At 66.4% G+C, this 56043-nt stretch carries 60 protein-coding genes and 1 tRNA gene (2 of these 61 running past the window's edge); 56 read left to right on the top strand and 5 right to left on the bottom strand.

Annotated elements, in window-relative coordinates; translation table 11 throughout:
* Positions 1-7: the beginning of an acetate--CoA ligase gene (acs, locus tag BM070_RS16100; protein ID WP_092940359.1), read on the bottom strand. It extends 1988 nt beyond the left edge of the window; 7 of the gene's 1995 nt are visible here — the first part of the coding sequence; the start codon lies at positions 5-7; its stop codon lies off the left edge, out of view.
* Between the two features lie 276 nt (positions 8-283).
* On the opposite strand from acs, the gene BM070_RS16095 reads away from it, so the two are divergent.
* The 8 genes from BM070_RS16095 to BM070_RS16065 all read left to right on the top strand — a co-directional run bounded on the left by BM070_RS16095 (position 284) and on the right by BM070_RS16065 (position 9490).
* Entirely contained in the window at positions 284-889 is a 606-nt protein-coding gene (locus tag BM070_RS16095; RefSeq protein WP_092940358.1) for a TIGR00645 family protein, read from the top strand.
* 703 nt (positions 890-1592) lie between these two features.
* A complete protein-coding gene (gene proV / locus BM070_RS16090) occupies positions 1593-2885 on the top strand; it encodes a glycine betaine/L-proline ABC transporter ATP-binding protein ProV (protein WP_245785252.1) in 1293 nt (430 codons plus the stop codon).
* Positions 2882-4129, top strand: a complete 1248-nt coding sequence (gene proW, locus BM070_RS16085; protein ID WP_092940357.1) for a glycine betaine/L-proline ABC transporter permease ProW — start codon at positions 2882-2884, stop codon at positions 4127-4129. The genes proV and proW overlap by 4 nt, the downstream gene beginning before the upstream one ends.
* A gap of 151 nt (positions 4130-4280) precedes the next feature.
* Entirely contained in the window at positions 4281-5273 is a 993-nt protein-coding gene (gene proX / locus BM070_RS16080; protein WP_434803193.1) for a glycine betaine/L-proline ABC transporter substrate-binding protein ProX, read from the top strand.
* Positions 5274-5609: 336 nt separating this feature from the next.
* Positions 5610-5762, top strand: coding sequence for a hypothetical protein (locus tag BM070_RS24835; protein WP_175518524.1), 153 nt, complete (start codon positions 5610-5612; stop codon positions 5760-5762).
* Between the two features lie 67 nt (positions 5763-5829).
* Positions 5830-7413: an ATP-binding protein gene (locus BM070_RS16075; RefSeq protein ID WP_092940356.1), complete on the top strand. Its 1584-nt coding sequence runs from the start codon at positions 5830-5832 to the stop codon at positions 7411-7413.
* Positions 7410-8180 (top strand): response regulator, encoded by a 771-nt coding sequence (locus BM070_RS16070; protein WP_092940355.1) that lies wholly within the window; start codon positions 7410-7412, stop codon positions 8178-8180. Before BM070_RS16075 ends, BM070_RS16070 begins: the two co-directional genes overlap by 4 nt.
* A 137-nt stretch (positions 8181-8317) precedes the next feature.
* The gene (locus BM070_RS16065) at positions 8318-9490 is read left to right on the top strand and encodes a DNA topoisomerase IB (protein ID WP_092940354.1); all 1173 of its coding nucleotides are present in this window, start codon (positions 8318-8320) and stop codon (positions 9488-9490) included.
* A gap of 29 nt (positions 9491-9519) precedes the next feature.
* Here the strand turns inward: BM070_RS16065 and fumC are convergent, their stop codons facing one another.
* The gene (gene fumC, locus BM070_RS16060; RefSeq protein ID WP_092940353.1) at positions 9520-10905 is read right to left on the bottom strand and encodes a class II fumarate hydratase; all 1386 of its coding nucleotides are present in this window, start codon (positions 10903-10905) and stop codon (positions 9520-9522) included.
* Positions 10906-11128: 223 nt separating this feature from the next.
* On the opposite strand from fumC, the gene BM070_RS16055 reads away from it, so the two are divergent.
* The 3 genes from BM070_RS16055 (at position 11129) to murI (ending at position 16027) form a co-directional block, all read left to right on the top strand.
* Positions 11129-13309: a bifunctional diguanylate cyclase/phosphodiesterase gene (locus BM070_RS16055; protein ID WP_175518523.1), complete on the top strand. Its 2181-nt coding sequence runs from the start codon at positions 11129-11131 to the stop codon at positions 13307-13309.
* A gap of 123 nt (positions 13310-13432) precedes the next feature.
* The gene (locus tag BM070_RS16050) at positions 13433-14992 is read left to right on the top strand and encodes a fumarate hydratase (RefSeq protein ID WP_092940352.1); all 1560 of its coding nucleotides are present in this window, start codon (positions 13433-13435) and stop codon (positions 14990-14992) included.
* Positions 14993-15157: 165 nt separating this feature from the next.
* Positions 15158-16027, top strand: a complete 870-nt coding sequence (gene murI, locus BM070_RS16045; protein WP_092940351.1) for a glutamate racemase — start codon at positions 15158-15160, stop codon at positions 16025-16027.
* Between the two features lie 69 nt (positions 16028-16096).
* Here the strand turns inward: murI and BM070_RS16040 are convergent, their stop codons facing one another.
* From BM070_RS16040 to BM070_RS16030, 3 genes are all read right to left on the bottom strand, one after another.
* A complete protein-coding gene (locus tag BM070_RS16040) occupies positions 16097-16624 on the bottom strand; it encodes a M48 metallopeptidase family protein (protein ID WP_092940350.1) in 528 nt (175 codons plus the stop codon).
* A gap of 180 nt (positions 16625-16804) precedes the next feature.
* Positions 16805-17443, bottom strand: coding sequence for a DUF6806 family protein (locus BM070_RS16035; RefSeq protein ID WP_092940349.1), 639 nt, complete (start codon positions 17441-17443; stop codon positions 16805-16807).
* A gap of 13 nt (positions 17444-17456) precedes the next feature.
* Positions 17457-17548: transfer RNA gene (locus BM070_RS16030), tRNA-Leu, on the bottom strand.
* A gap of 932 nt (positions 17549-18480) precedes the next feature.
* On the opposite strand from BM070_RS16030, the gene BM070_RS16025 reads away from it, so the two are divergent.
* The 45 genes from BM070_RS16025 to BM070_RS15800 form a co-directional block, all read left to right on the top strand.
* Positions 18481-19233, top strand: coding sequence for a hypothetical protein (locus BM070_RS16025; protein WP_028690967.1), 753 nt, complete (start codon positions 18481-18483; stop codon positions 19231-19233).
* Between the two features lie 118 nt (positions 19234-19351).
* Positions 19352-19564 (top strand): AlpA family transcriptional regulator, encoded by a 213-nt coding sequence (locus tag BM070_RS16020; protein ID WP_009459729.1) that lies wholly within the window; start codon positions 19352-19354, stop codon positions 19562-19564.
* 42 nt (positions 19565-19606) lie between these two features.
* Positions 19607-20482: a ParA family protein gene (locus tag BM070_RS16015; protein WP_028690966.1), complete on the top strand. Its 876-nt coding sequence runs from the start codon at positions 19607-19609 to the stop codon at positions 20480-20482.
* Entirely contained in the window at positions 20466-20714 is a 249-nt protein-coding gene (locus tag BM070_RS16010) for a hypothetical protein (RefSeq protein ID WP_019726333.1), read from the top strand. Before BM070_RS16015 ends, BM070_RS16010 begins: the two co-directional genes overlap by 17 nt.
* Positions 20707-22365, top strand: coding sequence for a ParB family protein (locus BM070_RS16005; protein ID WP_028690965.1), 1659 nt, complete (start codon positions 20707-20709; stop codon positions 22363-22365). Before BM070_RS16010 ends, BM070_RS16005 begins: the two co-directional genes overlap by 8 nt.
* 15 nt (positions 22366-22380) lie before the next feature.
* Entirely contained in the window at positions 22381-22941 is a 561-nt protein-coding gene (locus BM070_RS16000; RefSeq protein ID WP_023093474.1) for a DUF2857 domain-containing protein, read from the top strand.
* Between the two features lie 3 nt (positions 22942-22944).
* Entirely contained in the window at positions 22945-24177 is a 1233-nt protein-coding gene (locus tag BM070_RS15995) for an STY4528 family pathogenicity island replication protein (protein WP_028690964.1), read from the top strand.
* Between the two features lie 318 nt (positions 24178-24495).
* Positions 24496-25275 carry a PFL_4669 family integrating conjugative element protein gene (locus BM070_RS15990; protein WP_028690963.1) on the top strand — a complete coding sequence of 260 codons (780 nt, stop codon included), beginning with the start codon at positions 24496-24498 and terminating at the stop codon, positions 25273-25275.
* Positions 25272-25799: a DUF3158 family protein gene (locus BM070_RS15985; protein WP_028690962.1), complete on the top strand. Its 528-nt coding sequence runs from the start codon at positions 25272-25274 to the stop codon at positions 25797-25799. The genes BM070_RS15990 and BM070_RS15985 overlap by 4 nt, the downstream gene beginning before the upstream one ends.
* 73 nt (positions 25800-25872) lie before the next feature.
* Positions 25873-26313 carry a single-stranded DNA-binding protein gene (locus BM070_RS15980; RefSeq protein ID WP_028690961.1) on the top strand — a complete coding sequence of 147 codons (441 nt, stop codon included), beginning with the start codon at positions 25873-25875 and terminating at the stop codon, positions 26311-26313.
* Between the two features lie 283 nt (positions 26314-26596).
* On the top strand, positions 26597-28609 hold the full coding sequence (locus tag BM070_RS15975; protein WP_028690960.1) for a DNA topoisomerase III: 2013 nt from the start codon (positions 26597-26599) through the stop codon (positions 28607-28609).
* 519 nt (positions 28610-29128) lie between these two features.
* Entirely contained in the window at positions 29129-30736 is a 1608-nt protein-coding gene (locus BM070_RS15970; RefSeq protein ID WP_023103930.1) for a DNA cytosine methyltransferase, read from the top strand.
* 242 nt (positions 30737-30978) lie between these two features.
* On the top strand, positions 30979-31536 hold the full coding sequence (locus BM070_RS15965; RefSeq protein WP_023103929.1) for a hypothetical protein: 558 nt from the start codon (positions 30979-30981) through the stop codon (positions 31534-31536).
* A 330-nt stretch (positions 31537-31866) separates the two neighbouring features.
* On the top strand, positions 31867-32079 hold the full coding sequence (locus BM070_RS15960) for a hypothetical protein (protein WP_003290186.1): 213 nt from the start codon (positions 31867-31869) through the stop codon (positions 32077-32079).
* Between the two features lie 21 nt (positions 32080-32100).
* Complete coding sequence (locus tag BM070_RS15955) at positions 32101-32493, top strand: hypothetical protein (protein WP_017512401.1); 393 nt, start codon at positions 32101-32103, stop codon at positions 32491-32493.
* 173 nt (positions 32494-32666) lie between these two features.
* Positions 32667-33353 carry a hypothetical protein gene (locus tag BM070_RS15950; protein ID WP_017512402.1) on the top strand — a complete coding sequence of 229 codons (687 nt, stop codon included), beginning with the start codon at positions 32667-32669 and terminating at the stop codon, positions 33351-33353.
* An 80-nt stretch (positions 33354-33433) separates the two neighbouring features.
* Entirely contained in the window at positions 33434-34171 is a 738-nt protein-coding gene (locus BM070_RS15945) for a DUF5983 family protein (RefSeq protein ID WP_017512403.1), read from the top strand.
* A 97-nt stretch (positions 34172-34268) separates the two neighbouring features.
* Positions 34269-34547, top strand: a complete 279-nt coding sequence (locus BM070_RS15940; protein WP_009459701.1) for a hypothetical protein — start codon at positions 34269-34271, stop codon at positions 34545-34547.
* A 289-nt stretch (positions 34548-34836) separates the two neighbouring features.
* On the top strand, positions 34837-35649 hold the full coding sequence (locus BM070_RS15935; protein WP_023103925.1) for a hypothetical protein: 813 nt from the start codon (positions 34837-34839) through the stop codon (positions 35647-35649).
* A gap of 124 nt (positions 35650-35773) precedes the next feature.
* Positions 35774-36127 (top strand): DUF3085 domain-containing protein, encoded by a 354-nt coding sequence (locus BM070_RS15930; RefSeq protein WP_009459699.1) that lies wholly within the window; start codon positions 35774-35776, stop codon positions 36125-36127.
* Positions 36128-36495: 368 nt separating this feature from the next.
* Positions 36496-37413 (top strand): DUF3577 domain-containing protein, encoded by a 918-nt coding sequence (locus BM070_RS15920; RefSeq protein ID WP_023103924.1) that lies wholly within the window; start codon positions 36496-36498, stop codon positions 37411-37413.
* A gap of 57 nt (positions 37414-37470) precedes the next feature.
* Positions 37471-38160 (top strand): DUF3275 family protein, encoded by a 690-nt coding sequence (locus BM070_RS15915; RefSeq protein WP_023103923.1) that lies wholly within the window; start codon positions 37471-37473, stop codon positions 38158-38160.
* 94 nt (positions 38161-38254) lie between these two features.
* Positions 38255-38578 carry a hypothetical protein gene (locus BM070_RS15910; RefSeq protein WP_023103922.1) on the top strand — a complete coding sequence of 108 codons (324 nt, stop codon included), beginning with the start codon at positions 38255-38257 and terminating at the stop codon, positions 38576-38578.
* A gap of 101 nt (positions 38579-38679) precedes the next feature.
* Positions 38680-39087: a hypothetical protein gene (locus BM070_RS15905; protein ID WP_023103921.1), complete on the top strand. Its 408-nt coding sequence runs from the start codon at positions 38680-38682 to the stop codon at positions 39085-39087.
* A 16-nt stretch (positions 39088-39103) separates the two neighbouring features.
* The gene (locus BM070_RS15900) at positions 39104-39364 is read left to right on the top strand and encodes a hypothetical protein (RefSeq protein WP_023103920.1); all 261 of its coding nucleotides are present in this window, start codon (positions 39104-39106) and stop codon (positions 39362-39364) included.
* 78 nt (positions 39365-39442) lie between these two features.
* The gene (locus BM070_RS15895) at positions 39443-40090 is read left to right on the top strand and encodes a hypothetical protein (RefSeq protein WP_023103919.1); all 648 of its coding nucleotides are present in this window, start codon (positions 39443-39445) and stop codon (positions 40088-40090) included.
* 38 nt (positions 40091-40128) lie between these two features.
* Positions 40129-41262 (top strand): DUF6094 domain-containing protein, encoded by a 1134-nt coding sequence (locus BM070_RS15890; RefSeq protein WP_254912518.1) that lies wholly within the window; start codon positions 40129-40131, stop codon positions 41260-41262.
* A 50-nt stretch (positions 41263-41312) separates the two neighbouring features.
* Positions 41313-41633, top strand: a complete 321-nt coding sequence (locus BM070_RS15885; protein ID WP_023103917.1) for a hypothetical protein — start codon at positions 41313-41315, stop codon at positions 41631-41633.
* A 90-nt stretch (positions 41634-41723) separates the two neighbouring features.
* Positions 41724-42029, top strand: coding sequence for a hypothetical protein (locus tag BM070_RS15880; RefSeq protein ID WP_023103916.1), 306 nt, complete (start codon positions 41724-41726; stop codon positions 42027-42029).
* Positions 42030-42164: 135 nt separating this feature from the next.
* Positions 42165-44444, top strand: coding sequence for a helicase-related protein (locus BM070_RS15875; protein ID WP_028690958.1), 2280 nt, complete (start codon positions 42165-42167; stop codon positions 44442-44444).
* A 113-nt stretch (positions 44445-44557) separates the two neighbouring features.
* Entirely contained in the window at positions 44558-45427 is an 870-nt protein-coding gene (locus BM070_RS15870; protein ID WP_028690957.1) for a hypothetical protein, read from the top strand.
* A 160-nt stretch (positions 45428-45587) separates the two neighbouring features.
* A complete protein-coding gene (gene pilL2, locus BM070_RS15865; protein WP_028690956.1) occupies positions 45588-46187 on the top strand; it encodes a PFGI-1 class ICE element type IV pilus protein PilL2 in 600 nt (199 codons plus the stop codon).
* On the top strand, positions 46184-46825 hold the full coding sequence (locus BM070_RS15860) for a hypothetical protein (protein WP_023103912.1): 642 nt from the start codon (positions 46184-46186) through the stop codon (positions 46823-46825). Before pilL2 ends, BM070_RS15860 begins: the two co-directional genes overlap by 4 nt.
* A 14-nt stretch (positions 46826-46839) precedes the next feature.
* The gene (locus BM070_RS15855; RefSeq protein ID WP_023103911.1) at positions 46840-47565 is read left to right on the top strand and encodes a TIGR03759 family integrating conjugative element protein; all 726 of its coding nucleotides are present in this window, start codon (positions 46840-46842) and stop codon (positions 47563-47565) included.
* Entirely contained in the window at positions 47547-48152 is a 606-nt protein-coding gene (locus BM070_RS15850; protein WP_028690955.1) for a transglycosylase SLT domain-containing protein, read from the top strand. The genes BM070_RS15855 and BM070_RS15850 overlap by 19 nt, the downstream gene beginning before the upstream one ends.
* A complete protein-coding gene (locus BM070_RS15845) occupies positions 48149-48688 on the top strand; it encodes an integrating conjugative element protein (RefSeq protein ID WP_017515759.1) in 540 nt (179 codons plus the stop codon). The genes BM070_RS15850 and BM070_RS15845 overlap by 4 nt, the downstream gene beginning before the upstream one ends.
* Positions 48689-48692: 4 nt before the next feature.
* Positions 48693-50882: a type IV conjugative transfer system coupling protein TraD gene (traD, locus tag BM070_RS15840; protein WP_023103909.1), complete on the top strand. Its 2190-nt coding sequence runs from the start codon at positions 48693-48695 to the stop codon at positions 50880-50882.
* A complete protein-coding gene (locus tag BM070_RS15835; protein ID WP_023103908.1) occupies positions 50879-51628 on the top strand; it encodes a TIGR03747 family integrating conjugative element membrane protein in 750 nt (249 codons plus the stop codon). The genes traD and BM070_RS15835 overlap by 4 nt, the downstream gene beginning before the upstream one ends.
* Positions 51629-51726: 98 nt before the next feature.
* Positions 51727-52110, top strand: coding sequence for an integrative conjugative element protein, RAQPRD family (locus BM070_RS15830; RefSeq protein ID WP_023465080.1), 384 nt, complete (start codon positions 51727-51729; stop codon positions 52108-52110).
* Positions 52107-52340, top strand: coding sequence for a TIGR03758 family integrating conjugative element protein (locus BM070_RS15825; RefSeq protein WP_092940348.1), 234 nt, complete (start codon positions 52107-52109; stop codon positions 52338-52340). Before BM070_RS15830 ends, BM070_RS15825 begins: the two co-directional genes overlap by 4 nt.
* Positions 52341-52356: 16 nt before the next feature.
* Entirely contained in the window at positions 52357-52716 is a 360-nt protein-coding gene (locus BM070_RS15820; protein ID WP_023103906.1) for a TIGR03745 family integrating conjugative element membrane protein, read from the top strand.
* 12 nt (positions 52717-52728) lie between these two features.
* Positions 52729-53127 (top strand): TIGR03750 family conjugal transfer protein, encoded by a 399-nt coding sequence (locus tag BM070_RS15815; RefSeq protein WP_023103905.1) that lies wholly within the window; start codon positions 52729-52731, stop codon positions 53125-53127.
* Positions 53124-53813: a PFL_4703 family integrating conjugative element protein gene (locus BM070_RS15810; protein ID WP_023835765.1), complete on the top strand. Its 690-nt coding sequence runs from the start codon at positions 53124-53126 to the stop codon at positions 53811-53813. The genes BM070_RS15815 and BM070_RS15810 overlap by 4 nt, the downstream gene beginning before the upstream one ends.
* A complete protein-coding gene (locus BM070_RS15805; protein WP_023103903.1) occupies positions 53810-54736 on the top strand; it encodes a TIGR03749 family integrating conjugative element protein in 927 nt (308 codons plus the stop codon). Before BM070_RS15810 ends, BM070_RS15805 begins: the two co-directional genes overlap by 4 nt.
* A protein-coding gene (locus BM070_RS15800) for a TIGR03752 family integrating conjugative element protein (RefSeq protein ID WP_017515583.1) crosses the window boundary here: on the top strand, positions 54726-56043 show its 5' portion. Its footprint extends 113 nt past the window's final position; the window shows 1318 of its 1431 coding nt (coding positions 1-1318); its start codon is at positions 54726-54728; its stop codon lies beyond the right edge, outside the window. Before BM070_RS15805 ends, BM070_RS15800 begins: the two co-directional genes overlap by 11 nt.

Genomic DNA, 56043 nt, shown 5'->3' with positions numbered 1-56043 from the left:
CATTCATGGTTTTGTCTCCTGGGACTCGATCAATGGGAATCTGGCCCGTACTGTCGATTGCGGCACTTACAGGCCACTGACGCAACGCCCATGAGCTTACCCACAAATCAGGAGCCTTCCGTAACGCGCCAGAACGGCGCGGTGACGGGCCACTCCACCCCGGCGCCGCTTTGCCCCCGGGCGCTGTCCGCGTCATGGCCAGCCCCTAGAATCCGGCGACTTTTTCGGCCCCTATCCCACCTTTCCTTTTTCCTCCTTCGCATCTCTCTTCGATTCCATCCGTATGGCCCAACTTCCTCCCGTCGAGCGCACCAATGCGCCCCTGCGCCCCCTGCCGGCGCTGATCTTCGCCAGCCGCTGGCTGCAGCTGCCGCTCTATCTGGGGCTGATCGCCGCGCAGGGCGTCTATGTCTGGCACTTCCTGGTCGAGCTGTGGCACCTGATCGAGGCCGCCTTCGGCCACAAGGAGGCGCTGCAGGCGCTGGTGACCAGCATCGGCTACAAGCCCGACGTGGAAGTCACCGCGCTGAACGAGACGGTGATCATGCTGGTGGTGCTGGCGCTGATCGACGTGGTGATGATCTCCAACCTGCTCATCATGGTGATCGTGGGCGGCTACGAGACCTTCGTGAGCCGCCTGGGCCTGGACCGGCACCCGGACCAGCCCGAATGGCTCGGCCACGTCAACGCGTCGGTGCTAAAAGTGAAGCTGGGGCTGTCGATCATCGGCATCAGCTCCATCCATCTGCTCAAGACTTTCATCAACGCGGCCAATTACGACGTGAAGGTGCTGATGTGGCAGACGATCATCCACGTCGTCTTCCTACTCTCCGCCATCGCGATCGCCTACACGGACCGGCTGCTCAACATCTCGCACGAGCGCCACTGAGGCCCGTGCCCGGCCCGGCAGGGCCGCCGGGGGATCGCGCCGGGCAGCGCGGCCCTCGGGCTCCTGGAGGCCGCCAGCCCGCCTGCAGCCTGCGCCTCCAGCTATTCATTCGATAGCAAACAGCCGTCTTTTCGTGTGCTACGCCCGTGCCGCACGCGTCAATAGCACAGGTTACAAAAACCCGGCTTTTGACTCAAAAGAACTGAATTCCTATACTTTTGCCGTGTTTTACAACCTGCCAAGCAGGTAATCCGACCGGCCCGACTGGCGCCGGAAAGGATCGATGGCCGGGCAACCGCCCTCCCGCCCGCTGCGTTTTCGCGGCCGGCGCGGTGCAGATGCGGCGCCCGGCACCACGGCCGGCAACTCGGCCCTGATGCCTCACGGCGGACAGCGCAAGTCCTCTGACCAGACCTCTTGCCCGCTCCGCACACCCCAGGCCCTTGCGCACCGATTCCGCGTGCCATCCGGGCCGATGGACACCGCCCCGGCGCCGTGTCCGCCCTTGTTCCGCCGACCGGCCTGGCGCCGGCGCCCGCCATGCGCAGCCGCGCCTTCGGGCCCAACGCCAAGCCGGCCCGGCTGCCGCATCAGGGTGCGCCTTCGTTTTCGTTCCGAGTGCTGCCCGGCTCCGCCGAGCCCTGCGCGCCCCGTGCGCCGGGGCGTGTTCAACCCATTCCAACCAACGAGGGAGGACCACCACATGGCCAAGCAAATCATCATCGACAGCGTCTTCAAGGTGTTCGGCGATTCGCCGGAAGAAGCGCTCAAGCTGCTCGACCAGGGCAAGACCAAGCAGGAGATCCTGGCTGCCACCGGCAACTCCATCGGCGTCTTCGACGCCAGCTTCACCATCGAGGCCGGCGAGATCTTCGTCGTCATGGGCCTGTCGGGCTCGGGCAAATCGACCCTGGTGCGCATGCTCAACCGGCTGATCGAGCCCACGGCCGGCCGCATCGTGGTGGACGGCCAGGACATCAACGCCCTGAGCGACCGCCAGCTGCGCGCCCTGCGCCGCAAGGACATCAGCATGGTGTTCCAGTCCTTCGCGCTGATGCCGCACATGACGGTGCTTGACAACACCGCCTTCGGCCTGGAGCTGGCCGGCGTGGACCGCGAAGAGCGCCGCCAGCAGGCCGCGCTGGCGCTGGAGCAGGTGGGCCTGGCCGGCTGGGCCGAGAGCTACCCCGACGAACTCTCCGGCGGCATGCAGCAGCGCGTGGGCCTGGCCCGGGCGCTGGCTTCGGACCCGTCCATCCTGCTGATGGACGAGGCCTTCTCGGCGCTGGACCCGATCATCCGCACCGAGATGCAGAGCGAGCTGCTGCGGCTGCAGGAGGTCAAGCGCCGCACCATCGTCTTCATCTCGCACGACCTGGACGAGGCCATGCGCATCGGCGACCGCATCGCCATCATGAAGGACGGCCACGTGGTGCAGGTGGGCACGCCCGACGACATCCTGCGCAACCCGGCCAACGACTACGTGCGCAACTTCGTGCGCGGCGTGGACGCCGCTGCCGTGTTCAAGGCCGGCGACATCGCCCGCAAGCGGCTGACCGTGGTGCGCGAGCACACCGACCGCGGCTGCCGCCCCGCGCTGCAGCTCATCGAAGGGCACGACGACAACTTCGCCTACGTGGTCACGCCCTCGCAGCGCTACCTGGGCACCGTCTCGGCCGATTCGCTGCGCGCCGCGCTGCACGGCCACTCGGGCCCGCTGGGGCTGCAGCACGCCTTCATCCCCGAAGTGACCACCATCCCCGCCGACGCGCCGGTGGCCGACCTGTTCGGCCAGGTGGCCCAGGCTCCCTGCGCGCTGCCGGTGGTGGAGCCCAACGGCCGCTTCCGTGGCGTGGTCAGCAAGACCACGCTGCTGCGCTTCCTGGACCGCGACACGCCGCCCGTGCCGCCCAGCCCGCCGCAGGCTGATGACGCCGCCACCCCCGCCACCACGGCCCCTGCCGCCACCGCCACGACCGAAAGGAGCCCCGCATGAAGCACCACGACACCAGCCTGCTGCACACCCCGGCCACCCTGATCGCCCAGGCCGACACGGCCACGCCCGACCTGGCGAATGCCAGCCATGCGGCCCAGGCCGCCGCCGCCGCGGCCAGCACGCCCGTGGCTGATCCCATGGCCGACCCCTGGGCATCCGCCACCGACGCCAGCGACGCGAGCAGCTGGCTCTCGCTGCCGCACGACGCCGCCGCGGGCGCCGACCCCTCCGCCGCTGCCGGCGGCCTGCACCTGAGCCAGCTCTGGGACGGCACCCTGCCGGTCGAAGCCTGGATCAACCACGGCCTGGGCTGGGCCGTGGAGCACCTGCGCCCCTTCTTCCAGACCGTGCGCGCGCCCATCGACGGCACGCTGCGCTGGGTCGAGGGCCTGCTCACCAGCCTGCCCACGCTGGCCATGATCGCCCTCATCGGCCTGCTGGCCTGGCAGTTCGCCGGCCGCGTGCTGGCGCTGGGCGCCGTGGTGTCGCTGCTGGTCGTCGCCATGCTGGGCATCTGGCCCGAGGCGATGGTCACGCTGTCGCTGGTGCTCACCTCGCTGGCCTTCTGCGTGCTAATCGGCCTGCCGCTGGGCATCCTGCTGGCCAGCAGCGACCGGGCGCAGCGCATCATGCGGCCGCTACTGGACGCCATGCAGACCACGCCGGCCTTCGTCTATCTGGTGCCGGTGGTGATGCTGTTCGGCATCGGCAACGTGCCGGGCGTGGTCGTGACCATCGTCTTCGCGCTGCCGCCGCTGGTGCGCCTGACCAACCTGGGCCTGCGCCAGGTGCGGCCCGACCTGATCGAGGCCTCGCGCGCCTACGGCGCCTCGCCCGCGCAGATGCTCTTCAAGGTGCAGCTGCCGCTGGCCATGCCGTCCATCATGGCCGGCATCAACCAGGCGCTGATGCTGTCGCTGTCGATGGTGGTGATCGCCTCGATGATCGCCGTGGGCGGCCTGGGCCAGATGGTGCTGCGCGGCATCGGCCGGCTGGACATGGGCCTGGCCACCGTGGGCGGCCTGGGCATCGTGCTGCTGGCCATCACGCTGGACCGCCTCACCCAGTCGCTGGGCAAGCCCAGCCGCGGCGCCCGCCGCTGGTGGCAGACCGGCCCCGTGGGCCTGGTGACGCGCCTGATGCCCGCACGGCAGGCCCGCGCCGGCCGCGCCGCCCAGCCCGCCCCGGCGGCGGCCGAGGCACCGGCCGAGATGTCCAGCTCGCTGGCCGGCGCTGCGCGCTGATACGCCACCGCCCCACTCCGCCCCACCACGCCCCATTTCCGCGAAAAGGAGTCCCGATTTGACGACCCGCACCGTGACCACGACATCCACCCACCCCACCCGCCCTGCCCGCCGCACGGCCCGCATCCTGCTGGCCGGCGCCGTGCTGGCGCTGAGCTTCGGCCTGGGCGCCACCGCCGCACGCGCCCAGGCGCCCGCCGGCGGCGAGGCGCTGCCCGGCAAGGGCATCAGCGTGCAGCCGCTGCAGAGCTCGCTGGCCGAAGAGACCTTCCAGACCGTGCTGGTCAACCGGGCGCTGGAGCGCCTGGGCTACGACGTCCAGCCGATCAAGGAGATCGAATACGCCACCGCGCACGTCGCCATCGCCAACGGCGACGCGACCTTCATGGCCGACCACTGGGACCCGCTGCATGCCGAGTTCTACAAGAACGCCGGCGGCGACGCCAAGCTGTTCCGCAAGGGCATCTATTCCAGCAACGCCGTGCAGGGCTACTTGATCGACCGCAAGACGGCAGAGGCCTACCACATCACCCGCATCGACCAGCTCAAGGACCCGAAGATCGCGGCCCTGTTCGACACCAACGGCGACGGCCGGGCCGACATGACCGGCTGCAACCCCGGATGGGGCTGCGAAGGCGTGATCGAGCACCAGCTCACCGCCTACGGGCTGCGCAACACCGTCACCCACGTGCAGGGCAGCTACGCCGCGCTGATGGCCGACACCATCGCCCGCTTCAAGCAGGGCCAGCCCATCCTCTACTACACCTGGACGCCCTACTGGGTCAGCAGCGTGCTGCGCCCGGGCAAGGACGTGGTGTGGCTGCAGGTGCCGTTCTCGGCGCTGCCGGGCCAGCAGGCGGGCACCGACACGCAGCTGCCCAACGGCAAGAACTACGGCTTCATCCCCAACCACCAGCGCATCGTGGCGAACAAGCGGTTCACCGACGCCAACCCGGCCGCGGCGCGCCTCTTCGAGGTGATGCAGCTGCCGGTGGCCGACATCAACGCGCAGAACCTGGCCATGCGCGAGGGCCAGAACAGCATGGCCGACGTGCGGCGCCATGCCGACGACTGGATCCGCGCCCACCAGAGCACCTTCGACGACTGGATCGCGCAGGCGCTGGCCGCCGCCCGGCAGAAGTAGCCGCGCCGGGCCCCTGCCGGGGTGCGCCCGTTGGCGCCCTGGCAGCCTGAACGGCCCGCAGCGCCCTTTCCATGGGCGCACCCCGCTATCTTCCTGATAGCAGAGCCGGAAGCTGCCGCAGCGGGGCAGCTTCCGATTTTTCTCCCGGATTGGCCGGCACATTGGCCTGCGATTCCTCCAGGAGAACGCCATGCCCCCATCGAGACAGACCGCTGCCGCGGCCCCCGCAGCCAGGAACTCCAGCCCCGTGGCCAGGCCCATTCCAGGGCCGCAGCGCCACTGAAAGCCGCGCCGCACGCGCGAACCGAAGCAACGAAGACGACGGAACCCTCTCCCATGTCCACCTTCCGCATCACCCTGCTCACCCTCTGGCTCAGCTTCACGCTCATCGCACTGGCCACCGCCAGCGCCATGGCGCAGCCCCTGTCCGGCACCTTCGCCATGCCGGATGCGGCCATGGCCGCTGCGGCCGACATCCCGCTACGATAGGCACGCCCCCGCCCAGGCAGGCCGGCCCGGGCACCCGCTGCCCTGAGCCTGCCGACACGCCGACCCCATGAACCGACTACTGACCCTGCAAAGCAAGGCCTTCCTCGCGCTGTCCACGCTGATGCTGGTCATGCTGCTGATGTTCGTCGGCCTCTCGCGCCTGGGCCTGCAGCGCGGCATGGGCCCCTACGTGGCCGAGATCGAGCTGGGCCGCCTCGACTGGTTCGCCAACCGGCTGCAGAACGTCTATGCGCAGCACGGCGGCTGGAAGACCCTGCAGTCCCAGCCCGGCCTGTGGCACGAGCTGCGGCGCCCCGAGGCCCAGGGCAACGCCGCCGCGGGCTCGCCAGGCACCAGCCCCTATGCGCGCCCCTACAACCGCCCGCTGCTGGGCGACTGGGGCGCCGAGTTCCACCACAGCGGCACCGCCGCCACCCACAAGCCGCCCTACGGATCGATGCCGCCGCCCTGGATGGAGAACGGCGGCCACACGGGGCTCAGGCCCTTCTCCGACGCCCTCTCCCAGCGCCTGGGCCTGCTGGACAACGACCGGCGGCTCATCGCGGGCAGCCCGCCGCAGCCGGGCTACGCGCGCACCGTGCTGCGCAACGCCGCGGGCCAGCCCATCGGCCAGCTGGTGCTGTCGCCGCCGCTGGTGCTGGAACGCGAGGCCGACCACGCCTTCGTCGGCCAGCAGCTGGTCTTCGTGGTGTGGACCGGCGCCGTGGGCCTGGCCATCGCGATGGTGCTGTCGTGGTGGCTGGCGCGGCGCTGGCTCACGCCCGTGGGCGCGCTGGTGGCCGGTGCGCGCAGCATCGCCGCCGGGCACCTGGAAACCCGCGTGCCGCCCCAGGGCGGGCAGGAACTGAGCCTGCTGGTGGACACCTTCAACCACATGGCCGAGCGGCTGGCGAGCGTCGAGGCCTCGCGCCGCCAGTGGATCGGCGACGTGGCCCACGAACTGCGCACGCCGCTCGCCGCCATGCGCGCCGAGATCGAGGCCCTGCAGGACGGCGTGCGCCCCTTCGACGGCACCACCGCCGGCCGGCTGCACCGCCAGGTCATGCGCCTGACGCAGCTGGTGGGCGACCTGCGCGCCAGCCTGGATGCCGGCGAGAGCGGCGGCCAGCCCGCCCTGCTGGAGCCGCTGCAGCCCCTGCCCGTGCTGGCCGAGGCCATGGCCTCCATGCTGCCGCGCTTCGAGCAGGCCCGCGTGGCGCTGGCGCCGCTCGCCAGCCGGCTGCCCGCCGGCAACCCGCCCATGGTGCGCGGCGACGCCCAGCAGCTGCACCGCGTCTTCCTGAACCTGCTGGAAAACAGCCTGCGCTACACCGATGCCGGCGGCCGCCTGGAGATCAGCGCGGCCATCGAGCGCGGCCCGGCCGGCGCCGAGCCCGTGCTGGCCCTGCGCTTCGACGACACCGCCCCGGGCGTGAGCCCGCCCGATCTGCCGCGCATCTTCGAGCGCCTCTACCGCGCCGAAGCCTCGCGCGCACGCACCCAGGGAGACCCTGGCGGATCGGGCCTGGGCCTGGCCATCTGCCGCGCCATCGTGCAGGCCCACGGCGGCCACATCGGCGCAGAAGCCTCGCCCCTGGGCGGCCTGCGCATCCATCTCACCCTGCCCTTGCTGGAGACACCCACCGCATGACGACGAGCCCTACCCGCATCCTGGTGGTCGAAGACGACCAAGACATCGCCGACATCCTGCTCGACTACCTGCGCCACGCCGGCTACGAGGCCGAGCACGTGGCCGACGGCACCGAGGCCCTCACCCGCCTGACCACCGGCCGCACGCCCGACCTGACCCTGCTGGACGTGATGCTGCCCGGCACCGACGGGCTGAACGTGCTGCGCGAGACCCGCCGCTTCACCCAGGCCCCCGTCATCCTGCTGACGGCCCGGGTCGAAGAAGTGGACCGCCTGATCGGCCTGGAGCTGGGCGCGGACGACTACATCTGCAAGCCCTTCTCCCCGCGCGAGGTCATGGCCCGCATCAAGACCGTGCTGCGCCGCACCACCCAGCAGCTGCCCGAGGCCGCGCACAACCACGCCCTGGTGCTCGACGAAGCCCAGTGGCAGGCCCACCTGCGCGGCGTGCCCGTGCCGCTCACGCTGCGCGAATTCCGCCTGCTGCAGGCGCTGATGCGGCAAAGCGGGCGCATCTTCTCGCGCGCACAGCTGCTGGACCTGGCCTACGACGACACGCTGGACGTGAACGAGCGCGCCGTGGACAGCCACATCAAGAACCTGCGCCGCAAGCTCAAGACCGCCGACGGGCGCGACCACGACTGGATCCGCTCGGTCTATGGGGTGGGCTTCGCGTTCGAGCCGCCGCCGGACACGCCCGATGCCAGCCCGGAGCCGGCCGCTGCCGCACCGGTCGCGATGCCGGCCCCGGCCGCCCTGCGCCCCTGAGCTGGCGAGCTGGCGGCGCGCACCACGCAGTGCCGCCGCCTTCCCACCACCGCTGCGGGCAGGTTCCTACAGCCCCGCGCGCATGGCCGCGTTGTGATCGAGCACAGCCCTTTTCGCTGCCTCGCACACCGCCCCGCATGCCCGCTGCCGCCGCCCCTGGTACCGCCACCGCCCCCACGCCCCGCCCCGGCAGCCGCCTGCCCGGCGGGCTGATCTACGTCACCGCCGGCATGCCGGGCCTGCAGCGCCTCAAGCGCGGCAAATCCTTCGCCTACCGCCGGCCCGACGGCAGCTGGGAGCGCAGCGAGGACGAGATCGCCCGCATCCGCAAGCTGGCCATTCCGCCCGCCTACACCGACGTATGGATCTGCTCCCGCCCCAACGGCCACCTGCAGGCCACGGGCCTGGATGCGCGGGGCCGCCGCCAGTACCGCTACCACCCTGAATGGCGGCGGCTGCGCGACGAACACAAGTTCGAGCGCATGCGCGCCTTCGGCCAGGCCTTGCCGCGCATCCGCGCCCGCGTCGCGCGCGACCTCCAGCCCCGGCGCGGCGCACCAGCGCTCTCGCGCACCGTGGTGCTCGCCACCATCGTGCGGCTGCTGGACACGACCTTCCTGCGCGTGGGCAACGAGGAATACGCCACCACCAACCAGTCCTACGGCCTCACCACCCTGCGCCGCCGCCATGCGGGCGTGCGCGGCGGCCAGATCACGCTGCGCTTTCGCGGCAAGAGCGGCGTGGAGCAGCAGGCCACGCTGGACGACCCGCGCGTGGCCCGCGTCGTGCGCCGCTGCCAGCAGCTGCCCGGGCAGGAGCTGTTCCAGTACGAAGACGAGGACGGCACGCGCCGCACCGTCGGCTCCAGCGACGTGAACGACTACCTGCGCGAGATCACCGAGGGCGCCCGCCGCGCGCCCTTGAAGGGCGATGGCGATGCCGAACTGCATTTCACGGCCAAGGACTTCCGCACCTGGCACGGCACGGCGCAGGCGCTGGAGCTGACGCGCCTGGCCTGCAGCGGCGCGGGCGACGGCGAGGCGGAGCCCGCGAAGTACAGCGCCAAGGCGATCCTCGCCGAGGTCGCACGCCAGCTGGGCAATACGCCCGCGGTGTGCAGGAAGTCCTACATCCACCCGGCCGTGCTGGAACTGGGCGCCCATCTGGCGTCAGGCAGCGGCCCCGGCATGCAAAGCGTGTGGGCGCGCCTGGGCGCCGGCGCCGCACCGCGCGGCCTGAGCGCCGCCGAGCGGCGGCTGCTGGCCTTTCTGCGCAAGCCGCCCCGCCTGCCCGCAGCCCTCAAGCGCTGAGGGAGCCAGGGCCCGGCCCGGCCCGCGCCTCAGCGCCCGACCATGTGGCCGGGCACCACCCAGGCGTCGAACTGCTCGGCGCTGACGTGGCCCGAGGCGATGGCCGCCTCGCGCAGCGACGTGCCTTCCTTGTGCGCCTTCTTGGCGATGAAGGCGGCCTTGTCGTAGCCGATGTGGGTGTTGAGCGCGGTCACCAGCATCAGCGACCGGCCCACCAGCTCGTCGATGCGCTCGCGGTTGGGCTCGATGCCCACGGCGCAGTGGTCGTTGAAGCTGACCATGCCGTCGGCCAGCAGGCGCACGCTCTGCAGGAAGTTGTGCGCCACCATCGGGCGGAACACGTTCAGCTCGAAGTTGCCCGAGGCGCCGCCGAAGTTGATGGCCACGTCGTTGCCGAAGACCTGCGCGGCGAGCATGGTCACCGCCTCGCTCTGCGTGGGGTTCACCTTGCCGGGCATGATGGACGAACCCGGTTCGTTCTCCGGAATGGAGATCTCCCCGATGCCGCTGCGCGGGCCGCTGGCCAGCCAGCGCACGTCGTTGGCGATCTTCATCATGCTGGCGGCCAGCGTCTTGAGGGCGCCGTGGGCATGCACCAGCGCATCGACCGAGGCCAGCGCCTCGAACTTGCTGGGCGCGGTGACGAAGGGCAGCCCCGTCAGCTCGGCCAGCTCGCGCGCCACGCCCTCGGCATAGCCCTTGGGCGCGTTCAGGCCCGTGCCCACGGCCGTGCCGCCCAGCGCCAGTTCATAGAGGTGCGGTAGCGCATCGCGCACATGCCGCTCGCCGTGCGCGAGCTGCGCCACCCAGCCCGAGATCTCCTGGCCCAGCGTGAGCGGGGTGGCGTCCTGCAGGTGGGTGCGGCCGATCTTGACGATGTCGTCGAACGCCTCCGCCTTGGCCTGCAGCGTGGCGCGCAGCTTGGCGATGGCGGGCAGCAGGCGGTGCGTGAGCGCCTCCACGGCCGCCACGTGCATGGCGGTGGGGAACACGTCGTTGCTCGACTGGCTGCGGTTCACATCGTCGTTGGGGTGCACCAGCCGGCCTTCGCCGCGCTGGCCACCCAGGATCTCGCTGGCACGGTTGGCCAGCACCTCGTTCACGTTCATGTTGGTCTGCGTGCCCGAGCCGGTCTGCCAGACCACCAGCGGGAATTCGGTCGGGTGGTGGCCGGCGATCACCTCGTCGGCGGCGGCCACGATGGCTTCGGTCTTCTTCGCGTCCTGCAGGCCCAGGGCCTGGTTGACCCGGGCCGAGGCGCGCTTGACCTGCGCCAGCGCCTTGATGATCTCGCGCGGCTGCTGCTCGCCCGAGATGTCGAAGTTCTGCAGCGAACGCTGGGTCTGCGCGCCCCACAGCTGGTGGGCCGGGACGTCGATGGGGCCGAAGGTGTCGCGCTCGGTGCGGGTGCTCATGGCTGAAACTCCTGGTGAAGAACGAAAGGCGGAAAACCCGCATCGCGGCCCAGCAGTCTGCGGTCACGATGTGGCTGCCGACCCGGATGCAGGACGAAGCTCAACAGGATACGGACAACAAAAACAATTGTCATTTTGAAGGGACATATCACATTGAACGCGCAAATACGTGACAAATCGATACACTTGAACGAATTCCCCCCGTCCGCTTCCATTCCATTCAATGGCCGATTTCCACAGCCTCGCCAGTGCCGAGTTCATGCCCTCGCGCTATGACCCCTGGGTGGTGGCTGCCTCGTTCGCCATCGCGGTGTTGTCCAGCTACGTCACGCTGGACCTGGCCCGGCGCGTGCATCGCTCGCGCCGGGACGTCGGCAGCATCTGGTGGCTGGCCGGCTCCACGGTGATGGGCACCGGCATCTGGTCCATGCATTTCCTGGGCATGCAGGCCTTCGAGCTTCCCGTGGCGCTCGGCTTCACCGGCGGGCTCACCTTCCTCTCCTGGCTCGCTGCCGTGTCGGCATCGGCCATCGCCCTGGGCGTGGCCAGCCTGCCGCGCTTCGGCATGCCGCAGATCCTGCTGGGCGCGACCTTCATGGGCGCCGGCATCAGCGGCATGCACTACCTGGGCATGCGTGCCATGCAGATGTCGCTTCCCATCGTCTGGGACCCGGTGCAGGTGGCGCTGTCCATCGCAGTCGCGCTGGCGGCTTCCGGCATCGGGCTGACCATCTTCCGCTGGGTGATTCCCATGGAGCAGGGCCCGCGCCGCGTGAAGGTCCAGATCGCTGCGGCCGTGGTCATCGGGCTGGCCATCTGCGGCATGCACTACCTGGGCATGGCGGCGGCCTCCTTTCCGGAAGGCTCGGTCTGCCTGAGCGCCAACCAGCTGGGCGGCCCGGGGCTGACCACCATGGTCCTGCTCTCCACCGGCATGCTGCTGCTGGGCACCCTGTTCACCTCCGTCCTGGATGCCCGCCTGCAAGGCACGGCGCGGCAGCTCAATGCCTCGCTCAAGGACAGCAACTCACGCCTCATGGCCGCCAACTCGCAGCTGCAGAAGCAGGCCTTCACCGACGCGCTCACGCGGCTGCCGAACCGGCTGCTGTTCGAAGAGCGCCTCACGCAGGCCCTGGCGCAGCTGGGCACGTCCGAGGGCGAAGGCAGCGTGCAGCGCCTGGCCGTGATGTTCGTGGACCTGGACGGCTTCAAGCCCATCAACGACTCCTTCGGCCACGCCGTGGGCGACTCCATCCTGCGCAATGCCGCCCGCCGGCTGCAGCTGCAGGCGCGGGCCAACGACACCCTGGCCCGCGTGGGGGGCGATGAATTCCTGATCCTGCTGGAGAACCCCGCCAGCATCGAAGAATGCACGGCCACCGCGCAACGCATGCTGGAGGCCATCGGCAAGCCCTTCGATGCCGGCGGCAAGACGGTGCAGATCGCCTGCTCCATCGGCATCGTGGTGTATCCGGAGCACGGCCACCCCGACAAGCTGGTGGCCCATGCCGATGCCGCCATGTACGCGGCCAAGCGGCTCGGCGGCAATCACTACGCCGTCTTCGAGCCGCACATGGCCATCGACACCGCCACGCAGGTGTCGCTGCAGCAGGACCTGCGCCAGGCCATCCAGAACAACGAACTGAGCCTGAGCTACCAGCCCAAGGTCGATGCCCAGCGCAACTGCATCACCGGGGTGGAAGCGCTGCTGCGCTGGAAACACGCCGAACGCGGCTACGTGAGCCCGGGCGAGTTCATCCCCGTGGCCGAACGCTTCGGCATCATCGGGCAGTTGGGCCACTGGGTGATCGAAGAAGCCTGCCGGCAGATGGCCGAATGGAAGTGGGAAGGGCTGAACATCCGCGTGGCGATCAATCTCTCGGCCCATCAGATGCGTGAAAGCGGTCTGGCCGAACGCATCCGCAGCGCGCTCTACACCCATGGCATACCGGCGTCGTTCCTGCTGTGCGAGATCACCGAATCCGTGGCCATGGAAGACACCCACGCCACGCAGCGCACCATCGAAGAACTGGGCCGCATCGGCGTGTACCTGTCCATCGACGACTTCGGCACCGGCTATTCGAGCCTGAGCTACCTGCGCCGGCTGCCGGCCCGCCAGCTCAAGATCGACCAGACCTTCGTGCGCGACCTGGAGGAGCAGGACGACGCCCGCGCCGTCGTGCAAGCGGTCGTGCGCCTGGCACATGCGCTCGGCCTCAAGGTGGTGGCCGAAGGCGTCGAAACGCAGGGCCAGCGCGACATCCTGCTGGAGATGCAGTGCGATGAACTGCAGGGCTACTTCTTCGCCCGCCCCATGCCTGCCGAAACCCTGCGCGCCTGGGCGCGCGGCAACAAACCTGCAGGCACCGCCGACTTCAGCGAATCGACCCTCGGGGCGACCTGAGCGCCGCAAGTCCGGCAGGGCAGCGGCCGCCGCGGCGGGTCTCCGCCGGGCATGACAGCCCGGAGACAGGCTCGGCGCGATAATCGCGCCCGTCAGTTCATCCCACTCGAAAACTCACCCACCATGAGCACCACCATCCGGTACCACGACCTCGTGGAATCCGTCGCTGCGTCCCTGCAGTACATCAGCTACTACCACCCCGCCGACTTCATCGCCCACCTGGCCCGCGCCTACGAGCGCGAAAAGAGCCCGGCGGCGCGCGATGCGATGGCGCAGATCCTCACCAACAGCAAGATGAGCGCCACCGGCCAGCGCCCCATCTGCCAGGACACCGGCATCGTCAACGTGTTCCTGAAGATCGGCATGGACGTGCGCTGGGAAGGCTTTCCGGCCGGCCAGGGCCTGGAAGACGCCGTCAACGAAGGCGTGCGCCGCGGCTACAACCACCCCGACAACATGCTGCGCGCCAGCGTGGTGGCCGACCCGCAGTTCCTGCGCAAGAACACCAAGGACAACACGCCCGCCGTCATCTTCACGCAGATCGTGCCGGGCAACACCGTGGACATCACCGTCGCGGCCAAGGGCGGCGGCAGCGAGAACAAGTCCAAGATGATCATGATGAACCCCAGCGACAACCTGGTGGACTGGGTGCTCAAGACCGTGCCCACCATGGGCGCCGGCTGGTGCCCGCCGGGCATGCTGGGCATCGGCATCGGCGGCACGGCGGAAAAGGCCGTGCTGCTGGCCAAGGAAAGCCTGATGGACGACCTGAACATGTACGAGCTGCAGGCCAAGTCCGCCCGCGGCGAGAAGCTCGATCAGGTCGAAGAGCTGCGCCTGGAGCTGTTCGAGAAGGTGAACGCCCTGGGCATCGGCGCGCAGGGCCTGGGCGGCCTCACCACCGTGCTGGACATCAAGATCAAGATGTACCCCACGCACGCGGCCTCCAAGCCCGTGGCCATGATCCCCAACTGCGCCGCCACGCGCCACGCGCACTTCGTGCTCGACGGCTCCGGCCCGGTCTATCTGGACGCGCCTTCGCTCGACCTCTGGCCCAAGATCGACTGGGCGCCCGACTACAACAAGTCCAAGCGCGTCGATCTGAACCAGCTCACCAAGGAAGAGGTCGCCAGCTGGAAGCCCGGCGACACCCTGCTGCTCAACGGCAAGATGCTCACCGGCCGCGACGCCGCGCACAAGCGCATCCAGGACATGCTGGCCAAGGGCGAGCAGCTGCCGGTGGACTTCACCAACCGCGTCATCTACTACGTCGGCCCGGTCGATCCGGTGCGCGATGAAGTCGTCGGCCCCGCCGGCCCGACCACCGCCACCCGCATGGACAAGTTCACCGACATGATGCTGGCGCAGACCGGCCTCATCGCCATGATCGGCAAGTCCGAGCGCGGCCCGGTCGCCATCGAAGCCATCAAGAACCACAAGAGCGCCTACCTGATGGCCGTGGGCGGCGCCGCCTACCTCGTCAGCAAGGCCATCAAGCAGGCCAAGGTCGTGGGCTTCGCGGACCTGGGCATGGAAGCCATCTACGAGTTCGACGTGGTGGACATGCCCGTCACCGTGGCCGTGGATGCCGGCGGCACCAGCGCCCACATCACCGGCCCGGCCGAATGGCAAAAGCGCATCGCCACCGGCGAGTTCAAGTCCATCGACGTCGTGGCGGCCTGACCGATCACGGCCGCGCCTCGCACGAGGCAGGCAGGCAGGCCCACGCAGGGGTCGTGCGCATCGCAGCGCACGCCCTCGCAGGCCCTGCACTACCATCCAGGGCTTGCCGCACACATCCGAGTGCGCCGCAAGCCCTTTTTCCTTCCTCAGCCGCCCCCTCGCGCCATGACATCAGCCAGCCCGCAAAGCCCCATCGGCGTCTTCGACAGCGGCATCGGCGGCCTCAGCGTGCTGCGCGCGCTGCGTGCCGAACTGCCGAACGAACGCTTCGTCTATCTGGCCGACAGCGGCAACGCGCCCTACGGCGAGCGCGGCGATGCCTACGTGGCCGCGCGCACCCACGCCATCGCGGAACATCTGCAGCAGGCGCACGGCATCAAGGCCCTGGTCGTGGCCTGCAACACCGCGACGGCCGCCGCCATCCATGAAGTGCGCAGCCGCTACCCGCAGCTGCCCTCCGTGGGACTGGAGCCGGCCATCAAGCCCGCCGTGGCCCTGAGCCGCACCGGCCGCATCGGCGTGATCGCCACGCGGGGCACGCTGGCCAGCGCCAAGTTCGGGCGGCTGCTCGCCTCCCTCGGCGGCCAGGCCGAATTCGTGGTGCAACCCTGCGACGGACTGGCCTACGCCATCGAACGCAGCACCGAACCGACCGCGGACGGCGCAGCGAGCGCCAGGGAAGTCAGGGCGCTCTGCGCCCGCTACATCGGCGCCATGGGCCCCTTCGGCACCGAAGCCGGCGCCATCGACACGCTGGTGCTGGGCTGCACGCACTACGTCTTCGCGGAAGAGGTGCTGCGCGAACTGGTCGGCCCCGGCGTGCAACTGGTGGACACCGGCCTGCCCGTCGCCCGCCACACGCGGCGGCTGCTGGAAGCCGCCCGGCAGCTGGCGCCGGCACCCGCCCCAGGCCCGCAGGTGCAATTGCTGACCACCGGCGAGATCGGCCCGCTGCAGGCCGCGGCCAGCCGCTGGCTGGGCCTGCCTGCCAGCTGCTGCGGCCTGGCCGCCATGCCCCTGCCTCTCGCGGCCTGAAATTACGGAGAAAACCCGCTGCAGCGCCCGTCAATCAGGCGCAATCAGCTATTAATTTCATAGCAAACTTCAGTCCGACCAGAGGCGCTGGCCGGAATGCTCGATGTGCGTGAGATAGAGGCGCGTATCGAACTCGTACTGGTGGTAGCGCGGCTCCATGTGCTCGCAGAGCTGATAGAAGGCCTTGTCGTGCGACTTCTCGCGCAAATGCGCCAGCTCATGCACCACGATCATGCGCAGGAACTCCTCCGGCGCCTGCTTGAACATCGACGCGATGCGGATCTCATGCCGCGCCGACAGCCGACCGCCCTGCACCCGGGCGGAAGCGGTGTGCAGCCCCAGCGCATGGTTCACCACGTGGATCTTGCTGTCGAACACCACTTTCTGCACCGTGTCGGCATTGCGCAGATGGCGCGCCTTCAGCTCCGCCGCGTACTGGTAGAGCGCCTTGTCGGTCCGCACCGCATGGCCCCGTGGATAGCGGCCCAGCAGCAGGCCTGCGAGGCCCGTGGGCGACTCCGCCAGGCGCTCACGCACCTGGTCCAGCAGCGGAGCGGGATAGGCCCGCAGATACGGCAGATCGACAGAAGAAGCCATAGCCAGGAATCAACAGCGAGGAGGCGGCCCCCTCACCCTGCCGGGCAGGCACCAACCCCATCAGAAAAACGAAACCCCGGCCGGGCGCAATGCCTGGACCGGGGCTGGGAGCGGGCACCAGGCTTGGAAGCAGCCCCTGCCCTGCGCATCGACGGCCGCCCCTGGAGGCGGCTCAGCGAATCAATGCAGATGGCGCGGGCGGCGACCACCGCCACTACCACTGTGCCCACCATTGCCCGGGCCGCCGCTGCCGCGGGGAGGCTTGCCGATCTCCAGCGAATTCACCAGCGCATCGAAGCGCTGCGAGAACAGCTTGTCGATCTCCGCCACGACGCCGCCCAGTTCGGAGCCGTCGAAATGGCGCTCCATCAGGTTGATCGCGTCCTGCACCAGCAGGTCACGCTGCACCTGCATGATGGCCGCAGGCGTGGGGCCCACGAAGAGCATCAGGAAGTCGTCGCGCGCTTCCGTGCCGTCGTCTTCCTCTTCCTCGTCGAAATCGGTGTCGTAGAAGGTGACTTCGAGGGCTGCGCCCTGCTCGGCCAGCTCGTTGAGGCTCATGCACATCTCGTCCAGCGACTGGCGGAAGTCCTCGTCGCCACGCACCGTCCAGCAGATCTGCAGCAGATGCTCCTTGGCGTCGAACTGGATGCCGGGCTCCTCTTCGTAGGCGCTGGCAGCGCCATCGGCCAGCGACCGCGCCCCCGCATACTTCCACAGCGGCTTGAGCGCTTCCTGCAGCTGCTCGAACGCCGTATCGGACCTCAGCTGCACCTGGCCGTGGACATGGATTTCAAAGGGAGCGTTGTAACTTGACATGATCGAATCGTAATGGTGCCCCGAGCCGGGGTCGAACCGGCACGCCCCTTTTCAGGAAGCGGCGGATTTTAAGTCCGCAGTGTCTACCAATTTCACCATCGGGGCGCCGGCCGCATGGCATGAAGCCACGCATCTGGAACACCGGGCGATCCAGCGCCGAACCGAACGCATGGCGCACGCCGGCAATCTGAAGGTTCGATGCCGACGGCCAATAAAAAAGGGAAGCCGAAGCTTCCCTTGCAATACTGGAGCGGGAAACGAGACGTGTACTAGGACAGTAAGTCGTTGTTTCCCAATCACTTTCTTCGTTGGGCTGGCCAGCGAAGACCTCAATTGTAGCCTTGTTTTTCGTCCTCGGCAACAAATTCGTCCAAAGAGTTCCACAGACGTCCAAAGAGCTGCACTCAGCACACCAGACCCACGATCGGTACATCGTCGTAGGCAACTCCCTCGAACTCATCATCCACGCCCGGTCGTCTGCCCCGCATCCATCACCGCGAAGACGATCAGGCAGATGGTTCTGGTGATGGCACAGCTCGGATGCCACCTAGGAACGCCTGCACCACAACTCACAGGCGACCTTCTGGTCAAGCTCCTTTGAAAGAACGCGCATGCTGGCCACCGCGTTTCCGCACACGATTCTTTGTCGATATATCAGGATGACGGGGCAAGCATGACAGGCGCCGGTTTGCTGCGTCCGACTGGACATTCGAGGACGATTGCGGCCCCCTCACGCTTCCTGAGACCGCTGGCATATCAGGTCATACCTAGACGGTTTTGCAGAAACCGTAACTTCTCACGACCCTGATAGCGTGAGCGTCGCTGTCGAGCCTACGTCCCGATGCTCGACCTTCTGATCGATGATTTTTGCACATCGAACACACGACGACTACCAGTTGCGCGAACTGGTGAGAAGTATTCAAACCACATGACGAAGCGGCCTTCGGGACCCACTTCCTACACAAGCGACAGGCCGACCATGAGGTCGGCGACAAAGGAGTCGGTCATGTAGTTCTTCTCCTGGAAGGAGACGGAGCATGCACGAGAACAAGAATGATGCACCAACATCAAAGGTGTTCTATCGCCCGATCGAAGCGTCCATCCGCTGGGCCGGGCTGCTGCGATACGAGCAGGTGATCCTGGCTTCGATTTCGTCGCCAAGGCGCCTGCCGCAGTCGTTGGACTGTCCACGTTGTGACGAGCTGCGGCTTTGCACCGAACGCATCTTCGACGGCATCCTCAATGGAGAACTGCCCTTCGGACGGAACGGCATCACGACGCGCGATTCCGCGCTGATCGACTCCCCTGATCTGACGGTGCGCCACGTCGATCTGAAGCGCTGGATGCGCCAGCACTATCCCGAGCAACGACCGTGCTTCCTTTTCTCCCGGAGCGAGCGCATCGCCCATCCCTTCATCTCGGTGGAAACTGGGCAGGCGATGCTAGTCGAGCGCCTGGCCCTGAAGTCCACCTTGGACCAGTACAAACGCCAACTGCATGAGCTGCAGGAAAAGCACGGAGCGCTTCTCAAGCAGATGGCGCCCTCTGCTGGCGCACAGTGCCTGATCAGTGATCGCGCCGAAGCCACCTACCTGAACATCATCGGCAGCATGCTGGACCTGATGCTCGGCCAGTCGCCTTCCGGCGTTCCGTACTCCAGCTTCAAGACGCAGGAGGCGGTGGTCAGCGCGTTGGTCGCCCATCACAGCGGCGCAATGGGGATCGCGGAGCGGACGCTAAACGGCAAGTTCGCCACGGCCAGACGCCGGCTGCGTAGCGCAACAGTCTGAGGTTTTCCATCTTGTATGTGCAATCGCGGAGATTGCATTTGCAATGTCTTTTCCCATCCATGTCTATTGAATGGAGGTCACGCCAACAAACGCCACTGAGCGTTCAGGAGTGACCGCCATGTCGCAAACACCTGCACTGCCCGCAAGCGAGCGCCGCATCCTGCGGCTTGATGAAGTCGAAACCAAGTCGGGTTTCAAACGCGCCCACATCTACAACCTGATGCGCAAAGGCCTGTTCCCGAAGGCGCTGCGCCTGGGCGTGCGCGCGGTCGGTTGGGACTCCATCGAGATCGATCAGTGGATCGCCGAGCGCGTCAACAACCGGGCCTGACCCGTTCTCCAGCGGACTTCCCATCCTCACACGGAGAACGCCATGCAGGTCGTATCCATCATTTCAACCAAAGGTGGCGTCGGCAAGACCACCACGGCCGCGAACCTCGGCGGGCTTGCCGCGGACGCGGGGCTGCGTGTACTGCTGCTCGACCTCGACGTGCAGCCCACCTTGTCCTCGTACTACGAGCTAGGCCACCGCGCACCTGGTGGCATCTACGAGTTGCTGGCCTTCAACGAGCGCGACCTCGGGCTGCTTGTGTCCCGCACGAACATCGAGGGCCTGGACTTGGTGCTCTCCAACGACCACCGAGGCGAGCTGAACACTTTGCTGCTGCACACGCCGGATGGGCGCCTACGGTTGCGCCATCTCTTGCCGGTCCTGGCGCCTCTCTATGACCTGGTGCTGATCGACACCCAAGGTGCGCGCTCGGTGCTGCTGGAGATGGCGGTGCTCGCCTCCAACCTCGCGCTGTCGCCCGTGACCCCGGAAATTCTCGCGGCGCGCGAGCTGCGGCGCGGCACCATGCAGTTGCTCGAAGACATTGCGCCCTACCGGCACCTGGGCATCGAGCCTCCACCTCTGCATCTGCTCATCAATCGCGTCCACCCTGTGTCAGCCAATGCACGGCTGATCCAGCAGGCCCTGCGCGATCTTTTCCAGGACCACGCCGGCATCCGCGTGCTGGCCACCGACGTGCCGGCCATCGAGGCGTATCCGCGTGCAGCTACGCGCGGATTGCCAGTGCATCGGGTCGAATACCGCCAGCCGCCGGGCAGAGTCGCCCTCGCCGCGCTCGACACCATGCGCGGCCTCGCAGACGAACTATTTCCGCAATGGCGGCACCGATTTGCCATGGTGTCCGGCCGTCCGCCACACCCTCTTGATGCCGGGAGGTCCCATGGCGAACGCACATGAGCTAGCCCGAGGCCACAAGCGGCTTCGCGCCCTGATCGAGTTCGCGGTTGGCGAAGGTTGGCACGTCAAACGCACGCCTGGCGGCCACCTCAAGTTCACCAAGCCTGGCTGCGCCGCGATCTACACCAGCTCGACGGCAAGCGACCACCGGGCGACCCTGAATGCCCGTGCGCAAATCCGCCGCGCCGAGCGCGAGGCCCGATACCAAGCGCAGGGAGGCGGCCATGGCTGAGATCACCTCCCAGCAGATGGCTGGCAAGCTGCTCGCGGCCGGGTTCGAGCGCAGCGGCCCGTCAGCCTCGACCTTGAGCGACCCGATCGCCGACACCCCCATGGTCGTGACCCTAGATCAGTTGCGCCCCTACGACCACGATCCCAGGAAAAAACGCAACCCGGCCTACGAGGAAATCAAGGCGTCCATCCGCGAGCGCGGTCTGGACGCAGCGCCGGCCATCACTCGCCGACCAGGTGAGTCCCACTACATCATCCGCAACGGTGGAAATACTCGGCTGGCGATCCTGCGCGAACTATGGTCAGAGACCAAGGACGAGCGGTTTTTCCGTGTATCGTGCCTGTTCCGGCCGTGGCCCAGCCGCGGCGAAGTCGTCATGTTGACCGGCCACTTGGCCGAGAACGAATTGCGCGGGGGCCTCACGTTCATCGAGCGCGCCCTCGGCGTCGAGAAGGCGCGCGAGTTCTACGAGCAAGAAAGCGGCACCACCTTGAGCCAGTCCGAGCTGGCCCGCCGCCTCGCCGCCGATGGCTTCCCGGTACAACAGTCGCACATCAGCCGCATGAACGACGCGGTGCAGTATCTCCTGCCCGCGATCCCCACCGTGCTCTATGGCGGTCTCGGTCGCCATCAGGTCGAACGCCTGTCGGTCATGCGCAAAGCCTGCATGCTCGCGTGGGAGCGCTACGCCAAGGGTCGCCCACTGGTTCAGGACTTCGACGAATTTTTCCAGGAAGTGCTGTCGCAATTCGACGTCCAGGCCGACGAGTTCTCCGCGCAGCGTGTACAGGACGAGCTGATCGGCCAGATGGCCGAGATGCTGGGTGTCGATTACGACGTGCTCGCCCTGGACATGACCGAATCCGAGAGCCGGCAGCGCGCCTTGGTCAGCGACCCAACGCCGCCATCGACGCCGCCTGCGTTGCCGGAGCCGGGAACCATCGCGCGCCCACCTGCCAACACTGCGCCACCCATCGCAGGGGCTGCATCCGCAGCGCCGCCTGCAGGCCGACCTGCGGCAACGCCTTCGACGCGCGAGAGCGACACGGATGCCAGCCAGGCAAGTCCGGCCAACCCTGCGGTGGGTGGCGATCTGCTTCGGGAGCACATCGTCTCGCCGGCACCGACGACCGAACGGCTCCAGTCCATTCAGCGCATGGTCGCCGACCAGTTGGGTGATGCGCTGCCGCTCGACTTCTCGGCGAGTGTCTTGCAGTCCATCCCTGTGCAGGCTGGCGGGCTCTATCCGATCTCCGATGTCTGGTACATCGATCCCGGCGTGGACACAGCCGAGCGCCTGCGCATCCACATCGCACAGTTCGCCCGCGAAATCGCGGGCGAGGCAGACCTGGACGAGTGCATTGATGACCGTGCAGAGGGTATCGGTTTCGTCTGCCGGGCCCGCACCCAAAGCTCGGCACCGCTGGGCCGTGCCGTCCTCGCGCTGTTAGCGTGCCTGGCCGGTCAGCGGCCCGCCGACGTCGGCCTGCACGACGGGCAAATCGTCATCGAACTGCCGGCGCTGCTGCACGGCCAGGGTGATGCGGCCCAGCGATTGAGCGATACCTCGCTGGTCAAGCTGTTCCGGCTGCTGCGGCTGGCCCGGCGCCTGCTCGACCTTGAAGCCGGCGCTGAAGGCGTTGGAATGTGAGCGAGGGAGGCCAGCATGTCCGCACCACACCCACTCAACCAGGCCGTCATCGCCCAGGCCCTCTATGACCTGCGCAATGGGCAACTGCGCCGGTGCAAACTGATGGGGTTTGGCGAGGAAGAACTGGACGCCCTCAAGCATCCCGCGCTGATCAGCGTGCTCGCCAACGCTAACGTCTCCTGGTGCTCGGTGACGGTCAACCGCGAAGTGCTCCGGCGACTGCTCAAGCAGGCGCAGGACGTGGAGAAGGAAATCGCCACGGTCGATCGCATGCTCAGGCTGGGCGCGAGCACCGAGATGGTCAGTCGGTTCTATGGCCTGACCCACCAGGAGGTGGCGCTTCGCCGCGAAATCCTCGGCCTGCCGAAGCGCAAGGGCCGCCACCCCGTGCTGGACGAGAAACAGGACACGGAGCTGTGGCGGCAATGGAAGGCCGTGACCGGCAGCAGGAATGTCGATCTCGAAGACGAAACCTCCATCCTCGACGCTACCATGGACTTGGCCGAAGGCATGTCGCTGCCTCTGTCGGTGGTCTGGGCCTCGATCAAGAGCTGGGTCGATCAGGGATTGGGTTGAGCCATGGCCGTGGACGACACCGCACCACGCCGTGGCCCCGTCGCACTCGCGGATCTGTTCGATGCTGCCCTGAAAGACCTCGCGCCCAAGCCCAGCCCCAGTGCGCCAGCACCCGTGCCTACGCCGACGCCCGCCACGTCAGGCGATGCCTTCCTCTTCAGCGGCAACCGGCACGAGACCGTGCCGCGGCGGCTGTTCCTCGACCGTCGCCTGACGCCGCTGGAGCGCAACGCCTGGCAGGTGTTCCGGCTGATGCTCAACGACGACGGCATGACAGCCTTCCCGACGTATGAGCAGCTTCGACCCTGGCTGGCGTCGATGCCCTGCGCCGGGCAGGCCTCGCATGAAACCGTGGCCCGAGCGTTGACGCTGTTGCGCCTCACCCGATGGTTGAGCCTGGTACGGCGACGGCGTGACCCCAAGACCGGCCGCATCCTCGGCAACCTCTACGTTCTGCACGATGAACCACTGACGCCCTTCGAGGCCATGCAGCTCGACGCCGACTACCTGGCACTGGTCAGCCAGTCCCTCGGCCATTCGGCCAAGGCTGTCCAGATGGTCGGTCTGAACACCCTCAAGGAGATCGCGGAAGATCCGATGCTCTCCGGACGCACACTGCCGTCGCGGCTACAGGTCCTGGCCGAACGCCTCGCCAGCCAAGGCATCACGGCCGCCGAAAGTTATCCACAGGAGGATGCCGCCCACGATTCCGAAGAAGGAGCATCGAGCCTTCTTCGGAATGCGGACGACCCGTCTTCGGAATCCGAAGCAGGGGCGAAACCCGCGCCAGACGCCTCTCTTCGGAATCCGAAGCAGGCCCGTACAGTACGTAGTAGTCGTATTAATGAAGTACGTACTACCGCGCAGGCGCGCGCGCTGGGCGATCTGCAATGGCCCAAGCGCTTCACGGAACTGAAGGCAGAGCAGCAGACAGGTGCCAGGGTGGCATTGCAGCAGGTCGATGCCGCGCTGAGACAGGCCGTGCTGGACGACTGGGCCGCACGATGCAGCAGTCATGGCATCCGCAATCCTGCGGGGTATCTGTTCGGCATCATCCAGCGCGCCATCCATGGCGAGTTCAATGCCTGGGCCAAGAAAGACGCGCCATCGGCACCCGTCCCGCCAAACGAGCGGCCACCAGCAGCACCGCCACCTCAGCCGCAGGGTAAGCCAGTGCCGCCGGAAGTCGCCAAGCAGCACATCGAGCGGCTACGCAATCTGCTCGCCAGCAAGTGAGCCGGCATGCAAGTCGGTGAAAGTAGATGCCCATGGCCGCCAATAGAGCTATCCCCTGGGGATAGTTCCGCTGCTGGGCACAACGCCAAGTTGTCGCAGGCCTGGGATCGACCATCTGCCGCAGCATCGGTGTTGCCTACCCTGATCCCGGCGTGCAGCGTTCGTTGACGCTCCATGGAGCTATCCCCTGGGGATAGCTCGCGCCGCATGCAACCGCCGCGCCCTAAACCGGGGCCCGCCGGGATTCGGATTCTTGACTGACTGCCTTCCGCTTCCTGCCGAAGCTGGCCGCTCCTTTTCCAACAACGAGCGGACACCATGGCAACCAATGAACCTCTGCAACTGAATCTCGGCTCCCTGCGCAGCGCGATGTCGCTGACCCTGCACACCCATCACGCTTCCCGCATCTGGCACGGCCGCGCCGCCGCCGAGGGGCGACCGGGCATCGTCGGCCTGAACGGCTACATCGCCCAGATGAACAAGATGCGGCGGGGCTCGGAGCAGGACGACCCGTACTCGGACTGGTGGATGCTGCGCATCGAGGACAAGCTCGACCAAACCAAGGTCACGCTGCAATCGCTGCGCGAGCAGGTGGACCAGGCGCTGGCGAGCGTGCCACCGGCGCTCAGCCTGGGCGAAAACCTCAACGTGCAGCCGGTCAAGCTCCCGCTCTTCGTCAACGCGCAGCTCGGCTTTGCCGCGGTCTATCTCCTGGCCGACTACGACGACATCGCCCGCAAGCTGATCCTCGCCCACCACACCGCGCTCATCGACCGCAGCACCTTGGAACGCTGGCTCAACGAGGGCGCGCACGCGCTGCGCAGCCTGTTCTCGCTGGCCCAGCAGTATCGCTACTCGGGCTGCACCCGCGACGATTTCGCGGCGAAGAACGCCGCTGCGCGAGTCGCGCTGGAGAAGTACGGCGAACTGCCGCAGGAGGTGCTGGAGGGGACACGCCGCTCGAAGTTTGCGCCACCCGTCGTGCGCCGTGGCCTGCAACAGCGCGGCGACGGTCCTGCCACAGCGCCTCCGCCCAGCGACGAAGCCGCCACCGCAGAGCCGCCCGAAGCGTCAGCCGGCGAGGACGAGCCCGCATGAACGATCTGAACCAACCGACCCGCTACTTCCGGGGCCTGCAACAGGGTGCCTTCATGCGGCTGGAACACGCGGCCTCTCTAAAAGGCCTTTTAAAGCCTTTTAAGGGTAAAGGGGACTTCGAGGCCTGGGCCAGCCAGTGCTTCGCCATGCGCGACGAGTTGATTGCCCTGGCACAGCGACAGGTGCTGGAGCAAGCATGCGGGCACCCCTTCCACCTTCTGCCCATCGAACTGGCCCAACAGACCACTGGCGCAGGAACCGTCTTCTTGCGCTGGCGCAGGCACGACAGGTCGGCCATGGGCGTGGCGCTGTGGCGGGAGCTGATCGCCAGCAGCAGCACACCCGTCAACCTGCTGGCCGACCTGCACGCGATCGAGCTGCAGCGCATCACGTTGAACATGCAGATCAGCCTGCTGCACACCTTGGGCAGGCAGGCGCAGGAATGCGCCAGCAAGGCCGCCGAGGCGGACGACGCCTACCTGCACCGGCTCACGTCCGTTCCTGCCGCAATGCGCGATCGGTGATTGCGCCGGGCATCCCAGCACGCGCCCGGCGCCGACGAGGCACGGGTATTTCAACCACCACGGAGATCACACCATGAGCACGCATTTTTCTGGCGAAGGCAACATCGGCTCGCCACCGGAGTACCGCGAATTCCCCAACGGCAATGACGAACCCAGCCGCTTGCTGCGCCTGAACGTCTATTTCGACAACCCCGTACCCAAGAAGGATGGCACCTTCGAGGACCGCGGCGGCTTCTGGGCGCCGGTGGAAATCTGGCACCGCGACGCCGAGCACTGGAAGGACCTGTACCAGAAAGGTATGCGCGTGCTGGTCATCGGCCGCATGGAGCGCGAGCCTTGGACGGACAACGAAGATCAGCCGCGCGAGACCTGGCAGATCAACGCGCGCAGCGTCGGCATCCTGCCGTACCGCATCGAGTCCGTGGCCCTCAGTCCGAAGCCGCAGGAGGCAGAACCGAAGCCACAGGCTGCCCAGGAATCGACCGCGCCGAAGGAGGCGAAGCGCAGGAAGTGAACCGGCATGGAGGGCGGCCGCCGTAGTGCTTCGCCGCCCTCCATGCACCCCGCAAGCTATCCCCTGGGGATAGCTCCATCAACGTCCATCGACTTCCACGCGCTCCCGCAAATCGCGGCTACTGGTCCGCACACCTGCGGCCACGCGCCATCCCCGCCCGAGCCATTCCATCGGCGTGAAAGCGGTCGCCGGCGCATGCGGCTTGTTTGCTGCTACCCCAGGTGGCGCTCGGCATCCTCGATTCCAGCAACTCCATGAACAACGGGAATCGGGATGGACGGACATGCGGCTGTTCTTGTGCGAGAAGCCCTCCCAGGGCAAAGACATTGGCCGAATTCTCGGTGCCACGCAGCGCGGTGAAGGCTGCCTCAACGGTTCCGGCGTCACCGTCACCTGGTGCATCGGCCATCTCGTCGAAGCGGCAGCCCCCGAGGTCTATGACGCGGCGCTCAAGCGCTGGTCGCTGGAGCAGTTGCCCATCATTCCTCAGCACTGGCGGGTCGAGGTCAAACCTAAAACCGCCACGCAGTTCAAAGTCGTCAAGGCGCTTCTGGCTAAGGCGACCCAGCTTGTCATCGCCACAGATGCCGACCGCGAGGGCGAGTTGATCGCCCGCGAGATCATCGACCTGTGCGGCTACCGCGGTCCCATCGAACGGCTGTGGTTGTCGGCGCTCAACGATGCGTCCATCCGCGCGGCACTCGGCAAGCTCCGGCCATCGGCCGAGACGCTGCCGATGTACTACTCGGCGCTGGCGCGCTCTCGGGCGGATTGGCTCGTCGGCATGAACCTCAGCCGCTTGTTCACGGTGCTGGGACGGCAGGCCGGCTACGACGGCGTGCTGTCGGTAGGCCGCGTCCAGACCCCCACGCTCAAACTGGTCGTGGACCGCGACCGCGAGATCACCGCCTTCGTGTCCGTGCCGTACTGGGCCATCGACGTGTCCCTGTCCGCCGGTGGCCAGACTTTCGCCGCGCAGTGGGTTCCCCCGAAAGCATGCACCGACGACGCCGGCCGCTGCCTGCAGCAGCCCATCGCGCAGCACGCCGCGCAGCAGATCCGCGCCGCGGACAGCGCCCAGGTGGTGGCGGTCGAAACCGAGCGCGTGCGGGAAGGCCCGCCGCTGCCGTTCGACCTGGGGACCTTGCAGGAGGTGTGTTCCAGGCAGCTTGGGCTCGATGTGCAGGAGACCTTAGACATTGCTCAGGCCCTATACGAGACGCACAAGGCCACGACGTACCCGCGCTCCGATTCGGGCTACCTGCCCGAAAGCATGTTCGCCGAGGTGCCAACGGTCCTCGACAGCCTGGTCAAGACCGATCCCTTGCTGCGACCGATCATGGACCAGCTCAACCGCACTCAACGCTCACGCGCCTGGAACGACGCGAAGGTGTCTGCTCACCACGGCATCATCCCGACGCTCGAACCGGCGAACCTCTCGACCATGAGTGAGAAGGAACTGGCAGTGTATCGGCTGATCCGGGCGCATTACCTGGCGCAATTCCTTCCTCACCACGAGTTCGACCGCAATGTGGCGAACCTCTCCTGCGGCCAGCAGACGCTGGCGGCCACCGGCAAGCAGGTCGTCGTCAAGGGGTGGCGCCTGGTGCTGGCCGAACCGCAATCCGAGGAGGATGGCGACCCTGCGGCGCGCAGCCAGGTACTGCCCGCGCTGCGCGAGGGCCTGGCATGTCAGGTGGCCGACGTCGATCTGAAGGCGCTCAAGACGCTGCCCCCTCGGCCCTATACGCAGGGCGAGTTGGTCAAGTCCATGAAGGGCGTCGCCAAACTGGTCTCGGACCCGCGCCTGAAACAGAAGCTCAAGGATACGGTCGGCATCGGCACCGAAGCGACGCGGGCCAACATCATCAGTGGCCTGCTGACGCGGGGCTACCTCGTGAAGAAGGGCCGCGCCATCCGTGCCTCGGATGCGGCCTTCACCCTGATCGACGCGGTGCCCACAGCGATTGCCGACCCAGGGACAACCGCCGTCTGGGAACAGGCGCTGGACATGATCGAAGCTGGACAGCTCACGCTGGACGTATTCATCGGCAAGCAGGCTGCATGGATCTCACAGTTGATCGCGCAGTACGGCAGCACGTCCCTGTCCATCAAGGTTCCCCACGGACCGCCTTGCCCACAGTGCGGCGCACCGACGCGCCAGCGCACCGGCAAGAGCGGCCCATTCTGGTCGTGCAGTCGCTACCCCGACTGCAAAGGCACGCTGCCGGTCGAATCCGGCACGTCCAAGCGTGGTGCCTCGCGCCCGCGCCGCAGCGGCCGCAAAGGCTCCTGACCGACCCCGTTCCCCGTGAACCGTGCCCGCCATCGGCGGCGCGGCCTGTGTTCCGCACGCCCTGCGGGACGCCCAGCGCGCAACGCCTTCTTGTCCGTGTGCGCGTCCCGCTTGGTCATCCCCGGCCGCGGGACCTGAAGGTAGCTTCTCCGCGAACCGCCTCCTGCGCGTTCTGCTGATCTGCATTTCTCCCGCCTCTGCGAAGGGTCCCCCGGTGGCTTGCCAAGCTGCGCGAGCCACCCGGAGACCCTTCGTGGTCAGCGGTATTCGGTGCCGGTGCCCGCCGGCGCAAAAACGGGCTCCCTTTGTGCGCGGATGTGCGCCAGACGATGCCGGCGCGAACCACGACATGCGCCGGGTGTGATTGCTGATGAGCAGACGGTTCTAGCGACGACCGGGCCTGCACCAGCCCACGGGTGGTTCTGTCCTCCCGAGCCGAAGGCCGCAGGGCCTTCGGCGCCTTTCTCCTGCCTATCAACGTCCCGGCCCGCCCCGGGCCACACGAACAGGAGACCCGACATGAACCCGCAACCTTGCACCCTTCGCGGTGCGCCCCAGGCCGCGCCACTGCTGTACGGCAGCGTGTGCAGCGGCATCGAGGCCGTGAGCCTCGCATGGCAACCCCTCGGCCTCAAAGCCGCGTGGTTCGCCGAGATCGAGCCGTTCCCGAGCGCCGTGCTCGCCCACCGTTACCCCCATGTGCCCAACCTGGGCGACATGACCGCGATCGCCCGTCAGGTGCGCGCCGGCACCGTGCCGGCGCCCGACATCCTGGTCGGCGGCACGCCGTGCCAGTCGTTCAGCGTTGCCGGCGCGCGCCAGGGGTTGAACGACCCGCGCGGCGCCTTGACCCTTGCCTATGTGGAGCTTGCAAATGCCATCGACCAAACCCGCCACCAAGACCGCCGCCCGCCGGCAACGCTCGTCTGGGAAAACGTCCCCGGCGTCCTCAACGACCGCAGCAATGCCTTCGGGCATTTCCTGGGCGCACTGGCCGGAGAAAGCCGTGCGCTCCAGCCGCCAGGGGAAAAATGGGCGCACGCTGGTTGTGTGTCTGGACCCCGCCGCCGCATCGCCTGGCGCGTGCTCGACGCTCAATATTTCGGTGTCGCCCAACGCCGCAAGCGCGTGTTTCTTGTGGCATGTGGTGGTGATGACCTCGATCCCTCCGAAGTACTTTTTGAGCGCACAGGCCTGCGCGGGGATTCTTCTGCGGGCCGCGCGCCGTGGCAAGAAGCTGCCCGCGCTGCTGGACCGGGTGCTGCAGCAGCAGGCGGATACGCAGGATTCGCTGGACTGAACCAGCCCTACGGCAAGGTCACGACGACGTTCGGATTCAGCGGCGGCATTGGCCCCGTCGATGTTGCGGCATGCCTGATGGCCGCGGGTCCCAAGCACGACATCCGCACCGAGACGTTCATGGTGCAGTCCATCGCCGGCAGCATCGCCCACACCCTCGACACCGCCAACAACGGCAAGGGCAGCAGCGAGGACGGTACGGGAAAGGGCGTGCCGATCATCGCCTTCACCGCCCAGGGCAGCGGCGCGGACGCCACGATCGACCTGACGCCGACGCTGCGTGCCGGCGGGCATCGCAACAGCCATGCGAACGCAGGCGTCGTGCCCGCCATCGCCTTCGCGCAGAACAACCGCGGCGAAGTGCGCTTCGAGTCGGGCCATGGACAGGTGTCTTGCACCGTCCTGTCCAACGGCAAGCCGGGCTACGGTGTGCCGATGGTGGCCTGCGTTGCCCTGCGGGGACGGACGCAGGGTCTTGCTGCCGAACTGGGCGGAAGCGTTGCGGCGGCGTTGCGTACCAGCGGCGGCGGCGCAGACAAGCCCCATGTCCTGGCCCCCGACTTCGAGGCACATTTCCGCTACGACTGGAATGAATCCGGTGCAGCGGACTGGTCGCAATGGCGGGTGCGGCGGCTGATGCCCATGGAGTGCGAGCGGCTGCAGGGCATGCCCGACGACTACACGCTGATCCCGTATCGCGGCAAGCCTGCCGCAGACGCTCCGCGCTACAAGGCGATTGGCAACTCCATGGCCGTCCCGTGCATGGCTTGGCTGGGCAACCGGCTGGTGCAGTGCCTGCACAAGACGGACTCGACCGCTTCGGATTGATCGACGACGCAGCCTGCCGGCCGCGCCATTCTCCCCCTGCATTGCCGATGTATCGGCAGCAGCCCGCAGCCAGGGTGTCAAGGCTGCCGTGGGTTCCGCCCACGCCACCCACCAGTTCGCTTCGGCATCTCACCGGCGAACGCTGCCCACCGGGGCATCGATGCCTCCTTTCTCCAACCCACGGGATGGTCGCCACGTCCCGTCAGGGGCATGTCGCCACCCGGTCGATTTCAGGACTTCCCATGGACACCATCACCAAGCAAGACCGCATCACGCTGAAGAACCTCAAGGTCGCCGACTTCGCCAGCGAGGAAACGCTGTGCTTCACCGCGACCATCGTGTTCGACGGCACTCCCATCGCCGAGGCCCGCAACGACGGGCATGGCGGCTCGACATTCCTCCGCGCGCTCAACGGCAAGACGACGCTGCTGGCTCAGGCCGAAGCCTTTGCCAAGGGCTTGCCGCCTGCGCCGCTCGATCTAGGCCAGGAGGGTGAAGACCCTCATTACATCGACATGACGCTCGACTTCCTGGTCGATGAACTGGCCGATGCCATGCACGCGGAGCGCAAGGTGCGAGCCGCCTTCAACCGCGACATCGGCAACAAGGTGCTGTTCATCAAGGACGGCAAACTGCTGTTCATCAAAGGCATCAAGCTCAAGGCTATCGCCGACCGCAAGGCGTACTTCGCTTCGCTGCGCACCAGGCAGGCCCAGCCCATCGTCATCCTCGCCGAGCTTCCGCCCGAGCGGGCATTCGACCTGTGGAAGCAGCATGTCCTGGGCGACAAGCCCGATTGACCCAGCGCCACCGCACCCTCCTGACAGCCCCGTACTCGATGCGGGGCTTTTCTTTTCCTGTGCTCATCAATCGGGGCTGGGCCGAATGCCGTTTTCCAACTGACGCGGCGCAGCCCTCGCACGAAGCTGCCTGCATGTTCGCTGATTCGTCAGCACATGCCAGCAGCCAGGGTTCCAGGCTGCCGCGGGTCTCTCCCGCGTCACCCACCAGTCCGCATCGCATCAATTCTGCGGATGAGCGTCCCCGTGACGCTGATGCTTTTTATCAACCGCGTGCGGGAGCTGCCATCCCGTGAGGGACAAGGCCCCGCTTTTCCAAGGAGCCCGTCCATGTCCCAGCAAGCCTCTTTCGGCCAGTTGGCCCTGACCTACTGCGGCAAGTTCCTGCCGCTCGAAGTCTTGCAAAGCGCCGCCGGCCACTACATCGGCACGCGCGATACCGAAGGTCCCGTTTCGCGGGAATCCCGCGAGTACTTCCGCAGCTATGCCGCGGCTCAACGCGCCCTCGAAAGAGGCGGCTGGTCCCAGCTCGCCATTCCCTGATCCAACTGGAGAAATCACGTCATGAACCAGCTACTGCCGCGGGAAGTCGTCGATCAGATCATGCGGGAAGAGCAGCATTTCGCTGCCGCGCCCCAAGCCTTCTTCGAGGCCTGGAAGCGCGGTGTCGAGATTGCTGGTCCCGAGTGGTTCGGCGACGGCACCCGTGAAGGCCTGAACCAGGCCAAGACCAAGTGGGATTTGCGTCCCGACATGCTGCGGCTCAACGATGCCCTCGGCGTCCTGAGCAGCGGCGAACGCATGTTCCTGTCCGCCATGGTCAGCTTCTACAACGCGCGCGAGGGCGGTGCCATGCTCAAGCGCTGCCGCTTCCACGGGCTGTCGGACTTCGACGGTCTCGATCTGGAACGCCGCAAGGTCATCGCCGACCTGCTGGTGAACTACAGCGGTTGGTGAGCCGGTCTCCGGCACGCCACTGTCCTCTCGATCCCCCCGTGAGGGACATGCGCCCATAAGGCCATGTCCCTCAATTTTTCTTCCCCATCGCCCGACGCCAACGGCCTTGGGCTATTCCCTGCGGACGCCATCGTCCGCATGGGCTGGCTCCGCTCTTCTCGAAAGGAGCCAGCATGGCAAACAACTACTACGAAGGCACGGGCGTTCTCGTGCTCAACCGCGTTACTCCCGTCATCAAGGCACTGTTCGGTGCTTTCGCGCTCGACGAAAACCATCCCGGCAATGGGCAGGCCTACATCGCCCAGATCGCCGAAACCAATGATCCACGCTGGACAGATGTGCTGGACGGTCTGGAAAACCTGGCCACACAACTCGGCATCCCCATGCCCGACGACGAAGAGTTGTCGATTCCGCCTCTGCTTGAACGGCTGGCCGCGCACTTCGGTGCTGACCAGGACGGGGAGCTGGAGAACCTGATCGAGCACCACCAATTCGAGGACGGCGCCGACCTGGAAGCCCTGCTTCTGATCGCTACCCGCTTCGATGACGGCCATAACCTGACCGCCATCCAGTTTGAGGGCTGCTGGTATTGCAGCAAGCCAAGGCTATTCGAGTTCGGCGGCAACGGCTGCTACCTGAGCCGTGAGGTCCAGGTCTTCAGAACGTCCTCGCAGGCGCTTCAACTCGGCGATCAACTGCGCAACACCATCCTGGCCGCCGACATCGAAGAGGCCTCAGCGTTGATCGCGCTGGAGGCCGCCAACCTGCTTGCCGGCATCACCGATGAGCAATTTCGCCTAAATGTGCGCCATCGCATCGCCGAACGGCTGGTTCAGACGCCAACGATCAGCGCCGACTGACGCATTTTCCACTTTCAACCAACCGGGTCCAATTCCCGGTGGCGGAGATTGGCCCCAATATTCAAATCTGGAGAGTTCCCATGTCCCAGAAACCCAATCCCTTTCTCCGCGGCTACTGGAATCTGAAAATCGTCCGCACGCTGTGCATCGGCTACGACGACGGAAGCCCGCATGTCTGGCGAATCATCCACGCGAGTCAAAAGCACTTTTCCGACGAGGAACTGATTTCATCCTCGTGCATCGTCACCAGCGATTTCGCCGTGGTCAGGAATGGTCCCGAACCCGTGAGTGCCGAGGTGCTGGCCGAATGCGATACCGCAGAAGGTGTCAGCGGCGAAGGTGTAATCGGTGCCGTGGTCTATGCCATCCATGGCGACGACTTCGACGGTCGCCCCATCCACGTCGGCGACGCCTATTCGGCAGAGGCAGCGCGGGAAGTCGTACAGCGCCTGAGTTTCGAGACCGGCTACTACAGCCGGTGCTGGGAAATCAGCAGCGCACACATCAGCCAAGAAACCGGCCAATACCTCGCCAACCTGGCAGACCTCGCTACGCCGGAGGCATTCCTGTTCATCGCGTTCCGGGTTCCGTACAGCCCGGCGATCGGCATCAAGCTGATCTCCACTCCCTGGACGGACAAGAACCTGGACCACGCCGAGGGCATCAGTGCGGAGCAGCTTCGCCAGGAGCACCGAAGCAAGGGTATGCCGGATGACCTGGCGAACGTCATTGAACTGGCTGGCCAGGCCGACGTGCGCATCCTGATTCTCGACGCCGACGCACCCGTGCTGTTGGGCCTGCCGTTGGCCGAATCCTAGCAGCCGCTCGACGCAACATCCTTCCTCTTTGTTCTCCCCCATACCGGCCCGTCTCCCTCCCGGAGCCGGGCTGGTCCATTTTCATAGGAGCAACCTCATGTTCCCCGACCTCATCTCGCGCACGCCAGACTTCGAGCACCAGCTCGGCGCCTGCGTCAATGCCATGGGCCAGGACGACGCCATCGGCCAGATCCTGGTATTCGAGCGCATGAGCGGCACGCTGCACATGCGCCATATCGCCAGCGCCGACCTGGTGGACACCGACATTGACGACTACGAAATGGTCGTCTTCGACGGTGGCAACACCAGCGGCGATACATGGAAGCATGTCTTCTTCCCACGTCAGCGCGAGCACTACTTCGTGTACGAAGCCTGACCCAACCAAGCCCCTTTTCGAGGGGCTTTTTCTTGTCCGCAGCGCAGGAAAGCGGGTGCGACGCTGTGCGATTTCTTGCAGGCAGGCCGCCCATTCCAGAGCCATCCTTGCTCCATGTTCGTCGGCGTTGCCGACACATGCCCTGGCAGCCGAGACCTTCAAGGCTGCAAGTGCGGGAAACCGTGCTGGTCGTTTCTTCCTATGGACGTACCCCGTCCGTTCACGCCACCCACAAGGGACCTCTCCCTTGCGGGCGGGGAATCCCTTGTTCTTCCTCAAGGAGATTCCCATGGACCGTTCCCTCATCAAATCCATGATGCCTTCGCTTGTCGCGGGCCATGTCCCTCGCAACGTGCGTTCGTTCAAATACCGCGTATTCGATGATCAGCCGCAGTCCTCGACGTTGGGCTTCGCCATTGACCCTCAGCCCTTCAACGGCAAGGTAGTCTCCGCGACCGACGATGCCATCGTCGTCAAGCTCAAGCCTTCCGAGTTCGCCGTGCTCGATCCCAACCTGGTGACCACCGTTCCCAGCGAGGGCGCCAAGGTCCATGTCCAACCCTACGCCCGGCGACGTTTCGACGGGCTTCGCGCGGACACCCCGGAAGTCGTCACCGAGAAGACTTCGGATGGCACGCCTTACACCATCACGAGGCATATCCTTGGCAAAGCACCCGCCAAGCTGCCCATTCCCGAGCCGCAGTGCATGGAGCTGGGCCAACTCATCGAGCAGTTGGAGGAGATGCCCGCGCCCGACGGGTTCCGGTGCATCACCCACATGCTGGTCGATGCAGGTGCCCGCGACTTCGCCTGGGTCGATCCCAAGCCCTCCAGGATCATCGAGACCCCGCCGGCGATCAGCTTCACGGTCTCAACCACCAAGTTCGAGGGTCAGGTGACGATCCTCTACGACCGTGGCGGCGACACCTACGTGGTGGAGCTGCACCGCGACGGTGAGTTGGTCGATAGGCACGACGAGGTGTATTTCGACATGCTCGGTGAAGTGCTGGAGCGGCTCATCGACGACGGGCGCTGGCGCCTGATCGACGTGAGCGTGATCGACGCCAAAGCCTTTCGGCAACGTCAGGCGGTTCCAGCCTGACGTGCCAGACAGGAAGCCTAGCGGCACGACTGATCAGTCCACAGCCTACCGGCGACTGCCCCACAAGCCTTCCATCCGTTTCGGTGGAGGGCTTTTTTCTTCATCCATACAGGAGATTTCAACCATGTCACTGCGATTCAGAGGCTCCGACCTGCGCCCCGTGCTTGCCGAAGCCATCGCCAACCAATGCCGCGTCGCCCTGGCCAAGGACCAGGGCGTGTACTTCCTCGCCGAGCGCGGAGAGCGCCGCCCCGATGGCCGCGTGAAGCTGCTGGCCTATGCCGTCGGCTGCAACCCGGATACCGACCCGTTCGATGACTGGTGGGAACTGGCACGCGCCGAGCTTGGCGGCGACGACTTCGGCGAGTTCTTCGACCCGAAAGACAGCGTTTTCACTCGCATTCTGCAAAGCTCAGATGATCTGGAGCTGTCCGCCACCGCTACGTATCTGTCGCTGGCGGCGGTGGAATCGGCGTAGTCCAAAAATGTCCGCATACCCCTTGAAGCCCCCATTTCGGGGGCTTTCTTTTGGGCGGAACTGGGCAGCCTGGAAAAAATGGGAAGCGCCCGGATGCCGATTGATTGCTGTCGCGCGCGCGAGGCCCGGCCATGCTGACCCCATGCCTGCTGACGTTGTCAGCGACATGCCAAGCAACCATCGGTCTTCAAGGTTGCGTCGCAGTTCCCACTGCGTGACCGAGCCAGCTCGCACCGCATCCATCCGCGAGCGGCCACCAGTCTCTGGTGGCGGATGCTTTCGCCTTATCGACCCACCGCGGGGTTACGCACCTTTCCCCGCATGCGTGGGGCTGGTGTGTCTCCGCTTCTTCCCTATGGAGATTCACCATGAACACCACGTCCAACGAGAAATCGTATTTCGACCTCCACACCTCGGGCATCGGCTACATCCAGCGTGTCCGTGAAGTGCCTGTCCGGGGCGGCCGCCGTGCGCAGCCTTTCCTGGCATGCACCGTTGCCGCGCTGGTCGGCCCCGCCAGGGACCCCAGCTACCGCTACTTCGACGTCAAGGTCTCGGGTGCCGAGGCCAAGAACCTCGTCCAGCGCTACATCGGCGTTGACGATCCCAAGCAGCGCCCGCTGGTGCGCTTCCGCCTCGGCGACCTGTGGGGCGATGCGTACATCCGCGACAAGGGCGAGCGCAAGGGTGAAGCCGCCGCGTCCCTCAAGGCGCGACTGCTCAAGGCCGAGCCGCTTGACCGGGCCGAACTGGCTTCCATCAAGCAGCACGAGCTGATCACCCGCGGCATCGGCTACCTCAGCCGTCCGAAGGACGTCACCCCCAAGGATGGCGATCCGTTCCTGTCGTGCTGCGTCGCGGCTCTGGCCGGGCCTGTCGGTGAACCGGACTATCGGTACTTCGACACCATCGTCGCCACCCCTGAAGCCGAGCACCTGGTTCGCCGGTGCGTGCAGGCCATCGAAGGGGACCGCAAGGTGCTGATCGCCTTCAAGTTGAACGACATGAAGATCGATCCGTACATCCGCACCAAGGGTGAGCGCGCCGGGGAGCCGGGAGCGAGCCTGGAATCGACGCTGATCCACATCGGTCTGATCAAGATCGACGGCACCCAGGTCTATCCGACGAGCCAGGCGCAAGCCGAGGCGTCGCAGGCCGAGGACGCACCCGCGCCCGAAGCCGAGGACGCCGCCGACACCGCTGCCGACCAGCCTATCGAGCCCGCCGAGCGCGAGCCCGCAGGTGAAGTCGAAGAGCAGGAGCCGGCATTGGCTGCTTCGTTCTGATCCGGCATGGCCCCTCACGGGGCCTTGCCTTTTTCCTATTCCTCAAGGAGAAGCATCATGGCAGTCACATCGGCACCCGAGAAATCGGCCACTCCCATCATCGTCCCGGGCCAGCTCGCGCTGCGCACCATTCATGGCCGCAACGGAAAGTTCAATGTTGGCAAGCTCGAATGCCAACTCGGAAAATTCACGATTAAAGACGCGGAGTTGGAGCAATACCCCGAGGGCAAGTATCAAGGGGAGTTCGTCCTTCGCTACATCTTCCTCAAAGGCTATCCGATCAGCGACGGCAGCATGCGTTTCGAGATGCGCGCCAACCTGGACGGTATGACACTTTTCGGCATCGACAAGCTGAGCAAGGCCGAAGCACATAGCTTCGCCCCGCAGGAAGTCGATCCGCTCGATGAAGATCAAGGGACACAGCCTGCGACAACGCCGGCCAAACCCGCCAAGGCATCCAGGTCCGCCAAACCTGCACCCGTGCAGACGTCCGCGGACCCGCTGGTCGATACCACGCCCTTCGGCGTGGACGCGCCGCCTGCTGCGGCTGCTGCCCCCGGCAGCACCGAGGATGGCGACGCCGCGCTGTTCGGCCTGTTGTGGCCGCTGGGCGAGTCTGTGAAGCTGGATTCGACCATCGACCGCCGCGCCCTGCGCGCCCAGATCGCCCGCCTGGGCGAACTGGGCTACGCGCTGGACTTCAAGACGCAGGAGTGGAGCCGCCAGGCCGAACTGCAACCTGCGTGATTGCAGACACCGCATCCGCGGTGTTCTTCATCCACCCGCTGGGGTTCCTTCCCCATGCGGGGGTGGCCTCGGCTTTCTTCTGGAGGTCTCCATCATGTCCACCATCACTTGCGATACACCCCGTTCCGCGCTGGACGAAACCGCGTGGCGCGCCGTTTGCAAGACGGCCGCCGAGCATGCCCAACGTGGTTGCGGCCTGTCCTGGGATCACTGGGTCACGCTTTTCAGCTCGGAGATCGACGCGCAAGCCAGTCGATTGCCGGAAAGCCAGCGCGTTCATGCGCTGGAAATCGCGACCCAGGAATGGGACTACGCAACACCTGCCGAACGGCAGGAAACCCAGGACTGGCTCGCTGAAAACGGCTGCTGTTCGCATGGGATCACGCTGGGTTGCTGCCCGGCCGGTTGCGGTTCCTAGCCCGCACTGCATTCCATCGCCGCACACGCGGCATTCCATCACCCGCTGGGGGTTCTTCCCCACGGGGAGGCCTCTGGCTCTACTTCTTCAGGAGGCCTCTCATGGGCTGGTATTTCTCTCCCCAATCGCGGTCTGAACTGATCGCCGAACTGATCGCACCGCAGGAGACCGAGCGCGCCAGCGTGAAGGTCATCGCCCACACGCTGCGCGGCAACGTCCTCTGGTCCGTCGCGGAAGTGACGGCCAGGGCCGAAGGCGTGCATCGTGATCTCGCGCCGGGCCAGTCCCTGCGCTACATCCGCTGCGATCTTCTGGAGCGCAGCGGCAACCAGTGGGGCTACAAGCCGCTGGACGAGTCCATGCACCCGTACTACTACTCGTGCCCGCTGTCCTATCTGGACCTCGCACCGGAGCAGTCCGCCGACTGGCGTGCAGGCGTTCGCGCCTACCACGCGCGGCGTCGTACACCCACGGTTGCCACGGCACCCGCCGCGGCACTATTGGCCTGAGCCAGGAGGAACCAACATGGACCCGATCCTGGCTGCGCTCCCCGCCTCGCTGTTAAAGCTCGTTGAAGGCAGTTTGTCCAACGACGAAGTTTCCTCCGACGAGGAAATGCTGGCGTACTTCATCGACAACGGCCTCACCGAGGAGCAGGCACGGCAGGCGCTGACCTATCGCGACCAGTACCTCAACAACATCTACCTGGACGGCTTCACGCCGATCACCGCGGTGGACGAGGCGCTTCACTTCAACCCGCACACCCGGCAGTTCGAGCCGGACTGAGCGGTTTTCTTCCACCCCCCCCGGGGCAGTACCTGCCCCGACGGGCGGTGCTGTTCCCGCTCATCCGAGGACACCACCATGCCCGCAAACACTTCTTCCACGCTGTACCGCATCGACGAATGCCCGGACGTGATGGCCGACGCCTGCGTTGGCGATGACCAGGGCAACCTGATCTTCCTGTCCATCTGGGCACGCGACACCGCCGTCCAGCAATTCCTCGCTCGCCTGACCCTCGGGCGCGACGAGCAGGGACTGGACCAGTTCCACGTCATCACCGACCAGGGCGGCAGCGTCCCGGTGTTCATCGGCAACGTCGATCGCCTGGAAAAGCGCATGACCCGCGCCTACCGGCGAACGCTGTTCGGTTCGCTGTCCAACGTGTGGCTGTTCGACCGGCGCTGCGTCAAGCCCGACAAGGCCAACGCCAGCGCATTGGCACTGCTGCCGCGCGACAGCGCCCACCGGCTTGACCGCCTGTGGATGCTGGTGCGGGACACCTGCCCGTTGCCGCTACTCGACCACTGGCGCGAGACCGTGCTGGAACTGCTGCAAAGCCGCGAGATGCTGGCCCGCCTTCCGTTCGCCCTCGGGCCGCTGGAAGGCCATCGGCTCGCCATCGACGTGCCGGCGCTGACCCTGGCGCTGGGCTCCCTGATCCGCAGTGACGCGCTCACCGCCTATCCCTATCCGACCAAGATTTGGACGCCGGAAGCGGTAGCGGCTTGACCCCCTCGGAGGCACGTCTCGGCGTGCTTCCGTCTTTCATCCCCGCCAACCAGGAGACTTCCATGGCCCTCATGTTCCCGCGGCTCGCCCGCAATTTCGCCAAGAACGGGTACTACCCGACCGACGAACCCACGCTCGAAAGAGCCCTCAACGCACTGATGCCCAGCGACGGGCCGATGTGCATCCTTGATCCCTGCGCCGGCGAAGGCGTGGCGATCGCCGAAGCCGCCTATGCCCTCGGGCGTGACCAGGCCAAGGCATTCGCGGTCGAGTTCGACGCGGAGCGGGCACGCCATGCCCGAGGCTTGGTCGATCACTGCCTGCACGCGGACCTGATGGACACGATGGTCTCCAAACAGTCCTTCGGGTTGCTCTGGCTCAACCCGCCGTATGGCGACCTGTCCAAGGACGTCAACGGCAACATCGGCTATCAAGGTCAGGGACGTGCCCGCCTCGAAAAGCTGTTCTATCAGCGTTCGCTGTCGCTGCTGCAGTACGGCGGCATGCTGGTCTTCATCGTCCCCGGCTACGTGCTCGACGCGGAGCTGGTTGGTTGGCTGACACGCCACTACACCGATCTGCGGATCTACCGAGCGGTGGAAACGCAGTTCAAGCAGGTGGTGATCTTTGGCCGAAGGGTGCGCCAGCGCGAGCAGGCCCCCGATGGCGTCAAGGCCGTGCGCAACCTGCTGCTGCAGGTTGGGCTTGGCGAAGTCGAAGCCGAGGAACTGCCGAGCGAATGGCCGTTCCTGCCGTACATCGTCCCCGCCAGTCCGGTCGAGCCGGAGCATTTCTTCCGCGTGACGATGGAGCCGGAGCAGTTCGCCGATGAGGTCGGTCGGCTGCAAGGCCTCTGGCCGTCGCTGGACACGCACCTGGGGGCCGCGCAGCAGTCGCTGCGTCCACCGGCGCGAGCCTTGTCCCACTGGCATCTCGCCCTGGCCTTGGCAGCGGGCGCGATCTCCGGCGTTGTGCGCTCCCAGACGGGGCGCGTGCTCGTCGTCAAAGGTGACACCCACAAGGACAAAACGCTCCAGCGGGAATTCACCGAACGCGAAGACGGCTCCATCGCCGAGACCCGCATCCTCACCGACAAGTTTGTGCCCGTCATCCGCGCGTGGGACATGACGCCTGGCTCCGCGACACGGGGCGAGGTGTTGACCATCCGCTGATCCACCGGACGCGCTGCCGTCCTGCTGTACCACATCGAAGGAGAAACACCATGTTCCCGAATCCGTTCAAGCGGCCAGCGCCGCACAAGCAACCGTTGTTCGCACCGAGTACGTTGAAGTTGAGCGAGAAGGTGCATTGGCTGGCCCGAAGAGGCCTGATCGACCCCTTAGCCTATGTCCAGCGCCATGTGCGCGGGGACTGGGGCGAGATCGATGAGGCCACACGCCAAGCCAACGACGTGGCGATCCAACAGGACAACCTGATGATCTCGCAGTTCAGGATCACGCCGGACCTGGCGCTAATCGTCAAGACCAGCGAGGACCACCAGACCACGGTGATCCAGCTTCCCGAAGAGCGGGACCTGATCTGACGTCCCCACATCGTCATCCTCATTCTCCTGACGGAGCCACTTCACTCCGGCAGGGGTGTCGTGGCTCAATGACTCATCAAGGAGGAGCCCATGGCATCACATCGCATCGAAACCTACTGTCAGAACCTGGCGTTCCCCATCGGGGCGCTTATCTTCAGCAAAGGCATTGACCGCCTGGTCCGCTCGGGTCGCCTCGACCCGATCCCGTACTTCAGGCGCCACACCCGTGGCGACTGGGGCGACGTCAACGTCCAGCAATGGCAGGCCAACAGCACCGCGCTTCAATCAGGCGCATCGCTGGCATCGCACTACGTGATCCATCCGGGGCTGGCCATTCGCATCGTTACCGACGCGGAGCGCCACGCCACCGTCATCGTTCTGCCGTCCGAGGACTGAGCACGGTTCAGCCGCTGGCCACCCAGGCCAGCACCTTCAACCACCGTCGGCCACGCGTCGATTTACTTCCCACCACGGGGCATGCCACTGCCCCGCTGGGGGTGGTGCATGCCCCTTTTTCTTTGGAGCATCACCATGTCCCTCGATCTCGAAACCAATGCCGCTGAAGCCGCGCCCGTACAGGGCGAACTGCTCGACGCGGAATCTTCCCCTCTGACCCTGAGCCTTCAGGATTTCGTCGGCGAGTTCGGCGACGAACTGCTCGACGCCCTCAACAGCGCCAACCCGCCGGTCTATACCGGCCAACCGCAAGCACATCGCCAGCTCATCGTCGCCAGCCTCAAGCGCAAGCTGTTCCAGGCCCAGGCCGAAGTCGTCCACGCCGCCGCGGAGCTGCTGATTGACCGTGGCGAGCGCGCCGCGATCGTCAATGGCGAGATGGGCTGCGGCAAGACGACCGTCGGCATCGCCACGGCCGCTGTGCTCAACGCCGAAGGCTACCGCCGGACCTTGGTTCTCTCGCCCCCGCACCTTGTTTACAAGTGGCGGCGCGAGATCCAGGAGACAGTAGCGGGCGCGAAGGTCTGGGTGCTCAACGGCCCCGATACCTTGGTCAAGCTCATCAAGCTGCGCGAGCAGTTGGGTGTGCAGCCGACCGGCCAGGAGTTCTTTGTCCTGGGGCGCGTCAGGATGCGGATGGGGTTCCACTGGAAGCCTGTCTTCACCCAGCGGCGCACCCGCCACGGCGACGTGGCGGCCTGCCCGGACTGCGGCACGGTCATCACCGACCTCGACGGCGAGCCGGTCAACCCGGTCGCGCTCGAAGCCGAGGAGTACCGCAGGAAGTGCAGCCATTGCGCAGCGCCCCTGTGGACGCTGATCCGCCCACGCAGCCTGTCCGGCAGCGACCAGTCCTCGGCCGTGCTGAAAGCCTTGAAGCGCATCCCGACCATCGGGGCAGTCACCGCGCAGAAGCTGATGCAGAAGTTCGGAGACGGCTTCCTGGCCTCGATGCTCGGCGACAACATCCATGAGTTCATCAACCTCATGGACGGCAACGGCGAGCTGGTGTTTTCCGACCGTCAGGCCACCCGCATGGAACGTGCGATGGCCAACATGGAGTTCGGCTTTGGCGAAGGCGGCTACCAGCCGTCCGAGTTCATCAAACGCTACCTGCCGCAAGGCACGTTCGACCTGCTCATCGCCGATGAGGCGCACGAGTACAAGAACGGCGGCAGTGCCCAAGGCCAGGCCATGGGCGTGCTGGCAGCGAAGGCTCGCAAGACCTTGCTGCTGACTGGCACGCTGATGGGCGGCTACGGGGACGACCTGTTCTACCTGCTGTTCCGAGCCCTTCCGGGGCGGATGATCGAAGACGGCTACCGCCCGACCACGAGCGGCAGCATGACCTCGGCCGCGATGGCGTTCATGCGCGATCACGGGGTCTTGAAGGACATCTACTCCGAGAGCACCGGCACGGCGCACAAGACGGCCAAGGGCACCAAGGTATCGGTGCGCACGGTCAAGGCCCCGGGCTTCGGCCCCAAGGGCGTCTTGCGCTGCATCCTGCCGTTCACGATCTTCCTCAAGCTCAAGGACATCGGCGGCAACATCCTGCCGCCGTATGACGAGGAGTTCCGCGAAGTCGCGATGGACACGGCGCAAGCCGCGGCCTACCGCGATCTGGCGGGTCGGCTGACCGCGGAGCTGAAACAGGCTCTTGCACGACGCGATACGACCTTGCTGGGTGTGGTGCTCAACGTGCTACTGGCCTGGCCAGATTGCTGCTTCCGGTCGGAGACCGTGGTGCATCCGCGCACGCGCAACACCTTGGCGTTCGTCCCGGCTCAGTTCAACGAGTTCGAGATCAGCCCCAAGGAGCGTGAGCTGATCGACATCTGCAAAGAGGAGAAGGCGCAGGGCCGCAAGGTGCTGGCCTACACGGTCTATACCGGCACGCGCGACACGACCAGCCGGTTGAAGGTGCTGCTGGAGCAGGAAGGCTTCAAGGTGGCGGTGCTGCGCGCAAGCGTGGATGCCAGCCGCCGCGAGGACTGGATCGCCGAACAACTGGACCGTGGCATCGATGTGCTCATCACCAACCCCGAGCTGGTTAAAACGGGACTGGACCTGTTGGAGTTTCCGACGATCGTGTTCATGCAGTCGGGCTACAACGTGTACTCGCTGCAGCAGGCGGCACGCCGCTCCTGGCGCATCGGGCAGAAGCAACCCGTGCGCGTGATCTACCTTGGCTACGCCGGCTCCTCGCAGATGACCTGCCTCGAACTGATGGCCAAGAAGATCATGGTCTCGCAGTCCACCTCGGGCGACGTGCCCGAATCAGGGTTGGACGTCCTGAACCAGGATGGTGATTCGGTCGAGGTCGCACTGGCCCGGCAACTGGTCGCCGCCTGATCCCCACGCCAACGCTGGCCTAACGCCGCCGGCTTTCCGCTGTTCCCACCTTGCAGCCACGTCCACGGTCTCCGTGGGCGTGGCTGCGCTTTTTCGATCCCAAGGAGATTTCCATGAACACCAATACCCAAGCAACGACCAAAGTCGTCAGTGCTCGCCTCACGCTGGACGTGACTTACCTGCTCAACGGCGAGGCCGAATCGGAAATGCTGGCACGGCTGCGCAGCATGTGCGAATACGCCATCGATGAGGGTCTGCTGACCGGCGAGACCGCCGCGGAAGTGGATAAGTGGTCGATCGATGTGTCCGAGCAGCCCTCGGAAGCTGAGAGTGACACCCTGGTAACCGAGATCGCCTCCTTCATGCGGCAGCGCATCGAAGACGGCAATCTGAACGCTGAAGACATCCCCGTGCGCCTGGCGCGCTACGGCCTGATGGCTCCCGAGGCATTCGCCGACGAGATGCGCGAGCGCATGGGTATGGCCGACGAAGAACCCGAGAGTCAGGCTGTCATCCCTCCGACCGAGCCTGCTGAAGGCGGCGAGATCGAGATGCAAGTCGCTGTCGCCTGCGTCGATGCTTCCGGCACCCCCAACATGCCGGTCTTCAAGGTCAGAACCACCCAGGAGGAATACGACCAGGGTGCCCACTACCACAAAGCCAAGGATCTGGCCGAAGAAGCCCGGTACGAAGGGCCGTTCGTCTGCTTCGACGCTGCCGAATATGGCCCCATCCTGTCGGCCGCCCGCGAACTGGGTCTTGTCCCGCAGGTCGTCGTGGTCGATATGACCGACGGCCAGATCCACTCCATCCGCTGCGACACCGGCGAGATCAAAGTCGTCTGCTACGACACCAGCGATACCGACGAGTACTCGGTGGCGATGGCGGACCGGCCGCTCGGCGAGAACGGCCAACTCGTGCGCTGCTGGGCGCATGCCCAACTGGCACAGGTCGATCCTGGCCTGAAGCTGGCTCGGGGTTGATTCGGCAGGGTCCGACCTGCGCTCTCATTGGCCCCTTCGGGGGCCTTTTTCTTTGGAGGGAGGCTGTCGGAAAATCGGACGGGGCGTGATTCGCATTGTTTGCTGCCGCGCACGACCCCAGCGGCGATGGTGAGGGCTCGATGTTTCAGGACGCCGAGCTATGTGCCCCTCTCCACCCTGGTTTCACCATCCCGAACGCCGCCTGCTGACGGGATTTCTCGGCCTGCTTTGGTCGGTACTGGCTGGCGGCTGCGCGACAACGACTGCGCCGCACGCACCCGATGCCTTCGAGGAAGTCTCGACCGCGCCCGAACCCGAAGCGCCCGAGTACATCCCCGTTGTGCGCTATGGGCGCTACACGTTGGTCGAGCTGGCCCCCACGGCGGCGCAGCGCGACCTGCTGTTGCAGACCATCGATGTTTCGATGCCGGCGGATGCCCGCGTCACGGTCGGCGATGGGCTGCGGCACGTGCTCAAGCGCAGCGGCTACAGCCTGTGTCAAACGGCACATGCCGTGATCGAGTTGTATGCGCTGCCGCTGCCGGCGGCGCACCTGCATCTCGGTCCCATGACCTTGCGCGACGCGCTGATCACCCTAGCTGGTCCGGCCTGGGAACTGCACGCGGATGACCGCGCACGACAAATTTGCTTCGAGCGGCCCGGCGACAGCATGGCCGTCGAATCCATGCCTGAACCGGCCGCCGCCGATGCGGTGCAGACCTTCCCACTGATGCCCTCCATTCCAGGCGGCCAGCCATGAACACTCCCCAATCCTCGCGGCGCCCGGCTGCCGCCGTGGTGGCGCAAAGCCTGCTCTGGCTCTGGCTGCTCGGTCTCAGCGTCATCGTGGCCCTCGGCTACCAGGCGATGAGCGACCAGGCCGACGAGGAACGGCTCGACTCCCGTTTGCAACGCCTCGAAGCGCAGGCGGTGGCCTTGGCCGAGACCATCGGAACCATCCAGCAGCGTCCGCAGGTCGCAACGGCGGCGGACCTCAAAGACACCCGCCAAATCCTGGAAGCACGCGCTTCCCAAGTTGAGAAGACATTGAGCAGCTACGCAGCAGCCGACGACCTTCAGGCGCTGCGCGCGGAGATCGAGCAGATCAAGACGCGTCAGACCGCCGCGCGTGCAGCAACACCCGCCCAGCCGCGCACATCGAGCAAGCCCGCCGCCAAGCCTGAACCGCCGCCACTGCCGTTCCGCATCGTCGGCGCCGAACTGCGCGCCGGCCAGCTCAGTGTGTCCGTCGCGCCGAGCAGCGGGGACTTCACGCCCGACCAGCTTCAGGTGCTGTTGCCCGGTGATGCGGTCGGTCCATGGCGCTTGCAGGCAATCGATGGCAGCGCTGCGGTGTTCCAAGCCGGCGAACAGATCCGTCGCGTGGCGATTCCCTGATCGGAGCACACGACATGAAGCCGTCGATCATCCTTTCCGCACTCCTACTGGCTTCAGTCCAGTGGCCCGCGTGGGCGCAACAGCCAGCCACAGCTCCAGCCCGCAATGCGCAGAGCCAGGAGCGCCCGCTGGCCGCCCGCGTCCTGGACGACCGAGTAGCAAGCAACTGGGGGCTCCAACCCCAGGAATGGGCGCGTTACCGCGAGCTGATGGATGGGCCGCTGGGCATCTACTCGCCAAACCTGGACCCGCTGTCTGCCCTAGGCATCGAGGCACGCACCGACGAAGAACGGCGGCGCTATGCAGAGCTGCAGGTGCAAGTCGAGGCTCGCCGCGTCGAGAAGCTGCTCGCCTACCAACGTGCCTACGACGAAGCCTGGCAGCGCCTGAACCCCGGCATGCAGCGCGTGAACCTGCCCGACGACGGGCCGGGCACCGGCACCGCGCGCGGCAGCGGTCGCATGGCGGTGTTCGTCAAGGACGGCTGCGCGGCCTGTGGGCAGCTCGTGCAGCGGCTGCAATCCTCGGGTGCCGAGTTCGACCTGTATATGGTGGGCAGCCGCCAGGACGACGCACGCATCCGCGACTGGGCCAAGCGCGCGCAGATCGACCCGGCGCGCGTGCGCAGCGGCAGCATTACCCTCAACCACGACGGCGGCCGCTGGCTGTCGCTGGGCCTGCCCGGTGACTTGCCCGCGGCTGTGCGCGAGGTGAACGGCCAATGGCAGCGCCAGCCGTAGCGGCCACCTCCTTCTCGCAGCTCTTGTGCGCACTGGTGCTCGCTACCGGCCTGTGCGCCTGCGCCGTCCATGCCCAGGAGATTCCGCCACCTGCCTACCAGCTCGCCGCCCAGCAGGCGGGCATCCCCTCGACCGTGCTCTACGCCGTGGCCTTGCAGGAGAGCGGCGTTCGACGCAACGGGCGCATCGTGCCGTGGCCGTGGTCCCTCAATGTCGCCGGCCAGTCGCGCCGCTTCGCCACGCGCGCCGACGCCTGCTCGGGCTTGCAACAGGCAATGCGTACCACGCCCCACACGCGCATCGATGCAGGCCTGGTCCAGATCAACCTCGGCTACCACAAGCATCGCTTCACCAGCGCGTGCGACCTGCTGGACCCGTATCGAAACCTCGCCATCGCCGCTGAAATCCTGAACGAGCAGCACACGTCCGGCGAAGACTGGCTGCTCGCGATCGGCCGCTACCACCGTCCTGCGGGCGGCGAGCCCGCCGCCCGCTACCGGCGCAGCGTGTCGCGCCATCTCGCGCGTGTGCAGGGCGCACATCCAAACGCCGCGGTGCTCGCCGCGCGCCAGGAGACTTCCCCATGACAAAATCCCATCTGGCCCTGCGGGGCCTGCTTGTGCTGCTGGCAGGTCTGCCGCTGGCATCGCGTGCCGGCGATCCGCTGATCGTGGTCGAAGATCGCGGTGGCACGTCGGCGCTGCCGTACTACGAGGCCCTCAACCTCCAGGCGCGCGCCGATGTCCCGGGCCGGCCGCCCATTCCGACGCCACAGGTTCCCGCCACACCCGCGGACGAGGCAGCGATGCTGCCGGTGCGTAGCGCCAAGCTCACGCCCGGCACCGTCGCGCGGCGCGTGATCGAAGCGCCCGGCCTGCGGCCGTTCGTGGTCATCGGCGACGACGACGCCTCCCGGGCCTGGCTGCAGCGCCGCGGCGTCGCTTTGCGCGAACGCGGCGCGGTCGGCCTCGTGGTCAATGTCGAGACCGCGCAGGGCCTGGCACGGTTGCGTGCCCTGGTGCCGGGCGTGCCGCTCGCGCCCGTAGCCGGAGACGACCTGGCCGATCGCCTGGGGCTGCGGCACTACCCGGCGCTGATCACGGCCACCGGCATCGAGCAATGAAGCCATGTCGGGGAAACAGCCGGTCGAGGTTCTGCTACGCCCAGCGGTGGAGCTATACACCGTCGCGGCGTGTGCAGGCGCCGCGTTTCTGTGCCTGGTGGCCCCATGGTCGCTCGCGCTGAGCCCGTCGATGGGCGTCGGCAGCGCGCTGGCTTTCGGCGCTTACGGCGCGATCCGCTATCGCGATGCCCGCGTGATCCTGCGCTACCGACGCAACATCCGCCGCCTGTCGCGCTACGTGATGACGAGCAAGGACGTGCCCGTCAGCCAGCAGCGGCTTTTCATCGGGCGCGGGTTCCTGTGGGAACAAAAACACACCCATAGGCTGATGCAGACGTACCGGCCGGAGTTCCGCCGATACGTCGAGCCGACGCCTGCCTACCGGCTGGCACGGCGACTGGAGGAGCGGCTGGAGTTCGCGCCGTTCCCGCTATCCCGGCTGTCCGCGCTCACGGGCTGGGATGCTCCTTTCAACCCGGTGCGTCCGCTGCCGCCTGTGGGCGGCCTGCCACGCCTGCACGGCATCGAACCGGACGAGGTGGACGTCAGCCTTCCGCTCGGCGAGCGTGTCGGGCACTCGCTGGTGCTGGGCACCACGCGCGTGGGCAAGACGCGACTGGCCGAGTTGTTCGTGACCCAGGACATCCGCCGCAAGAGCGCTGCCGGCGAGCACGAAGTCGTGATCGTCATCGACCCCAAAGGGGATGCGGACCTCTTGAAGCGCATGTATGTCGAGGCCAAGCGCGCCGGCCGTGAAGGCGAGTTTTACATCTTCCACTTGGGCTGGCCGGAGATCAGCGCCCGCTACAACGCGGTGGGCCGATTCGGTCGCATCTCGGAAGTCGCCACCCGTATCGCAGGGCAACTCTCCGGTGAAGGCAATAGCGCGGCCTTCAGGGAGTTCGCGTGGCGCTTCGTCAACATCATTGCTCGTGCCCTGGTGGAACTGGGACAGCGCCCGGACTACATGCTGATCCAGCGGCACGTCATCAACATCGACGCGCTGTTTATCGAGTACGCCCAGCACTACTTCGCCAAGACCGAGCCCAAGGCCTGGGAGGTGATCGTCCAGATCGAGGCCAAGCTCAACGAGAAGAACATCCCGCGCAACATGATCGGGCGAGAGAAGCGCGTGGTTGCGCTGGAGCAGTATCTCTCCCAGGCGCGCAACTACGACCCGGTGCTCGACGGACTGCGCTCGGCAGTTCGGTACGACAAGACCTACTTCGACAAGATCGTCGCGTCATTGCTGCCGTTGTTGGAAAAGCTAACCAGCGGCAAGATCGCGCAGCTCCTGGCACCGAACTATTCCGACCTGGCCGACCCGCGCCCGATCTTCGATTGGATGCAAGTCATCAGGAAGCGCGCCATCGTCTATGTGGGACTGGACGCGCTGTCCGACGCCGAGGTTGCCGCAGCGGTCGGCAACTCCATGTTCTCCGACCTGGTTTCGGTCGCGGGCCATATCTACAAGCACGGAATCGACGATGGCCTGCCAGACGCCTCGGCTGGCGCGCGCGTACCGATCAACGTCCATGCGGATGAATTCAATGAACTCATGGGTGACGAATTCGTGCCGCTTATCAACAAAGGCGGCGGCGCCGGGCTGCAAGTCACCGCGTACACGCAGACCCTCTCGGACATCGAGGCCCGCATCGGCAATCGCGCGAAAGCTGGCCAGGTGATCGGCAACTTCAACAACCTGTTCATGCTGCGCGTGCGCGAGACTGCCACTGCCGAACTGCTGACGCGGCAGTTGCCGAAGGTCGAGGTCTATACCACTACCATCGTCTCCGGGGCAACCGACAGTTCGGACATCCGCGGCGCGACGGATTTCACGTCGAACACCCAGGACCGCATCAGCATGTCCAGCGTGCCGATGATCGAGCCATCGCACGTAGTCGGCCTGCCAAAAGGCCAATGCTTCGCGCTGCTGCAGGGCGGCCAGCTTTGGAAGGTTCGCATGCCGCTGCCGCTACCAGACCCGGATGAAGTGATGCCGACGGACCTGCAACAACTGGCAGGGTACATGCGCCAGAGCTACAGCGAGGCTACGCAGTGGTGGGAGTTCACCAGTTCCCCGGCCTTGCAGGATGCGGCCTTGCCCGATGACCTGCTGGATGATGCTGCTCCAGCCGAGCCTGCTGCGGTGGCCACCGACACCGACCACAGTGGCGACGAGGCCGCGCCGTGAAGGACGCCGCCTCGACCGCGCAGCGGGAGCAGAATCAGCGCCAGGGCCTGATCGTCGGCACCATCACCTTGCCGTTTCGCTTGCTTGGAGTGCTGATCGGCTCGCTGCTGTTCTCGATCGTGGTGGAGTGCGTCGGCATGCACCTGTTCTGGAAGGACCAGGGCTGGCGCCATTCCCAGCAGATGTTGCAGTACGAGCTTGGGCATCTGTCCAACCACTTCACGCGCAGCGTGGTCGTGCAGGAGCCGGGGCGCACGGCGCACGAGTTGGTGGATACAGGCTACGAATGGGTGTTTGTTCGCTCCGGGCTGCTGGCGCGCATGAGCCAGACCGCCGAGCGCGTCCGCGCGCCCAGCCACGAGCAGGCGCGCAACTTCCGCTACTACATCAGCCAAGCCTATGTCTGGGCCGAGAGCTACCTGATCGCCGCGGCCTTCACGACGCTGACCTTCCTAGTGCGCCTGCTGGTCCTGGTGCTCACGCTGCCACTGATCTTCACGGCTGCTTTCGTCGGTCTGATTGACGGTCTGGTGCGACGTGACGTGCGCAGGTTCGGCGCGGGCCGCGAATCCGGGTTCATCTACCACCGCGCGAAAGCCAGCCTTATGCCCCTGGCCGTGCTGCCGTGGATCACGTACCTGGCACTGCCGATCTCGGTGCATCCATTGCTGATCCTGTTGCCGAGCGCCGCCTTGCTGGGACTGGCCGTGAGCCTGACTGCGGGCAGCTTCAAGAAGTACCTCTAGCCGATCAATCCGGTCATCCGCAGGTTCCTATTGTTTGCGGCCTGAAACAGCCCTGATCTCCACGATCTAGCCATTGCTGATCACACAGGAATGGCGCGATGTTGGCTCCGATCTGGCTGCGCGCCGCGCATCGCGGCGTGCCCACTTTTCTCGTGACGGCCCTTGTGTTGGGCCAGTCCTCGATGGCCTTGGCCGAGTCCCCAGCGCAGCGTCAGGAGCTGGTCGCAGCGCTGCGCCAACTCGACGCGCTGGAGCGCACGGTCGCCGACAGCGCCGCGCATGCCCCCATCCAGCCGGGCGAGCGCTACCACTTCGACTACCCGAGGCTGCTGGCTGACCTGGCGCGCGTGCGCGCCGGCATCCAGGCCCATCTCACACCGTCGCGCGCCCAGCCGCGCGACCCGTCCGAATTGGCCGGCGACTACCGCACGGAGCGGGTCGTCCCGCCATCACCGCCGACGACCGCGGAGGGCAAGCCATGAACGGCGCCCAGGTCTCGGCATTTCAAGCCAACAGCGGCATCGCACCTTCAGCGATGGCGACCGTCCTGGTCGGCGTCGTGTTCGCGGTCCTGCTCGTCTGGGGCGTCTGGGCCATGCGAACGGCCTACGTGGGGTGGTCCGAGAGCCGCCTCAACCAGCGCCAGTTCCTCGGCGTCTTCATCCGATTCGTCGCGATGTACCTCGTCCTGACTTTCTTCCTCCTCTCCTGACCTGAAAGGCATGACCATGCAAAACCGCATCCTCAATTCCCGTCTTGCCCAGCGCGCCGCCGTGGCCCTGGGCGCCGCTGCGCTGCCCGTGCTGTCGTTCGCGCAGGGTCTGCCGCAATTGGAGAACCCGACCCGCGGCACGGGCAACGGCATCATGGAAACGATCCGCAACTACGGCTACGACATCATCATGCTCGTAGCCCTGCTGGTGGTGGCGTCGATGTTCATCGGCGTGTGCTACCACGCTTACGGGACCTACGCGGAAATCCACACAGGCCGCAAGACGTGGGGCCAGTTCGGCCTCACGGTCGCCATCGGCGCCGTCCTGCTCGTGATCGGCATCTGGCTGCTCACCGAAGCCACCGGCATCCTGTAAGGCGAGGCCGGTATGTCTGAGCAGCAGCACGTCCGTGCGGACGGGACCGTGACGTTCCTTCCGCACCGGCTCAACCGCCACCCCGTTGTCGTGCGCGGCCTCACCGCCGACGAGCTGTGGATCTGCTGCGGCTTGTCCGGCGCCGCCGGCCTGCTGGTCGGCGCGCCGCTGTCGTGGGTGTTCCGCACGATCGCGCTAGCTCCCACGTTCGTCGTCCTGGGCGTGGCCTTGGGCGTGTTCATCGGCGGCGGCATTCTTCGCCGCCTCAAACGCGGGCGTCCCGACACCTGGCTGTATCGGCAACTGCAATGGCGCATTGCGACACGTCATCCACTGATGGCGGGTTGGGTGGGCGGCCATGTGCTGATCTCGCGTTCCGGCTTCTGGACCACCCGAAGGAGCGCGCGATGAGCCGCTTCAAGAACGAGATCACCCACCTGCAGGCGCACATCAAGACGCTTCGCCTGGGGGCTGGCGCCCTGGTCATCGTCGCCCTGGTCATGGGCGGCGGCTGGTGGAGCGCTCCGCGCGATCTGACCATCCACGTTCCGCCTGACCTGCGCTCCGGCAGTACCAGGAAGTGGTGGGAAGTGCCGCCCGAATCGGTCTATGCGTTCACGTTCTACGTGTTCCAGACGCTCAACCGCTGGCCGACGAATGGCGAAGAGGACTACGCGCGCAACCTCCACACGCTCTCGCCGTATCTCACCCCGTCCTGCCAGGCCTTCCTTCGCGCGGACTACGACTACCGCCGCAGCACGGGCGAGCTGCGCCAGCGCGTGCGCGGGATTTATGAAATCCCCGGCCGCGGCTACGGCGACGACCCTACGGCGCGCGTGCGCGTGGTCTCCGACCGCGACTGGGTGGTGACGCTGGACATCACCGCCGACGAGTACTACGGCGCCGAGCAAGTCAAGCGCGCTCTGGTGCGCTATCCAGTGAAGGTCACGCGGGTGGACGTCGATCCTGCCCGCAACCCGTTCGGCCTGGCGCTCGACTGCTATGAGGGCGCGCCCCAGCGCATCAGCACGCCGGAGCCAACGCGCCCGGCGTCTGGCGGCCTGTCTCCGCAAGCGCCCCAAGGAGAAACCCCATGAAGCATCCTGTACTCACGCTGCTGGGGCTGTTGGCCGTGGCCGCCGCTCCTGCTGTCCAGGCAGTGGAGATCCTGCGCTGGGAACGTATGCCGTTGGCGGTGCCGCTGAAGGTCGGCCACGAGCGCATCGTGTTCATCGACCGCAACGTCCGCGTGGGCGTACCTGCGGGCGTCGGCGAGCGCCTACGGGTGCAGAGCGCGGGCGGCGCGGTGTACCTGCGCGCCAGCGAGCCGATCGAGCCCACGCGGCTGCAATTGCAGGACGCCGACACGGGCGCGCTGATCCTGCTGGACATTGCGGCGGAGCCAGCCAAGGACGGCGAAGCCGAGCTGGAACCAGTGCGCATCGTCGAGGGCAACAGCACCCCGGCGCGCTATGGCGATCAGCCCGGCGATGACAACGAAGCTCCGGCGCGCGCCCAGGACCAGGCCGGCGCGCGAGCGGCGCGACGCGAGACCCCGGTGTCGGTTGTCCTGACGCGCTTTGCCGCACAGAACCTCTACGCGCCGCTACGCACCGTGGAGCCGCTGCCGAGCGTCATGCGGGTGAACCTGCGCCGTGACCTCGACCTCGGCACGCTGATGCCGACGCTGCCCGTGCGCGCGGTCGCGCTCGCGTCATGGCGTCTGGAAGACCAGTGGGTGACCGCCGTGCGCCTGACCAACAGCAGCAGCGGCTGGATCACCCTGGACCCGCGCGTGCTGCAAGGCGATTTCCTCACCGCCACCTTCCAACACGAGGCGCTTGGCCCGCGCGGGACGCCCGAGGACACGACCGTTCTGTACCTGGTGACGCGCGGGCGTGGCCTTGCGCAATCGCTGCTACCAGCGGTCAACCGCTTCGACCCGGCCGTGCATCTCCCGCAACCGGAAGCCGGTTCCCAGGATGGCACCGACCGCAAGGAGGTCCGCCATGCGCAGTAATGGACTCCTGAAGTGGCTGATGATCCCGGTTGCCGTGCTGGTGCTGTTCGTCGCCATCCGGCTGTTCTCGGGAGGCAGCACTTCGGCACCACCGACCGCGGATGCCGGCGCCAAGCTCACGCCAGCGGAAATGAAGGCGCTGGGCATCGAGGGCGATACCCCGCGCGACACCGTGGCGACGCTCGTTGCCCAAGTGAAGCAGTTGCGCACCGAGCTTCAGACCGCGCTCTCGGACAACAAATCCCAGCGCGAAGAAAACCAGCGACTGCGCCAGCGCGAGAACTCCATTGACCAGCGCATCAATTCGGCCCTCGACTCCGAGCGCACCAACCTGCGTCGCGACCAAGAGCAGGCAGCCAGCGCGCGTCAGCAGACCGAAGGGCTGCTGGCCGACCTGCAACGGCGCCTGGACAGTATCGGCGGACGTGGCGGCGGCCATGCCGACCTGCCGGTGGGTCTGGGGCTGCGTGACGGCGACGAGGCCGGCATGGAAGGCGGCGTGCGCTGGGTCGAACCCGACGATGCGAGGAAAGCCGAGGGGCGCAACAGCAGTCGTGGCACGGGTAGCGGCATGAGCTTCCCGACGAGCTTCGGCCCCGCGCAGAGCACGTTGGAAACCACGGCGGAAACCGTGGCGAACGCGGGCGCACGCGCCGCAGGCGTGAAGAGCGCCAAGGCGGTCTATACCGTACCGACCAATTCGACGCTGATGGGGTCGGTGGCGATGACGGCGCTGATCGGCCGCGTGCCGATCGACGGAACCGTCAACGATCCGTACCCCTTCAAGGTGTTGGTCGGATCGGACAACCTGACCGCCAATGGCATCGACATTCCCGACGTGGCCGGTGCCGTGTTCAGCGGCACCGCATCGGGCGACTGGACGCTCTCGTGCGTGCGCGGCCAGGTACGCAGCATCACCTTCGTCTTCCACGACGGCACGATCCGCACCATCCCCGAAGACCGCGACGGCAACCAGCAAAACAACCAGCAGCAGAACTCTCAAAGTGGAGGCCTGGGCTGGATCAGCGACCCATACGGCATTCCCTGCGTCAGCGGGGAGCGGCGCAGCAACGCCCAGCAGTACCTTGGCTCGCAAGCCCTGATTACCGCCGCCGGTGCCGGCGTCGCCTCGCTGATCGACAGCGACAGCGGCCAGATGTCCTACGTCGGCGCCGACGGCTCCATCGGCAGCGTCGGTATCTCGGGCAATGAAGCCGTGGGCCGCATCCTGGCCGGTGGCGTGCGCGACATGGCCGACTGGGTGAACAAGCTGTACGGCCAGGCGTTCGCCGCTGTCTATGTCCAGC

Origin of the sequence: Paracidovorax wautersii, assembly GCF_900113035.1 — a bacterium.
Classification (GTDB): Bacteria; Pseudomonadota; Gammaproteobacteria; order Burkholderiales; family Burkholderiaceae_C; genus Paracidovorax; species Paracidovorax wautersii.
Note: the sequence above shows the minus strand (reverse complement) of the source record. Positions and strands in the feature narration are given on the sequence as shown.

Bases quoted from the DNA above. Each gene is read 5' to 3' on its own strand.
- BM070_RS15965 (WP_023103929.1), top strand. From the start codon at position 30,979: ATGGACACCATCACCAAGCAAGACCGCATCACGCTGAAGAACCTCAAG.
- BM070_RS16095 (WP_092940358.1), top strand. From the start codon at position 284: ATGGCCCAACTTCCTCCCGTCGAGCGCACCAATGCGCCCCTGCGCCCC.
- BM070_RS15970 (WP_023103930.1), top strand. From the start codon at position 29,129: ATGAACCCGCAACCTTGCACCCTTCGCGGTGCGCCCCAGGCCGCGCCA.
- BM070_RS16065 (WP_092940354.1), top strand. From the start codon at position 8,318: ATGCCCGCTGCCGCCGCCCCTGGTACCGCCACCGCCCCCACGCCCCGC.
- fumC (WP_092940353.1), bottom strand. From the start codon at position 10,905: ATGAGCACCCGCACCGAGCGCGACACCTTCGGCCCCATCGACGTCCCG.
- BM070_RS15940 (WP_009459701.1), top strand. From the start codon at position 34,269: ATGTTCCCCGACCTCATCTCGCGCACGCCAGACTTCGAGCACCAGCTC.
- BM070_RS15885 (WP_023103917.1), top strand. From the start codon at position 41,313: ATGTTCCCGAATCCGTTCAAGCGGCCAGCGCCGCACAAGCAACCGTTG.
- BM070_RS15905 (WP_023103921.1), top strand. From the start codon at position 38,680: ATGGGCTGGTATTTCTCTCCCCAATCGCGGTCTGAACTGATCGCCGAA.
- BM070_RS16055 (WP_175518523.1), top strand. From the start codon at position 11,129: ATGGCCGATTTCCACAGCCTCGCCAGTGCCGAGTTCATGCCCTCGCGC.
- pilL2 (WP_028690956.1), top strand. From the start codon at position 45,588: ATGTGCCCCTCTCCACCCTGGTTTCACCATCCCGAACGCCGCCTGCTG.
- BM070_RS15975 (WP_028690960.1), top strand. From the start codon at position 26,597: ATGCGGCTGTTCTTGTGCGAGAAGCCCTCCCAGGGCAAAGACATTGGC.
- BM070_RS24835 (WP_175518524.1), top strand. From the start codon at position 5,610: ATGTCCACCTTCCGCATCACCCTGCTCACCCTCTGGCTCAGCTTCACG.
- BM070_RS15930 (WP_009459699.1), top strand. From the start codon at position 35,774: ATGTCACTGCGATTCAGAGGCTCCGACCTGCGCCCCGTGCTTGCCGAA.
- BM070_RS15990 (WP_028690963.1), top strand. From the start codon at position 24,496: ATGGCAACCAATGAACCTCTGCAACTGAATCTCGGCTCCCTGCGCAGC.
- BM070_RS16010 (WP_019726333.1), top strand. From the start codon at position 20,466: ATGGCGAACGCACATGAGCTAGCCCGAGGCCACAAGCGGCTTCGCGCC.
- proW (WP_092940357.1), top strand. From the start codon at position 2,882: ATGAAGCACCACGACACCAGCCTGCTGCACACCCCGGCCACCCTGATC.
- BM070_RS15935 (WP_023103925.1), top strand. From the start codon at position 34,837: ATGGACCGTTCCCTCATCAAATCCATGATGCCTTCGCTTGTCGCGGGC.
- BM070_RS15960 (WP_003290186.1), top strand. From the start codon at position 31,867: ATGTCCCAGCAAGCCTCTTTCGGCCAGTTGGCCCTGACCTACTGCGGC.
- BM070_RS15895 (WP_023103919.1), top strand. From the start codon at position 39,443: ATGCCCGCAAACACTTCTTCCACGCTGTACCGCATCGACGAATGCCCG.
- BM070_RS15875 (WP_028690958.1), top strand. From the start codon at position 42,165: ATGTCCCTCGATCTCGAAACCAATGCCGCTGAAGCCGCGCCCGTACAG.
- BM070_RS16050 (WP_092940352.1), top strand. From the start codon at position 13,433: ATGAGCACCACCATCCGGTACCACGACCTCGTGGAATCCGTCGCTGCG.
- BM070_RS16000 (WP_023093474.1), top strand. From the start codon at position 22,381: ATGTCCGCACCACACCCACTCAACCAGGCCGTCATCGCCCAGGCCCTC.
- BM070_RS15810 (WP_023835765.1), top strand. From the start codon at position 53,124: ATGAGCCGCTTCAAGAACGAGATCACCCACCTGCAGGCGCACATCAAG.
- murI (WP_092940351.1), top strand. From the start codon at position 15,158: ATGACATCAGCCAGCCCGCAAAGCCCCATCGGCGTCTTCGACAGCGGC.
- BM070_RS15920 (WP_023103924.1), top strand. From the start codon at position 36,496: ATGAACACCACGTCCAACGAGAAATCGTATTTCGACCTCCACACCTCG.
- BM070_RS15900 (WP_023103920.1), top strand. From the start codon at position 39,104: ATGGACCCGATCCTGGCTGCGCTCCCCGCCTCGCTGTTAAAGCTCGTT.
- BM070_RS16035 (WP_092940349.1), bottom strand. From the start codon at position 17,443: ATGTCAAGTTACAACGCTCCCTTTGAAATCCATGTCCACGGCCAGGTG.
- BM070_RS15945 (WP_017512403.1), top strand. From the start codon at position 33,434: ATGTCCCAGAAACCCAATCCCTTTCTCCGCGGCTACTGGAATCTGAAA.
- BM070_RS16005 (WP_028690965.1), top strand. From the start codon at position 20,707: ATGGCTGAGATCACCTCCCAGCAGATGGCTGGCAAGCTGCTCGCGGCC.
- proV (WP_245785252.1), top strand. From the start codon at position 1,593: ATGGCCAAGCAAATCATCATCGACAGCGTCTTCAAGGTGTTCGGCGAT.
- traD (WP_023103909.1), top strand. From the start codon at position 48,693: ATGTCGGGGAAACAGCCGGTCGAGGTTCTGCTACGCCCAGCGGTGGAG.
- BM070_RS16040 (WP_092940350.1), bottom strand. From the start codon at position 16,624: ATGGCTTCTTCTGTCGATCTGCCGTATCTGCGGGCCTATCCCGCTCCG.
- BM070_RS16015 (WP_028690966.1), top strand. From the start codon at position 19,607: ATGCAGGTCGTATCCATCATTTCAACCAAAGGTGGCGTCGGCAAGACC.
- BM070_RS15880 (WP_023103916.1), top strand. From the start codon at position 41,724: ATGGCATCACATCGCATCGAAACCTACTGTCAGAACCTGGCGTTCCCC.
- BM070_RS15915 (WP_023103923.1), top strand. From the start codon at position 37,471: ATGGCAGTCACATCGGCACCCGAGAAATCGGCCACTCCCATCATCGTC.
- BM070_RS15950 (WP_017512402.1), top strand. From the start codon at position 32,667: ATGGCAAACAACTACTACGAAGGCACGGGCGTTCTCGTGCTCAACCGC.
- BM070_RS16025 (WP_028690967.1), top strand. From the start codon at position 18,481: ATGCACGAGAACAAGAATGATGCACCAACATCAAAGGTGTTCTATCGC.
- BM070_RS15860 (WP_023103912.1), top strand. From the start codon at position 46,184: ATGAACACTCCCCAATCCTCGCGGCGCCCGGCTGCCGCCGTGGTGGCG.
- BM070_RS16020 (WP_009459729.1), top strand. From the start codon at position 19,352: ATGTCGCAAACACCTGCACTGCCCGCAAGCGAGCGCCGCATCCTGCGG.
- BM070_RS16075 (WP_092940356.1), top strand. From the start codon at position 5,830: ATGAACCGACTACTGACCCTGCAAAGCAAGGCCTTCCTCGCGCTGTCC.
- BM070_RS15845 (WP_017515759.1), top strand. From the start codon at position 48,149: ATGACAAAATCCCATCTGGCCCTGCGGGGCCTGCTTGTGCTGCTGGCA.
- BM070_RS15995 (WP_028690964.1), top strand. From the start codon at position 22,945: ATGGCCGTGGACGACACCGCACCACGCCGTGGCCCCGTCGCACTCGCG.
- BM070_RS15980 (WP_028690961.1), top strand. From the start codon at position 25,873: ATGAGCACGCATTTTTCTGGCGAAGGCAACATCGGCTCGCCACCGGAG.
- BM070_RS15870 (WP_028690957.1), top strand. From the start codon at position 44,558: ATGAACACCAATACCCAAGCAACGACCAAAGTCGTCAGTGCTCGCCTC.
- BM070_RS16070 (WP_092940355.1), top strand. From the start codon at position 7,410: ATGACGACGAGCCCTACCCGCATCCTGGTGGTCGAAGACGACCAAGAC.
- BM070_RS15820 (WP_023103906.1), top strand. From the start codon at position 52,357: ATGCAAAACCGCATCCTCAATTCCCGTCTTGCCCAGCGCGCCGCCGTG.
- BM070_RS15815 (WP_023103905.1), top strand. From the start codon at position 52,729: ATGTCTGAGCAGCAGCACGTCCGTGCGGACGGGACCGTGACGTTCCTT.
- BM070_RS15955 (WP_017512401.1), top strand. From the start codon at position 32,101: ATGAACCAGCTACTGCCGCGGGAAGTCGTCGATCAGATCATGCGGGAA.
- BM070_RS15805 (WP_023103903.1), top strand. From the start codon at position 53,810: ATGAAGCATCCTGTACTCACGCTGCTGGGGCTGTTGGCCGTGGCCGCC.
- BM070_RS15830 (WP_023465080.1), top strand. From the start codon at position 51,727: ATGTTGGCTCCGATCTGGCTGCGCGCCGCGCATCGCGGCGTGCCCACT.
- BM070_RS15850 (WP_028690955.1), top strand. From the start codon at position 47,547: ATGGCAGCGCCAGCCGTAGCGGCCACCTCCTTCTCGCAGCTCTTGTGC.
- BM070_RS15825 (WP_092940348.1), top strand. From the start codon at position 52,107: ATGAACGGCGCCCAGGTCTCGGCATTTCAAGCCAACAGCGGCATCGCA.
- BM070_RS15855 (WP_023103911.1), top strand. From the start codon at position 46,840: ATGAAGCCGTCGATCATCCTTTCCGCACTCCTACTGGCTTCAGTCCAG.
- BM070_RS15985 (WP_028690962.1), top strand. From the start codon at position 25,272: ATGAACGATCTGAACCAACCGACCCGCTACTTCCGGGGCCTGCAACAG.
- BM070_RS15910 (WP_023103922.1), top strand. From the start codon at position 38,255: ATGTCCACCATCACTTGCGATACACCCCGTTCCGCGCTGGACGAAACC.